The sequence below is a fragment of the Ruegeria sp. CJ9 genome, from assembly GCF_056536625.1.
The window spans coordinates 56,672-110,937 of record NZ_JBQFPY010000010.1 but is presented as its reverse complement, the minus strand read 5'-3'; the positions used below and the strand labels follow the sequence as shown (position 1 = coordinate 110,937).

Here is a 54,266-nt window from a genome sequence, read left to right as displayed (position 1 = left end):
TGTGCTCAAATCTGCCAAACGCGTCGAAAATTCATACCCCAACAAACTGGATCGATCCAAGGGCGCATCCACCAGTTCCACAGACCGTGCCAAGACCTGCTCGACCAACGGGGCAACCATCGCACCATCCGTGTGCGTGAAGGCACGTGGCGCAGGATCACCTGCCATTACCTCACCAATCGTTTGCACTTGAACGATGGCTGAAACAGCGCCCAGATCCATGCAGACAGCGGCAGAGATTCCATCGCTGTTCATAAACTGCAGCATCAACCAATCTTCCCCAACCGGCCCCGCCAGCATGTCCGGCGTACGGTTGGATTGTTTGGCCCCTATGACAACAAGCGGGAGTTGCAAATTGTCCCCGGCCGCGCGGGCAAAAGCCAGCCGCAGCGCCCGCAAGATCGAGCGTGGCTTATCGCCCTGCTCTTCCCGTCCCGCTGAAAGCTTGCGCGCCAATGCTGCGCTGACCGTTTGCGACATTCCCGAATCCGCTGTGTTTTTCCGCGTCTGACACCCTGTCTAAACCGGTGCTGGTTACGAATGTCTTTACAAGCACATCATTGCGCGGCCTGCCGATAGGCCAGTGGCAACCGAACACGGAAGGCCGCCCCGCCCTGACCGGGCAGATAGGTGATTTCACCGCCCAGTCGCTGCATAATCTCGCGGCAGATCGCCAAACCCAATCCGGCACCCCCAGCTTTGTCGACGCCAACACGGGCGAATTTTTCGAACACCATCGAGCGGGACTCGGGCGGGATGCCACTGCCGTTATCGGTAAAATCAATCACAACTTGCCCACCAACATCATGGGCCGAGATTGTCAGTTCGGGCTCGTCAGCATCACAATATTTCTGAGCATTGGAAATCAAATTGATGAACACCTGCCCCAGCCGATCCAGATCGGTTAACAGCGGGATACGCTCGGACGCTTTCGCGCGTTTGACGGTCAGTGTTTGCCCGGTTCCGGCCAATGCACTGGACACCGCCCGATCCAGAACCGAGCGAAGCGTATCCCCGCCCACGTTCAGGCTGACCTGTCCGCTTTCCAGCACGCTAAGATCAAGTAGGTCATCCAACAATCGCGTCAGGCGCAAAGCTTCGTCATGAATGATCGCGGCATAGCGCGTCTGTTCTTCGGGGCTCAGCCCGTCGGTGTCACGCATGATCTCGGAAAACGCGCGGATCGAGGTCATGGGTGTGCGCAACTCATGGCTGACCTGGCTAAGGAAACTATCCTTCTGTTCCGAGATTTGCGTGAGCTTGGTGTTTGCCTCGCGCAATTGCCGCGCGGTGCGGGAAAGCTCGGCGGATTTGACCTCCAGTTGGCTGGAATACTCCAGCAACTGCGCGGATTCGTCGGCCACCGCCAACAGGTCTTCGACCGAAACGGATGATCCCCCGACGATCTGGCCAATCATCGCATGCGCTGTGGCCGCACCGACAGAGCCGCTGAGTTCCCGTTCCAGACGTTCCAGAAAGGCGGGCGTGGGTTCCGGCAGGCTAGAGCGACCACCCTGCTGTTCTGCCTCGGCATGAAAGAAGTCTTGCGCCGGGCCCGCCCCCAAAATCCGCTGGGTCATGATCATCAAATCTTCGCTCTGGGCCACCGATCCCGTCCAGCCGCGCGGCGCGACCGAATGGTCGAAAACGTTAACGAATTGCGCTCCTTGCAGGCGTTCCAACGGGCTGGGAACGCTTAGCAACGATGCAACGCAGAACGCCACCGTATTCAGGGACAGTGACCACATTACGGTGTGTACCATCGGGTCCATACCTTCGATCCCAAACAGGGCCTGCGGGCGCAGCCAACCCCACCCGAAGGGCCCGTTTTGAACGACCGTTTCGGGTATCAACGCCCCACTCATCCCCGGCAACAGCAGTGTGTATATCCAAAGCAGGAAACCTACCGTCAGCCCCACCAGCGCGCCGGTCCGCGTAGCACCGCGCCAGAACAGACCGCCGACTAGTGCGGGCAGGATTTGAGAAATCCCGGCAAAGGCCACCAATCCGATTGACGCCAAAGCCGCGCCGCCACCGGACAGGCGGTAGTAAAAGAAACCCAGCGCCATGATGACAGCGATCGACACCCGACGCGCCATCAGAACGACATTCCGAACGTCCCCCGAAACCGAGCCGGACCCTTCCTGCGTGCTCAGCCAGATTGGCATGACCAAATGGTTTGACACCATGGTCGACAACGCCATTGCGGTAACGATAACCATCGATGTGGCCGAAGAGAAGCCACCGATAAAGGACAACATCGCCAACCAATCATTGCCCTGAGACAAGGGTACAGTCAGGACAAACAGATCGGGATTTGACCCTTCGGGCATCAGGTCCAGACCAACGACCGCGATCGGCACCACAAAAAGGCTCATCAACAGCAGATACAGCGGAAAGGCCCAGGCAGCGGTCCTCAGATGCCCTTCATCCGCGTTTTCAACCACCATCACCTGAAACATACGCGGCAGGCAGATAAAAGCCGCGGCAGAGAGGAAAATAAACGTTGTCCAGCGCCCCGCATCCACATTCCACTGACCGATCTCAGAGGCGTCGATCCGGTCCATCATCGGCCCCACGCCCCCCGCAACGCCCCAGACCACAAAGGCACCAACCGCCAAAAGCGCGAACAGCTTGACCACGGATTCCAATGCGATGGCCGTCACTACTCCGTGGTGCCGTTCATTGGCATCCAGGTTCCGGGTCCCAAACAGGATCGCAAAGATGGCCAACCCTGCAGCAACCCAGAAAACACTGGCACCTTCGCGATACAGCCCCGAGGGGTCAGCCTCGGCAAAGATAGAAAACGACAGGGTAATGGATTGCAGTTGCAACGCGATGTAGGGGGTTCCGCCTAGCACAGCCAGAATGGTCACACAGATCGCCAGCGTATTGGATTTGCCATAGCGTGAAGAAATCAGGTCAGCGATCGAGGTCACTCGCTGACTGCGCCCGACCCGCACCAGTTTGCGCAGTCCCCACCACCAACCGACCATCACCAGCGTTGGCCCCAGGTAAATGGTTACAAACTCTAACCCCGACCGCGCGGCGTTGCCCACGGCGCCATAAAACGTCCAAGCCGTACAATAGATCGACAGCGACAGTGTGTAGATCAGTGGAGAACGCAGCCAAGCCCCCCGCCCGGCCGCCGCCATCCGATCCGCGGCAAACGCGACCCCGAACAGCAGAACAACATAGGCAAGGCAGACCAGAATAAGGACGTTCAGCGTGGCCATCAATCCGTCTCGGGCTCGGAATCGTCCGGAATGGCCATACGCCGGGCAGCAAAGCCAAACACTAGGCTGGCAACAATCAGGCCCGCCCAGCAGGCAAAGATGTAAAAAATCGCTGAGGACAGGGGCACCCCTTCCGGCGCACCCGGCTCATCAGGCCACAGCAACGGAATGGCCAGCAGCGCCGCCCCCAAAAATGGCAACAGGCGCGCGGCGTCTGACAGCCTGCGGCGGCGATAACTCTGTCGCTCAAGAAAAAGCGAAGGCCGAACCCCCGAGGGCGGCCGGTCTTCGCCGGTGCTCATGACTGTGTCGCCTGCGCATGCAGGTCGCGCACTGCCGTCAGCATCTCGGTATTGGAAAACGGCTTGGTCATGAAGCGGCTGACACCGGCGTTTTCAGCCATTTCGCGATCTCGGGACTGGCCGCGGGCTGTCAGCATCAAAACCGGAAGGCCCTGCATATCTTCAAGCTCACGCAAGTCGCGTAGAATCTCCATCCCACTTTTGCCCGGCAACATCACGTCCAGAATGACCAGATCCGGGCTTGCCCCCTGAATGACCTGCAACGCGTCCGTGCCTTCGGCATGGGTTTCCACCTGCCAACCCTCACGCGTCAGTAGAAACCGAATGGCCTCGGCGATGTTGGGCTCATCCTCAATTAACAGAACCTTACGGCTCATTATCTGTCCTCCCCGTGACGGGCTACAAACTGGCAGACCCGTCTCCGACAGCTTACGCGCAGTGTCAGGAAACTGTCAAAAACCTTCGCTCAGAATTGACGGTTCGCGCCGCGACTTGCAGTCGCTGTGCGGGCAGACCCTGCAACTGGGCCCAACCCGGGCCACGGCCTGTTCGTCATGCGCCACGTCTTCGACCGAGCGTACCAGCATCACCGAGCGATAAACTGGCCCCTCGTCGTACCCGGAAACGGATTGCGGCCAGGCATAGGCATAACAGTCGAAGACAGCGGCCGTCCGACCAAGCTGTACAATGCGTTGCCGAATGGGCACCAAGGGCCTGTTCAGGGCCTGAAACAACGGCCACAGGGGGCAGGCTTCGCCAAAACGCGGCATAGCAAAGCCGGGGACGGATTTGTTGAACAGAATGCTGCCGGATGCGTCACACACCACCAGACCCGTCGGGCGGCCCAGATACCCGTCCGGCAGGGCCGCCAACCGACGCAGCACCGTCGCAAGATCCACCGAAAACCGGGACGCCAATTGCAGCGGGTTCAACGCAGATTCTGCCAAAGCCGCTTGCACATCCTCTAGCGGCATGGCCCGGGCATCTGCAGCATAGATGTCAAGAAAGTCTCGTGTCAGGGATTTGGCTGTCGCCGAATCCAGATCGCTCAGATCAATTTCAGCGCCGGGCCCACCCTGTTCGATCTGCGGGAAATGATGCCCGTTGGCGTCGAAAAACGCCTCGACATCCTCCAGCGGAACGCCCCGATGATCCCCGGCGGAATCGCTTTCATCAAGGTAAGCCACAAGCGATTTCGAGCTATCCGCCAAGCGTTCCGCATCCTGATGCAGGTTGCTGTGAAACCGGTCCCGCCATTCTGGTTCGATTTCCTGCGTGTCTGCCAGAATAGCCGCGGTTGAACGAATCGCAGCAGCGGTTGACAAGACCTCGTGCATGGACGCCGCCAGATGGGGATCATGAGTCAACCTGTCAGATAAGGTTTCGACTGTGCGCTCCAACGACACCACACGCCGATGCATCTGGGCCAGTACACCCGCCCATCCAGGGAACCGGCCCGCGAATTCTTCTAACCCGTCCAGTTCAGCCTGTTGACCAACGGCATCAGCCGCCGCCTCGCGTAGCGCGGCAATCAATGTGGCTTCGATCCCCTGTGTCAGCACCGAAGGTTCCACCGCCAGCACCGTCGCTATATTGACCAGCAACTTGCCACCGATCCGGCGGCGGTTGTGTTCGATAAGATTAAGGTAAGATGCCGATATCCCGACCCGCCGCGCCAGCTCAGCCTGGCGCATCCCGGCGATCTGACGCCTTTCCCGAATGCGACTGCCTGTCAGCGTATCGCGCATACCCTTACCCCTATCTTAAACGAACTTATTAAGTCATTTCTTGAGGATGTTTTCAAAACTTGTTGTTCTTTTCTATTAGTTATGCGCAAATTTTCAAAACCACTTTACAAATTTAACACACCTGCACGCCGCATCGTTCACCAGCTATGATCAGAATCTGCGTACAGCCCCTTCTCATTTCACCCAATTCCCGGCACGATAGCTGGATGAGCGACCCCGCCTTTGAATATGCACCAATCGGATTAGTCGAATTAGAAAACCGGATTATCCGGCGCTGCAACCTGCAGTTCGCCCGCACCTTTGGCGGCGAGGTTGCGGATTATCGGAACATGCCTCTGTTGCATCTGTACCCCTCGGTCGCCGATTGGGAGCGCATAGGCGCACGCAGCCTGCAGGTGATGCGCGACACCGGGTATTACACGGATGAGCGGGTCATGCGGAGGCGCAACAGCGATCTGTTCTGGTGCCGTGCCCGCGGGCGCTCGTTAACACCGGACGATCCGTTCCGACATGGCATCTGGAGCTTTTCCGACATCTCGGAAGAACGTCCCCTGGTCGAACTGACTGTTCGCGAGCGTGAGGTTGCCATCATGTCTTGCCGTGGCCTGTCCGCAAAGGAAATCGGGGTTGAATTGGGCCTTAGTTATCGGACGATCGAAGCCTATCGCGCGCGCCTGCTTGAGAAATTCGGGGCACGCAAACTACCCGAATTGGTGGCGAAACTTTCAGGAATGCCACTGTAGCCCCTTTCCCCCCGGGGAAACTTGGGTAAAACCCTTATCTGTCAGGCCGAGACTGCGCTTTTCATGGCCGGGCGCTTGGCTTATAACGCTGCGTAATTAGACCAAAGCCCGCAGGAACAGACGGGCCAAAGGGGAACCGTCGAGGACACTCATGACAGACACCAAACACGAAGCGGATGTGGCATTCATCAAGGCACTGGCTGAATTGCTGCGCGAAAACGATCTGACCGAATTGCAGGTCAAACGCGAATATGGCGAAGAAGACAGCCTGAACGTGCGCGTCAGCCGCATGAACCAGGTCGCCGCTGCTCCGGTTCAGGTTGCCGTTCCTGCCGCAGCCCCGGCCGCGCCCGTTGCTGCCCCTGCCGCCGCGCCTGCAGCAGCCGAAGCCCCCGCCGCACAGGAAGATCCGGCCAGCCACCCCGGCGCCGTAACCTCGCCCATGGTCGGCACCGTGTATATGCAAGCTGAACCGGGCGCACCTGCGTTCATTTCGGTCGGCGCGTCGGTGTCCGAAGGCGACACGCTGCTGATCGTCGAAGCGATGAAAACCATGAACCATATCCACGCGCCCAAAGCAGGCACCATCAAGCGTATTCTGGTTGGTGATGGTGACGCTGTAGAATTCGGCACCCCTCTGGTCATCGTTGAGTAGGGCGGGCCCATGTTCGATAAAATCCTGATTGCCAACCGAGGCGAGATCGCCCTGCGCGTCATCCGCGCAGCGCGCGAGATGGGGATTAAGACGGTCGCCGTGCATTCAACCGCTGACAGCGACGCGATGCATGTGCGCATGGCGGACGAATCGGTATGTATCGGCCCTCCGCCCAGCCCGCAGAGCTATCTTTCGATGCCCGCGATCATCTCGGCCTGTGAAATCACCGGCGCACAGGCGATCCACCCCGGTTACGGCTTCCTGTCCGAGAATGCCGAGTTCGTGCAGATCGTCGAAGATCACGGCATCACCTTTATTGGCCCCACCGCGGAACATATCCGCATCATGGGCGACAAGATCACCGCCAAAGACACGATGAAACAACTGGGTGTGCCCTGCGTTCCCGGTTCGGATGGTGGTGTGCCTGACCTGGCAACCGCTAAAAAGATCGGCGAAGATTTCGGCTATCCCGTTATCATCAAAGCCACCGCAGGTGGCGGTGGGCGCGGCATGAAGGTCGCGATGAACGCCGATGAGATGGAAAGCGCATTCATGACCGCACGTGCCGAGGGCAAAGCCGCCTTTGGCAATGACGAGGTCTATATTGAGAAATACCTGACCACGCCGCGCCACATCGAAATTCAGGTGTTTGGCGATGGCAAAGGCAAAGCGGTTCATCTGGGCGAACGCGACTGTTCGCTGCAGCGTCGCCACCAGAAGGTGTTTGAAGAGGCCCCTGGCCCCTGCATCACGCCAGAGGAACGCGCCAAGATCGGCAAGGTCTGTGCCGACGCCGTGGCCAAAATCAACTATATCGGCGCGGGTACCATCGAGTTCCTGTACGAAAACGGTGAGTTCTATTTCATCGAGATGAACACCCGTCTTCAGGTTGAACACCCGGTAACCGAAGGGATCTTTGGCGTCGACCTGGTGCGGGAACAGATTCTCGTGGCTGCCGGTGAAGACATGTCGTTCGGTCAGGACGATCTAGAAATCAATGGCCACGCCATCGAAGTTCGGATCAATGCTGAAAAACTGCCCAACTTCTCACCCTGCCCGGGCAAGATCACGGCCTATCATGCGCCCGGCGGATTGGGCGTGCGGATGGATTCAGCGCTTTATGATGGTTACTCAATCCCGCCCTATTACGACTCACTGATTGCCAAACTGATCGTACAGGGCCGCGACCGGGCCGAGGCGCTGGCGCGTCTGGAACGCGCATTGGGCGAACTGATCGTGGACGGCATTGATACCACTGTGCCGCTATTTCACGACCTCCTGCAGGAACCCGATATTCACAGCGGCACCTACAACATCCACTGGTTGGAACGCTGGCTCGCTGAGAATATGCCTGACTAACCTACTGGGGGCGAAGGGCTGCAATCCTTCGCCCTTCGAGCATTCCGCATGAGCCTTTCCCCGGAACTCTTACTACACGGCTATTCCATCGGAATTTTTCCGATGGCTGAAAACCGCGACGCACCAGAATTGTTCTGGGTTGATCCCAAGTTCCGCGGAGTCTTTCCCTTGGATGGATTTCACGTCTCGCGCAGTCTGGCACGCCGCATCCGAAATTGCGGGTTCTCTGTCACCATAGATCAGGAATTTACCGGGGTGGTCGACGGCTGCGCAGATCGCGCCGACACCTGGATCAATGCCGAACTTCGCGAGCTTTACATACAAGTTCATCAGTCAGGCTATGCGCATTCTCTGGAAGTTTGGGAAAAGGATCAATTGGTTGGCGGTGTTTACGGCGTTACATTGGGGGCTGCATTCTTTGGGGAAAGCATGTTCTCACGCCGAACAGATGCGTCAAAAATCGCACTGGCCTATCTGGTGGACCGACTGCGCCAAACCGGGTTTCGGCTGTTTGATACGCAGTTTCTGACAACTCATCTGGCGTCCTTGGGTGCAATCGAAATTCCGCGCTCGCAATACCGTCAGGAATTGGACGAGGCATTGAACGCCAACGCAGATTTTACCACGCCTTTGGTTCAGTCGCCCGAGGGTGTAATACAGCGGATCACCCAGACGTCATAGCGTGCATGATCCAGCGCGTTCAGGGCTGGAGACGTTGCAATCATCCAGCCGTCAAACAATTGATCCGACTTACCTTTTTCCCAGATCGTCAAATAGGCAAACGCATCACCTGTCGGGTTATCGACAGGATAGCGGCAATCCCCCAATGCAACATCCAGACCGAATACCTCTCCGGTCTGACCGTTTTGCATTTCGACATCGACGGTTTGGCCGCTGACTTTGTCCAGGCCCCGCAGGATTGCTCCGGGGGCGGATTGAACCTTTTCCTGAGCTGATGCGCCAGAGGCGAGCAGCAGCGCAGCGATTAGGGCGAAACGCCTCATTCGCTGCTATCCCCGGCCACGAATTTGACCAGTAGTGAGATCAGGCTCACCGCGCCTTGGGTATCTTCGACCTGATCGCCCGGCTCGAAATAGAAAGGCGAACCACCGGGCATCACCTCAACGAAATTGCCGCCCAGCAGCCCTTCGGAAGAGATCACGATGGCACTGTCATCAGGCACCAGAATACCGTCCCGGATCGTGAATGTCGTGTCCGCACGATAGGTGTCTGCGTTTAGGGTAACACCGGTTACCGTGCCAATCTTGACCCCGGCCAGACGTACATCCGTGCCGACACCGACACCTTCCAGCGACCGGAAGGAGGCCCCCAGTTGATACCCGTCACCGCCTTGCGACAGACCGGTGGATTGGCTTGCATAGACGCCAAAGGCAACGGCACAGGCCAAAACGGCCCCGCCGACAAGAACTTCGGTCACATTGTAAGTAGACATTGCTCGCCTCGTTTATTCCGGGCTCCAGGCCTCGTAATCTTTGCGCTCGATCGGATCTTGCCGACGCAGAGATCCCGCGGGTGCATAAGCCAGTGCGGTACCCGTCAGGTTTTCTTGATGGGGCTTTTCCCAGGATTTGTGCTGTAACGGTTTGTCGGTTGGCGGCTCGTCCCAGGTACGGTGCAGCCAACCGTGCCAATCCGGATCGATCCGGCTTGCCTCGGCTTCGCCGTTGAAAATCACCCAGCGCTTACTGTCATCGGCGTTTTGGTAGAACACGTTGCCTTCGTTGTCCTCACCGACCTTGACGCCCTTGCGCGCGGTATAAATCTGCGTGTTCAGAGTGGCCCCGTTCCACCAGGTTACGGCCCGCAATAGCGTGTTCAGGATTCCCATCGGCTGCCTCCGGCATTTCTGTCCCCGCAGATATGGACCAAAGGCACGCCAAGGTCCAGTGTCACAAAGGCTGCACTCACTATTCCGGCAAATAAGCCGTTACTTCAATTTCGATCCGGAATTTCGGATCAATCAAACCGCATTCGATCATGGATGTGGCCGGAGGGTTTTCTCCGAAATACTCTCGCAAAATCGGCCAGCAGGGTTCAAATTCGGCACGGTCCGGCAGCATGTATGTTACGCGAACAACATCAGCAAAGCTGGCCCCAGCCTCGCTCAGAGCTTTTTCGATTGTCACCAGTGCTGCACGACATTGTTGGATCACATCATCGCCCTGCCCGACCGTCCCAGCCACATGAACCCAGCCACCGGCTACCACCGCACGGCAGTAGCCTATTTTGGCTTCGAATTCTCCGCCCGAGGAGATACGTTTGATCGTCATGATGCCTCCAAAAGAAAACGGCGCGGTCCATGCCGCGCCGTGTTTGCTAATTCGTTTTGAACTTAACCGGCCGAGGCCGATTCCGCCGCGTCCGCATAGATAATCAGCGGCTGCTTGTCGGACGACACAGCCTCTTCGTTGACCACAACCTCGGTCACGTTTTTCATGCCGGGCAGTTCGAACATCGTATCCAGCAGGATGTCTTCGAGGATCGAGCGCAACCCGCGCGCGCCGGTCTTACGTTCGATGGCCTTCTTGGCAATCGCCTTCAGCGCGTCGTCGGTAAACGCTAACTCAGCATCTTCCAGTTCGAACAGGCGCTGATATTGTTTGACCAGAGCGTTCTTGGGCTTGGTCAGAATGGTAACCAGCGCGTCCTCATCCAGATCTTCCAGCGTTGCCAAAACCGGCAGACGACCGACAAATTCCGGGATCAGACCGAATTTCAGCAGATCTTCGGGCTCCAGATCTTTGAAAATTTCGCCCACACCGCGTTCATCATTGTCACGTACGTCAGCACCAAAGCCCATGGCCGAGCCCTTGCCACGTTGCGCGATGATCTTGTCCAGACCCGCAAACGCACCACCGCAAATGAACAGGATATTCGTCGTGTCCACCTGCAGGAATTCCTGCTGCGGATGCTTACGACCACCTTGCGGCGGAACACTGGCCACGGTGCCTTCCATCAGTTTCAGCAGCGCCTGCTGAACGCCTTCGCCCGACACATCGCGCGTGATCGAGGGGTTTTCGGACTTGCGTGTAATCTTGTCGACTTCATCGATATATACGATGCCGCGCTGCGCGCGTTCGACATTGTATTCGCTGGCTTGCAGCAGTTTGAGAATGATATTCTCGACATCCTCACCCACGTAACCGGCTTCGGTCAGCGTGGTGGCATCTGCCATGGTGAACGGTACGTCCAGAATCCGAGCCAATGTCTGTGCCAGCAAGGTTTTACCGCAACCGGTTGGGCCGATCAGAAGGATGTTGGATTTCGCCAACTCAATATCGCCACCCGCCTTTTGGGCGTGGTTCAGACGCTTGTAGTGGTTGTGAACCGCAACCGACAGAACCCGTTTGGCCGTCGCCTGACCGATCACATAGTCGTCCAGAACCTCGCAGATATCTTTCGGTGTCGGAACCCCGTCCGAGGACTTCAGACCGCTGGCCTTGGTTTCCTCGCGGATGATGTCCATGCACAGTTCGACGCATTCATCGCAGATAAACACGGTCGGTCCGGCAATCAGCTTGCGCACCTCATGCTGGCTCTTGCCGCAGAAGCTACAGTAGAGCGTGTTCTTGCCGTCACCGCCTGAATTCGTCGCCATGTTCTACCTTTCGGGCTTCGTCCCTGCGGCCCATCCTGAACCGCGCTTGCCACCTGTTGGTGCAGCTTAGGCCAGCACCGAGACGGCTACAATCTCAAAATGCGCCCCCGCACCACCGGCCCAGGGGCTTAAACTCAGGCCTCGTCGCCGTCCATTTTGGCGCGGTTTTCAACGATTTCGTCGATGTGACCCCAATCTTTCGCCTCTTCCGGGCTCATGAAATTGTCACGATCAAGTGCTTTTTCAACTGCCTTTTTGGTCTGGCCCGTATGACGCACGTATATGTCATAAAGGCGATCCTTCAGTTTCTGTGTCTCGGCTGCGTGAATCATGATGTCGCTGGCCTGACCCTGATACCCGCCGCTGGGCTGGTGGACCATGATGCGGCTGTTGGGCAGCGAAAACCGCATGCCTTTTTCGCCACCAGCCAGCAAAACCGACCCCATCGAGGCCGCCTGACCGATTACCAATGTCGAACATTTCGGCTTGATATACTGCATTGTGTCGTAAATCGACAAACCCGAGGTCACCACTCCACCTGGCGAGTTGATGTAGATCGAGATCTCTTTGCTGGGGTTTTCCGCCTCAAGATGCAGCAGCTGCGCCACGACAAGATGGCTCATCCCGTCATGGATCGGGCCGTTGATGAAAATGATCCGCTCTTTCAAAAGGCGCGAGAAAATATCGTAGGCCCGTTCGCCCCGGCTGGTCTGTTCGACCACCATTGGGACGAGCGTATTCATATAGGTATCAACTGGATCGAACATTCTGAACCTGCCTGCTTTGCTATGGATCGGGACATTACCCGAAGAAACGTTACCCGAGTCTTAGTGTCGCCATCGGGGGGCTGCAAGGGGGGCCGGATACTTCACCCCCTATCGCCGTGTTTTAAGGCCCAATCCCGCTGTCGCCAAAGTTATCGCGGTGATGTCCATCAAATCTCATCGCTGTCACATCACATCATTTTGATCCGTGCATATAGAAATACATGATCAAAATATGTAACCAAACATAACGCGTATCGGATCCGCTCAAAACAACATCCACCCCGCTTACGCGTAGAAAAGGAAACAAACGATGGCCCTTCCCCAGCTTTCGCAAAATATGCCTCCCGAGTCGTTCGACAAGATGGTTAACAACGCGACGCGCGCGTCGAATTTCCTGAAAGCCATCAGCCATGAGGGTCGCTTGATGATCCTGTGCCACCTGGTGTCTGGCGAAAAATCCGTGACCGAATTGGAAGAATTGTTATCGGCGCGTCAGGCTGCCGTGTCCCAGCAATTGTCGCGCCTGCGCCTTGAGGGGCTGGTTACGCCCCGCCGCGAGGGCAAGGCGATCTATTACCGCCTGGCGGATGACCGCCCGCGCCGCATGCTGGAACTTGTCTACGACATGTTCTGTGGCGAGGAAAAAGGCTGAACTTTCAGCCTTTTACGATCCGTTGGCACAGGCCTGATAACCGTCGACCAATGCGCGCAGCAAATCCGTATATTGATCTGCGCCAGGGTTAAGGGCTACGCCGATCGGATCCAGATGATAGATTGCGGCGCCCGTTCCCTCAATCGCAGTTTTCACCAAACGAGTGTCGTATTGCGGTTCCGCAAAGGCGCAGACGATCTGATCTTCGGTGACTTTTTCCTGCAGGGCGGCCAGACGCGCGGGTCCCGGCGCCGAGGCGTCGCCCAAGCTGACGGATCCAGAGGTTTCCAAGCCAAAGCGCTTTTCGAAATACTGATAGGCATCATGGAATGTGATGAAGCTGCGTGCCTGCATGCCGCTTAAATCAGCAGCTATTTCATCCTGCAAGCCAGCCAGTTCGGCATCGGCGGCCTGTGCATTGTCTCGATACTGTTGCGCGTTTTCCGGATCAGCGGTCGCCAGAGATTCCGCGATTACCTGAATCCAAACCCGCGCATTTTCAGGGTCCAACCAGGCATGCGGATCAATTCCGTCATGGTCATGGTCATGACCGTGATCGTCGTGGCCTGCGTGCCCTTCTTCGTGGTCGTCGTGGCCTTCATGTTTGTCTTCGGCATGATCGTCATGACCATCATGATCGTCGTGGTCGTCATGATCAGAATGGTCGTCATGCTTGGCGTGGTCATCGTGATCATCGTGATCATCATGATGATCCTCTTCATGACCCTCTTCGGTAACATCGCGAAAATCGTACAGAACTGTTCCATCTGTATCCAGCAAAGTCACAAGCTGCGCATCCTCGGACAATGCACTCAGTGGCTTGGCCATCCAGGGAGTCAGCTCTTCGCCGACCCAGAACACCACATCCGCCGATTGCAATGCACGTGCCTGAGAAGGCCGCATCGCGTTACTGTGCGGCGAAGCACCCGGCGGGATGATCAGATCTGGCGATCCTACCCCATCCATGACGCGTGCCACCAAGGAATGAACCGGAGCAATATCAGTGGCGACCTTTGGGGCTTCGGCTGCAGCTTGACCTGCCAATCCGGCACCAATTACATAAAGGGAAAAACGGATCATGCGCACTCCAAGATGATATGTTATCACATTCTTTGGGCGCTTGATAAGCCTGGTGTTATAACATATCAAGCAGAAAATACCCGGAGCGCATCACCATGAGTACAGTTGGCTTCAGACAACACGACCACACGCATTGCGTTCATACAGCTCTGGCTCAGGCCGACGCAAAGTGCAAAGCGCAGCGCCTGCAATTCACACCGGTCAGGCGCCGCGTACTTGAGATTCTGCTGGAAAAACATCGGGCAATGGGTGCCTACGACATCCTCAGCGTCCTGTCCGCCGAGGGGATGGGTTCGCAACCGCCCGTGGCTTATCGCGCACTGGATTTTCTGGTGCAGAACGGGTTTGTCCACCGGATCGAACAACTGAACGCCTATACCGCCTGCGCCCACCCGACCCATGACCATATTCCGGCCTTCCTGATCTGCCGATCCTGCAAAGCTGTAGCCGAAACTGAAACCGAGCTGACGCAGGGCCGTTTGGGCGCTGCGGCCAGCACCTCGGGGTTTCGGATCGAGCGGGTTGTGGTCGAAGCCGAAGGTCTGTGCCCCGAATGCATTGGGGATCAACCGTGACAAAAACGCTGATCTCTCTGAAGGACATGTCCATTCGCGTGGATGGCCGAACCATTCTTGAACATGTGAACGCCTCGGTTTCCGAAGGCGAGATTGTCACGATTGTCGGACCAAACGGATCGGGCAAATCGACCCTTCTGCGCGCGATGATTGGTGCGGTCTCTCCTGCCCAAGGCACCGTGCAACGCGCGCCAGGCCTGCGTATCGGTTATGTACCCCAGAAACTGGCGCTTGATGCGGCCCTGCCGATGACAGTCCAGCGGTTTCTAGGTCTTCCCAAGCGCATCTCGGCCCGCGACGCCGTCAATGCATTAGACATTGCCGGGGTCCCCGACCTTCGCAGCAGGCAGATGACGAAACTGTCCGGTGGCCAGTTTCAACGCGTTCTTCTGGCGCGTGCTTTGCTGGAAAATCCGCAACTGCTGCTATTGGACGAGGCGACACAAGGGCTTGATCAACCCGGTGCGGCTGCGTTCTACCAACGGATTGAGCAGGTTCGCCGCGATTTGGGCTGCGCGGTCGTGATGGTCAGCCACGACCTGCATGTGGTCATGGCGGCCTCGGACCGAGTGCTGTGTTTGAACGGACATATATGCTGTGAAGGTTCGCCCAACACTGTCGCTGACGCACCTGAATACCGGGCATTGTTCGGCAGCGGCACCAAGGGAACCATGGCTTTGTATCAACATAAGCACAGCCATTCCCACCATCACGATCACCATCACGCACAGGACAATACCAACTGATGCTGGACGATTTTATGGTACGCGCCGCCCTTGCAGGGGTTGGCGTTGCAATTGCGGCGGCCCCTCTGGGTTGTTTCGTGGTTTGGCGTCGCATGGCTTATCTGGGCGAGGCGACCGCGCATGCCTCGGTTTTGGGGGTTGCGCTGGCGCTTGCGTTTTCGCTGCCCTTCCTGCCTGCTATTGTCGCTGCCGCTTTGGCCATGGGTCTGACCGTGACGCTGCTGCGTGGTAAGGGTTTTGCCATGGACACGTTGCTGGGCGTCATCGCCCATACTGCACTGGCAGCCGGATTGGTCACCGTAGCCTTGTTGGCGGATGTCCGACTGGATCTGAACGCCTTTTTGTTCGGCGACATCCTAGCCGTTACCAAAACCGATTTGACGACAATCTGGGTTGGCGGCACATTGATCCTTGCCCTAATGATCTGGAGGTGGTCGGCCTTGTTGGTGGCCACGCTCAACCCGGACCTGGCCTACGCCTCAGATATCGACCCAAAGCGCGAAGAAATGTGGTTGACCGTTGCCATGGCTCTGGTCGTGGCCGTTGCAATCAAGGTGGTTGGCGTTCTTTTGATCGCAGCCTTGCTGGTAATCCCTGCGGCGGGTGCGCGGTCTTTGGTCAGAACACCCGAAGCCATGGCGTTCTACGCCGCGATCATAGGCTCTGTGGCCGCATTGGGCGGGCTGTGGGGCGCGTATCTGGCCGACACGCCAGCCGGGCCCAGCATCGTTTGTGCGGCGGCTTTGATCTTTGTTGCAACCGCGCTGTTTGGTCCGTTGATCCGCAAGGAATAATACGGGACCCAAAGCTCTGGTTCCGTTCGGGAAAAACTGCTACGCAACACATAACTGACACAAATGGAGACACCGATGACCCGTGCAATTCTGATTGGCCTGGCCCTGTTCACCCTCACCGCTTGTGAAACCGCAAAGGGCGCTGGCAAAGACATCGAGAAAGCAGGCGACGCGATTCAAGGTGCGGCCACGGACGTGCAGGAAAACCTGTAAACCACTCCATTTATTGCTGGCTCGAGGCAGGAACCGCAACATATAGTTGATACCGGCCACGATCCGCAGTAAACTGCGGATCACAGGTGCATAGACGCGGTATTGCATTTCTGACAACACGACGGGGTTCTTGTGTACACACAAGAACCCCGTTCCCTTTTTTAAAGGGGATAGAGTGGCAGTCTGTTTCAAGCCAATGTCCGGCAAAAGGAAAAGGCGTCAGGTGCGCAGACGCGGTCCATGCATGCATCCTTGCGGATACTCCTGACGCCTTGCCGGGTCGACACGTCCGAGGAACGTCCCGAGCCAGTTGCCCCGGCCCCCTAAAGGGCCAAAGCCGCTGCGTCGTACCTGCTGGCACCACACAGCACGCGCCGACCTTCTGAGAGGGTAATCGCCTGATCCAAAGTCGAAACCTAGATCAGCCATTTGCCCACCGGTAAATCATTGCAACGAAAAACAAATCCTAAAATCCGCTCTCATCGCTCTGACCCCCTGGCCTTTGCGCCCCGCTTAGGTTCCGAAGAACCGTTGCAGTAATCAGACTGTTACATTCGGACCTGTCTCGAACAAGAAAATAGCACTGCAGCATGAAAATTAGACGGGGATAAGATGTTGATATGTGCCGGGAAGCTTATGTGGATAACTCTGGAAACTTCGAAGTGCCACTGGCTTGGCGGTGGAAAAATAAAATCATCCGACAATAACGCAATTTTGCAGTCTTTCTGCGAGTGCAAAGGCCATTAATCGGTCAAATTAGTAACAACCGTGAGATTCACCGATCCCCAGAGGCAAGTTTCCAAGAATCGATCCCACTTTTCGCAGCGGACATAATGTGAGTTTTGGGTCGAGCGCCATTGCCCACTTTCTGCAATACCGCGCTGAAGGATCGCGAAACCCGGCTGGCCTGTACCGAGGAACGCCGCTTTTGGGCATAGACCAATCCGAGCCCTGTCGCAGGTGGCACCATCACCGCCCGACCCGCCCCCTCACCGAGGGGATCATAGTTCCGCTTTTTGAGAAGCGCTCCGACCCGATCAGGATTACCTATTACGTGCTGCAACAAACCGCAGCCAGTACCCCCTACAGACCGATCGGGCCAGAAACGCTTCAGTTCACCTGACGTTCCAGAACGGTGCTGTAAGTCGTTCCGTTACGCAGGCTACGGAAATCCGCATAGATCTTTCCATCTTCGTACCGGGCGTCGATCAACGCGTTTGCGCCGATGATCATGGGCGAGGTTTCGATGATCCCGATACTTCCCGAACCGTCCAGGCTGATGGTGCCAGTGGCCTCATTTTCGTTCCACTCGGCATCGCCTTCGCGACGCCATTTGCTGGGACCCCAGAACACGTTGTCTTCCTGAATCTGGACATCCAACATCCATTCAGCCTGATTGAACCTGGGCTCATCGCCGCGTTGATAATGGCTTGGTGAAACGGTTGTGTACGAGCCCAACCAGGTACCGCGCAGATCCGGCGCGGTATCAGCCAGCGCGGCCGTACCAAGGGTGAGGGTCGTGGCCAGAGCGGCTGCTCCGGCAGTCATGTATCTGGTCATTGGCTCTCTCCTTCTGTCGGGCCGATGCTGGCCTGCTCAACAGATTGGAAGGGCGTGATCCAGTTACAACTTACCTGAGGGAAACTTCATGATTGGTTCATGGACCCCTTAGATATCCACAGCGAACGGGGGCACATCAAACCCCGCACCCCTGTCGCAAGCCTTTGTGAAGATTGATCTATTCGATTGTGATACTACCTGTGATCGTATTCACGAACTTCTTGGTGTCAGGATCAGTCAGCGACGAAAAACTCCCGCTTCCAGTGGCGCTGGCCCAACTGCCCGAACCGCCCGAGACGGTCCAGTCGCCCGTCAAAGCCCCATCCGCACCAAGGCCCGTGGCCGTCCAGGTCATCACCGCCTTATCGCCCGAGGTGGTATCGAACACACAATTCCCGGTGCCCGAGACCGCAGCCCCGTTGACTAGCAGCGCACCGAAGCACGAACCCGTTGCCCCCTCCAGCGGGTGCCCGGCGGTGACTTCGAAACTGTCATAGTCGGTCTGCGTTTTGACCACGGCGTTCCCGTCCGAGATGCCATAGACCTGGTTTGCGTTCACCCCCGTGCCCTTGGCTGCGGCGTCATAGGTCTCGGCCTGGGCCAAACCTGCGGACAAGCCTAGGGTCAGAACTGTGGCTGCGATCGTCGTTAAGAATTTGTGCATAATAACCTCTCATTTCTGAGGGTCATGCGTTGCAGGCACCCGAAGAAAAAAGCCGCCCAAACGCGGTCCCCCGCGGACACAATAACAGATTGAGATGTGTGCGTCTAAAGCGGGGAACTATGCACCACGGATCAGCTTTCGAGCTTGCGGGCCACCAGATACGAAACCGGGAACGCCGCCACAAACCCCACGACAGCTGCGACCAGAATATGCGTCGCCGACGTGTAACCCATTGCCAAAACCGCAATTACAGCGGACCCGGCAAGGGTGGAACCAAGAAAGATGTGAAGGATCAGCATCAGGGTCAGCATAGGGTGCCTCGTTTTTCCAGTCTGTTTTCGCGCACCTTAAAACCAAGCTTGAGGGTGATCCTTGATCTGGGTCAGAATAAGTGGAAGTTCGAGGCGCGATCAGGCCCATGCCAAGGCCGTGCCGACCAGGACTAGGCCAATCCCGGCGACTTCGCGACCAGAGAAGTTTTCGCCGAACAGGAAGTAAGAGGCGATGGCGATCAGGATGACCTCGGCCCCCAGAATGCCGGTATAGATGATGCCCAACCGTTCCTCGCGCAGCGCGGCAAGCTCCAGTGTCGCCCCGGCCAGCAGGGTTGCAACGATCAGCAGGCCGAGGCCCACGCCGGGGAGTTTCCACCAGAACTTCATCGCGATCATGGCCACGGAATAGAGGCCCGCCGACCCGAGGGCGATGATGGGGATCATGGATGTGGACATCTGCGCCTCCTGCCGAGGGTTCCGTTGGGTCAAGTGTAGCAGGAGGGTGCGGTTGGGGCTGTGAGGTGGGTCACAGTGGGATCATGGGGTGAACACCCACTTCACGGGCGATGCCCAATTGCACCGCCCGCTTTGTCAAACCAGATCGGTGACGTGGCGCTAGTTCAGTCCGAGCATGTCCTTGGCCTGAGCCAGTGTCGCGACCGACGCGTCATGGTCGCCTGCATCATGCAGCGCGGCACCTTCGTCGCGCCATGTTTCGACCTGCGTGATCTGTTCGGCGGACAGGTCGGGACCCGCGGCCAGAGCGGCATCAATGGCGGCAATATCGGCGGGGCATTGCCCGGCAAAGGCGGGCGCCGCGAGCAGGCAGAATGCAGCGACCAGAGACAGATGTTTCATAGGTTCATCCTCCCGTTTTTTGGGTGTGATGAGAATACCATGAAACGGGTCAGGCCCGGAGGGCGTTAGCGTCCGACCCGGCGGATCGGCAGGGGATGGCTGATAAAGGGGCTATCGAACGGGCGGAGCCCCGGGGCGCAAACGCGCCGCCCCGTTTTGCCGGAAGCAAGCCTTCGGCTTGACGGGGGCGGATCGGCGCGGCCCGGCGGTGCCGCCGGGCGGATCAGCAAAGCTTATAACAGCGATAACACTCGCTTAGTTGCTCACACAATTCCCGTTACCGGTTGATGCCTTCTGATGTGACTATTTTGGACAACGCATCGAGCGGAACTAACGAAAGGGAAAAGTCTTTTCCGTGTCCACCTAGCACCCATCTTCGAAGTCTCCAAAATAGCTCTTTAGGTCCCTCAGAAGTCGCTTTGGCCACAAGAAAACCACTTGAGGTAGCCCCTATCAAATGTCCTTTTATTGAATTCTCAGCACCCTGAGCATCTGACAAAAAAACCTCCACTGGATCGTGGTACAATATGGATCTCAATCTGCTTTCACCCAGTAAAAAAGTGGACAACGCCAATGCGACGAACAATAAACCTGGAAAAACTGGATCGTTTGCCACAAGTTTGAACCTTCTTTTCTCACGATCAATAAAGGAAGCACTTTCAGTTATTGTGATATCAGGTTCTCTTGACCGCCCGAATAAGCTTCGGAAGGTTTTAGCCAATCTACTTGCAAATGTACCGCGAGGCACAGGGTTTGACGATACCCTTCGCACTACGATTACGTATAAAAGGAGCGAGATAAACAATGTTTGCAGTAGAAATCTAATATACTCGCCAAAGACCAATAGTTGCTGACACACTACAATGGAAACACCAAAAAACGCAGCGCCAGCCATAACAAACGACGGAGCGGTTTTTCTAGTGCTCCATGCACGGTCCTTTGAAATTTTATCTGCTTCGCTATAGAAAAATGCGCACAGCCGACACAACATAGCCCCCGAGGCAAAAATCAAACCTAGCCTTACAAGCTCAGAAAGCAAAAGCTTGTTATCAATTAACAACATCGACGGAGCGGAAAACTTGCTAAAAAAGCCAGCGAAATAAATGGATACCAATCCACCAATAGCAATCAGTGGACCCAACCACCATTTGACCTTCGCCCACAACCATAGGGCACCCCTGTAAGTCCGTCTTAGTTTAGCCTCCCCGTCTTCTATCTTCTTAATTTGAATAGACGTCGCCTTTGTTGAAAGTCGCTCAAGACTCTTCAAATATCTTTTTTTCTGAGCGGAAATCTTCATTTGGTTCCTTATTTTTACCTAACAAAAAAATTAGTCATTACTAAAAACTGAAATTATTGCCTTGCTTTGCGAAATAACACAGCAAAGCAATACTAAATCCAAACGACGTTATCGAAGTCACCCATCCATCTTCAAAGCCGAAATAAACGCCTCCTGCGGGATATCGACTTTCCCAAACTGGCGCATCTTCTTCTTACCCGCCTTCTGCTTGTCCAGCAGTTTGCGTTTCCGCGTGGCGTCGCCTCCGTAGCATTTCGCGGTCACGTCCTTGCGCAGCGCCGAGAGGGTCTCGCGCGCGATGACCTTGCCGCCGATGGCCGCCTGGATCGGGATTTTGAACATGTGGCGCGGGATCAGGTCTTTTAGCTTTTCGCACATCGCCCGGCCCCGCATCTCGGCCCGATCGCGGTGAACCATGGTCGACAGCGCGTCGACCGGTTCGTCATTCACCAGCACCGACATCTTGACCAGATTATCCTCGGTATAGCCCGTCATCTGGTAGTCAAACGAGGCATAGCCCTTGGTCACCGATTTCAGGCGGTCGTAGAAGTCGAAGACGACCTCGTTCAGCGGCAGGTCATAGACGACCATGGCGCGGCTGCCCGCATAGGTCAGGTCTAGCTGGATGCCGCGGCGGTCCTGGCAAAGTTTCAGCACGTCGCCGAGGTATTCGTCGGGCACCAGAATGGTCGCCTTGATGCGCGGCTCCTCGATATGGTCGACCTTGGACGGGTCGGGCATGTCGGCGGGGTTGTGCAGCTCAATCATCTCGCCGTCTTTCATGTAGACGTGATAGATCACCGACGGCGCGGTGGTGATGAGCTCGATATCGTATTCGCGTTCGATGCGGTCGCGGATGACCTCAAGGTGCAGAAGGCCCAGGAAGCCGCAGCGGAAGCCAAAGCCCAGCGCTGCCGAGGTTTCCATTTCGAAGCTGAAGCTGGCGTCGTTGAGCGCCAGCTTGTCGATCGCATCGCGCAGGTCTTCGAATTCGGAACTGTCGACGGGGAAAAGACCACAGAACACCACCGGCTGCGCGGGTTTGAAGCCTGTCAGGGCCTCTTCGGTGCCGTTACGGTCATTGGTGATGGTGTCACCGACGCGGGTGTCGCGGACCTGTTTGATCGAAGCGGTGAGAAAGCCGATCTCACCAGGGCCAAGCGAGTCCACCATCTCCATCTCGGGGCGGAAAACACCGACGCGGTCCACATGGTGCAGGGTGCCGTTCGACATGAACTTGACCCGCATCCCCTTTTTCAGCGTGCCGTCCATGATGCGGACCAGAACGATGACGCCGAGATAGGCGTCGTACCACGAATCCACCAGCATCGCCTTGAGCGGTGCATCCAGATTGCCCTGCGGTGCGGGCAGTTGCTGCACGATGGCTTCAAGCGTCTCATGGATGCCCTGCCCCGTCTTGGCCGAGACCTGAATGGCGTCGGTCGCGTCGATGCCGATGACGTCTTCGATCTGTTCGGCCACGCGGTCACAATCGGACGCGGGCAGATCGATCTTGTTCAGCACCGGCACGATCTCATGATCGGCGTCGATGGCCTGATAGACGTTCGCCAGCGTCTGCGCCTCAACCCCTTGGGTCGAGTCCACAACCAGTAGCGAGCCCTCGACCGCGCGCATGGACCGGCTGACCTCATAGGCGAAGTCCACGTGGCCGGGGGTGTCGATCAGGTTCAGCACGTAATGCTCGCCGTTGTCGGCGGTATAGTCGATGCGGACCGTGTTGGCCTTGATGGTGATGCCACGCTCGCGTTCGATATCCATGCTGTCGAGCAGCTGTTCTTTCATGTCGCGATCCTTGACCGTTCCGGTCTCTTGGATGAGCCGGTCAGCAAGGGTGGATTTGCCATGGTCGATATGCGCGACGATGGAGAAATTGCGGATATGAGCGAGGTCTGTCATGGGTTGGGATATGTCCGGAGATTTGGGTCTCGTCAAGCCGTGAAGCGTTGCAGCATAGGCGCGCAGTGGGTCTTTCTACCTAAATGCATTTACCCAGTATTTGCGAACGGATAGGATTATGCCGTTGATTGGCCCGAACACTAACAAGAAAGCAGTTTAAACGTTGGCCGACTATTCGATTTTCGTTCTTGGTGAAAGCCAACTGTCGATCACGGTGCCTCAGGGGTTGGACGGTATCACTCAGGGCACGGGCATACATTTGATCGGTCAGACGATCACGATTGACTCTCGCGCGGCGACCGAGGTCTTCATCACCGACGCGGGAAGCGACACCAATTTTGCCGACAACGATGGAAATCAGCGTTTGGATGGCGACCAGACGATAGACGGCACGCTATTCACCGACGGCACGCGAGTTGAGGCTGAGTACGGCATCACCTTAACAGATGGAGTGAACACTTGGCAGGCGGTTGCGTTCAACGTAACCAACTCTTCTCCGGCATACGCAACCGTTGAGGGGATTGCCTTTATCGGAGGGCCCGGTCAGTTTCCCCCCGCTGGCGTGCCCTTGACCGTTGTCAGCACGCAGGAAGGCCCGAGCTTTGATGAAAGCGAATATGTTACACCGATCTGCTATGATGCTGGAACTTTAATTGAAACGGAACAGGGTCACCTGCCCATCGAAGCATTGAAGCCGGGTGACAAGGTTTGGACACAGGATGATGGGTTTGTTTCGGTGCAATGGACGGGTGTCCAGGATGTCATTGCTGCAGGCCGCTTCAAACTAGTGAAAATTCCCGTTGGCGTTCTATCCAACTTTGCCCCGCTCAAAGTCTCCCAGCAACATAGGATATTGATTTCACATCCATTGGCCGAGTTGTTGTTCGCAGAGAATGAAGTTTTTGTCCCCGCCATAAGCCTTGTGGATGCCGGTATCGCATATCTGACTACAGATCGAACGGCGCGCTTTCATCACTTTTTACTGGAACGGCATAACGTCGTCCGGGCGAACGGCGCAGCCTCCGAAAGTCTGCTGGCCGCATGTTTGGCGGATCAGCCAAACCCGGACAGGCTATTTTTTCCCGAACTCACGGGGCGTGTTATGGAAACAACAGACACGGCAAGACTGGCCTTAAAACGCCGTGAGGCCGCATTTTTGCTCCAATCGCTGTTGTCCATTGATCCGCAAACCCGATTGATTCATACTCCGCCGCAGACCGAGAGGGGCGTCAGATCACTCCGGGCAGGCAAAAACGAGGCAAGAGCATGAAAAAGTTCCTCCTAATCGCACTTTGTGCCACATCTCTGACGGCGATAGCACCGGTCGAAGCTGCGCAGATCAAACGGGCGTGTCTGGCGTCTGATCGTACAGCCGCGACACGGGATCGATGCAACTGCATTCAACGCGTGGCCAATCAGGCATTGACCCGCAGCGATCAGAAAACCGTCGCGAAGTGGTTCACCGACCCCCACCAGGCGCAAGAGTTGAAGATGTCGCAAACTGCGCGCGATGATGCGCTGTGGGATCGGTATCAGAACTTTGGCCAGATGGCACAGGCGATCTGCAGCTAAGGCATTCTGAATCCTTGACCTGATCCGTCCTGCGCCCCAGAAAAGGCGCAGCGAAAGGTGTATCCAATGGTAATGAAAGGGCTGACCCTGCGTGGGCTCGAAGTGTTCGAAGCCTTGGCGCGGACGGGATCGGTGGCGCAGGCGGCCGAGATCACCGGGCTCAGCCAGCCTTCAGTGTCACAGCAATTGCGTAATCTGGAAAACGCTCTTGGCACCGAATTGGTGGATCACGGGCGACGCCCGATGCGGCTTACCCAGGCCGGGCACAGCTTTCTGGCACGAACCGAGTCAGTTCTGGCCGAGCTGCAAATAGCACAAAGCGAGTTGACCGTGATGGACCTGGGGCACCTCACCACTTTGTCCATCGGGCTGATCGACGACTTTGACAATGACCTGACGCCTCGATTGGCGACCCTATTGGCCGACAGCCTGACACGGTCGAATTTCAAGCTCATTACCCTGCCCAGCCTGGATCTGTTCGCCGAGTTGGAAGCGCAACGCCTGCACCTGATGGTCTCGGCCCATTCCGGCGAAGTGCTTGAAGGTGTGGTCGAATATCCCTTGGTCCGCGACCCATTTATTCTGGTGACCCCCAAGGGGGTCGACAATGCCACGCAGGACCTGCCCTTTCTGCGCTATGCCCGTGAACAGCTGATCAGCCGCCAGATCGAGTCGCATCTGGCGCGGCAGCAACAGAAATATGAGGAACGGTTCGAGATCGGTTCGCATCTTGCCTTAATGGCCATGGTCGCACGCGGGTTGGGCTGGGCGATCACAACACCGCTGGGCTATATGCGGGCAGCGCGTTTCCACGACGCGCTGGCGGTCCATCCCGTACCATTCGGAGAGTTTTCGCGCACAATTTCCCTGTTCACGCGCACCGATTGGTCCGATCAGGTTCCACAAGAGGTCGCGGGCATGATGCGTCGCCTTATGCGCAATCAGATCGTCGACCCGGCGTTGGTGCAACTGCCATGGCTGACGGATAAACTGAAAGTAATGGGCTAGGCCCGCAGATGCGCTTGAAGCCCTTCAACGGCAGCTTCGATTAGGTCCAGCGCCCCGTCGAAATCACGGGTGTAATACGGATCGGGTACATGATCGGCACCCGTTTCGGGTGCGAAATCGGTGAGCAACTGTACAGGGGTAGTGCTCCCAGCGGGGCGCAACGCCTCGATACTTGCAATGTTTTTGGCGTCCATACCGATGATCAAATCGAACCGTTCGAAATCCTCGGCTACAAACAGCCGGGCTCGCAGGTCGCTAAGGTCAATTTCGCGGGCCTGTGCCGCTGCCTGCATCGGCCCATAAGGCGGATTACCAATATGCCAACCCGAGGTTCCGGCGCTATCGGTGGTGTGATGCGGCGCGCGGGCGCGAAACACGCCTTCGGCAGCAGGAGAACGGCAGATATTGCCGAGACAGACAAAGAGGATACGGTGGGTCATGGGCCAAGGTGTAACGCGAAGGGCAATGATGGAAAAGATCGTCATACTGACAGGGGCCGGTATTTCTGCCGAAAGCGGGTTGGGCACCTTCCGCGATGAAGGCGGGTTATGGGCACAACACCGGATTGAGGACGTCGCCACTCCCGAAGGTTTCGCCCGCGATCCCGCTCTGGTTCACCGGTTCTACAACGCCCGACGCGTGCAGGCCGCCAAGGCCAAACCTAACGCTGCGCATGCCGCGCTGGCACGGTTGCAAATGGACTTTCCCGGCGAGGTGGTGATCGTCACTCAGAACGTCGACAGCCTGCACGAATCTGGCGGCGCCGAGCATGTGATCCACATGCATGGCACGTTGGCCGGAGCGTTTTGCCCGGCATGCAGCCACCGCTGGGCATCACCACCCGAGATGGCCGTGGGCGAACCCTGCCCTACCTGCGGTGCCGCCACCGCGCGACCGGATGTGGTCTGGTTTGGCGAGATGCCCTATCACATGGACGCAATCTACGACCATCTGGCCGAAGCGACCCTGTTTGCTGCCATCGGCACCTCGGGTCAGGTCTATCCAGCCGCCGCCTTCGTTCATGAAGCCTTGCAATCCGGCGCCCGCACGGTCGAACTGAACCTCGAACCTTCAACCGGAGCCTCCAGTTTTGATGAGGTCATTCTCGGCCCCGCAACGGAAACAGTCCCATCTTGGGTAGATGGCTTGCTCAGCCCCAGATGACAGCAGACACCGGCAGGATTTTCCGTTTATAGTGAAGGCCTAACCAGCTGGGAGAGCATCATGTCAGACCCTCAATCCCCGCACGAGGAAATCCTCGAGGATGGCACTTTGGACGGCCGCGACGCTTTGGGCGATCAACTCGCGGGACTGTGGTGGACGTTCCTGTTGCGCGGCATCTTCGCTGGGGCACTGGGCATCGCTGCGCTGTTCTGGCCGACAGGCAGCATTTCACTGCTGTTGCGTCTGGTCGGTCTGCTTCTGATCGTGGATGGCGGCCTGACTTTGCTGGGCTTTGGTCGGCGTGGATTGATAGGGGGCGTAGGGGTCGGCGCCCTGTTGATCGGTCTGGTACTTCTCCTGTGGCCCGAAGGCGTGGCGCGGCTGACCTTCTTCTTGTTAGGGGCGTGGGCCCTGATCATCGGCGTTGGCTCGCTGATGGCATGGCGGCAAATGTCGGATCAACACCCCGATGCGCCCTCAGTGCGCAATTCCGGGGTCATAGCGCTGCTGATCGGGTTGGTGCTGATCTTCTGGCCCGGCAGCGGAATGGTGGCGCTGGGATGGGCCATTGCCTTCGGGGCCCTGGCCTTTTCGGCGGTGATGTTCTGGCTGACCGCCCGGTTCAAACGCGCCCATGACCGGGTCGCCATGCGCGTGGTCAATCGCTAACCACCTCCGGAAACGGCAACAGGCCGGGCAAAGCCCGACCTGACGCATGGATGAGGGCCGCAGCGCGGCCTGAAGACAGGCGTAGCCTCAGTTCGAATGTGTCCCGTGGCCGCCAGCGTCCTGACGTTCCAGATCAACCGGCACCTCGATCTCGATCTCTCCGGCCTTCTCAAAAATCAGCGTCACCGGTACGGTCGCGCCTTGCTCGAATGGGGCAGTCAGCCCCATGAACATCACATGGTCGCCACCGCGCTTCAGCATGTGGGTTTCACCGGCTGGAATGACAAAACCTTCTTCGACGTGCATCATCTTAGCTACGCCGTTGTCATCAATCTTGTGGGTATGCAGCTCAACACGTGCAGACGCATCGGATTCCACGCCAATCAACCGGTCGTCAGCCTCGCCCGTGTTTTTGATCATCATAAAGGCAGCACCGGCCTTGGCTGCTTTGCCTGCGGAGCGCGCATAGGCGTCATCAACGGCAATCGTATCCTGAGCAAAAGCAGATGTTGCCAGCGTTGCAGCGACCAGAGTGATCAGAAGTTTGGATTTGAGGGACATTGCACCTCTCCTTGTATAAGTGTCTGAAAGAAAATGTGTCTTCAGATCACAACCGGAGGCGCGCGCGCCGGTCTGAAGGGAACCGGCAGGGCAACCAGATTACCCGCCTTGCGCAAAGGCGCGGGCTGAAACTGTTCTGGCGCAACGGGCATGGCGGCTGCCGGGACAACGACCGCCCCCAAGAGGGTCAGCGCGTATTCAGGGCAGAAATGAGGGGGCTGAGTCGGCTGGCCTTCGGCGTCCATATAGACCACCACCGGGCCTGTACCAGTGCAAAGCACCATCTGCCCCACCGCCCTGTCCATTCCGCGCGATGCAGCCACCCCCTGCCCTGTCAGAATGACAAGCAGCGAAAGCGCCAAAGGCAGAAATCTGTTCAGAACGGGTTTCATCCTGCGCCTGATATAGGCCGGACTCAAAGCGGGCTTCAAGCGCAATCGAATACGCCTGAAACCCGCAACCACTGGGTTCGTGTCAGCTGTCCACGCCAGGACGTTTGACGGACCCTTTGGTCAGGCTCGTATGCAACCTGTTCACCTGTCGTTGCATCCGAAAGCATGTCCCAAACGTCTTGCCAAAAAAGGCAGCCAACAGGGAGAGGAAATCAGACAATTTAAAAGACATGGGGGTAAACTCCGCCAGATGAATATGACCAAACATAAAACAGTCTTGGCGCAGGGTATGTGAACAATATCACCGTGGCTGAAAATTTAATTCCAGTTCAGGAGCAGGCCGCGCAAGAAAAAACCCTGCACCTTGCGGTACAGGGTTGAATTCTTTCAAGGAAAAAGGGCTTAGGCCGTGGCTTGCGCCTTGGCAATTTCCTTTTTCACTTTCAGTGCGTTTGCCGACAGCTCTTCGTCCTTGGCTTTGGCCAGGAACGCGTCCAGACCACCACGGTGGTCGACCGAGCGCAGTGCAGCCGCCGAGATGCGCAGCTTGACGCCACGACCCAGGGTCTCGGACTGAAGGGTAACGTCGTTCAGGTTCGGCAGAAAACGACGACGAGTTCTGTTTTTGGCGTGGCTGACATTGTTGCCAGTCATCGGGCCTTTTCCGGTCAGTTCGCAACGGCGCGACATGGTTTCTTCCTTTGTTTCTGGAGGCCGGGCATGATGCCAGCGGCCAAATCACAAGGGGCGCAACCCGAAGTCGCGCCCGAAAACTGGTTGGATGCGTGTAGTGGGAATCGCCAGAAGGGTCAAGACAGATCGCGCGAAATCTTTGCTCAGGCATCACCGGGCGGTTGGATACACGCCTGCAAAAGCGGTTTTTTGTTCTTGCGATGGCGTTCCAACAGATGCGACTGCTGCCGTCCGCGCGGAATATAGCGGGCGGGCCGCGGTGTCAGTTTCTTTTCGATCAGCTCAGGAAATATCTCAAAAATCTCGCGGCGGGCCTCTGAACTCAGAGTTTTCAGCGCCTCGGGCCCTGTAAACAGGCTTTCTGTCGGCGCGCCTTCGGCAAAGATGACCTGATGTTGATCGAAAAGCAGATGGTAGTACTCAACCGATGTGACGTCTTTGTCCACGAATATACCGGGCAAGGCTGTTAGCTTGATGGCGGGAATCAGCACTTCGCGTTCGTCGAACATGCGTTGGGCAATGGGGGACTGGACCAGCATCCGATGCTGTCGCGAGACCAATAAGTCCCGACTTGGAAAACCGCCGCCCAGCGCCCCTGCCAGAATTCGAATGGGATAAAGTTTGGGGTTCCCCTTCAATCCGTCTAGATCAAAGCGTCGCCTCCCGATCCAGCGAATCTTTTGCAACCCCTTACCCAGTGTCTCAATCATGTCACCGGTGCAGAGATCTTGGATAAGCACCGGGCCGGATCGTGTCAAAATCTCAGTGTCGCGTGTGAAGCATGGAACCCCTGTTCCGTTCTCGAATGCCTGATAAGAGACGGACGGCCCAGACGGTAGGTTCGACGGCAGGATAAAAGTGCCGCTTGAGACCGAGTAGGAAACACCTTCGGCAACGGTGAAAGTTCCAAACGTATCGTCGGTGACGACCGTACCGACGGGCAGGTTCAAGCTGTCCGTTCCGCCGCCACCGCGAACGTCGCCCGTTACGTTTGTGCTGTTGATGTTCAGGGTGTCGTTGCCCTGCCCCAGCCGAACATCACCAACGGTAGATCCCTGAAGGTTGACCGTATCATCATCAATTCCGGCATTCACTTGCCCGACCACAGTACTGCCGGTGATAACGATATCGTCGTCTCCGCGATTGCCCCGCACAGAACCGGAAATCGTACTGTTGGTAACGGTTACGTCGTCATCGCCCTGTCTGGCGCGAATATTGTCAATTGGTCCGGGTACCGTTGTCCCGTTTAAAGAACCGGTATTGTCGGTGACTTCAATGTCGTCGTCGTTATTCGTCCCGTTGATATCGGGCATGTTCGACGGTTCCTGTCGCCTGAGCCAATCGCACAACTCAAAATTGCATTCGCGTCGATCTTACACGACAAATGATGAACGCGCCACTCTGCCCGGCCGGTTAGTCTGCCGCCAATTCAGTCAGCATTTGTTTGGCCGCGATCGATGGGCTAAGGACACCTTCACCTACCTGAGTGCTGAAACGATCCATCATCGCACGCGCCTGTGGTGTTTCGAGCCGGGCCAACAGGGCATGCCGGACCTCTTGATCGAACCAATATCGCGCTTGATTGGTTCGATTGGCCTCCCAATGGCCAGCTTCACGCCGCCAATCAGTCAGCGATTGCATTTCGGACCACGCGTCTTCCAAGCCGTGTTCTTCCACCGCCGACACTGTCATAGCCTTGGGAAAGGTCTCGGGGTCCTGCGGGCGCTTTCGCAACAGGCGCAGCGCTCCGGCATAGTCAGCGCAGGTGCGGATGGCAGTAGGCTTCAGATCTCCGTCAGCCTTGTTGATCAGAATCATGTCGGCCATTTCCATGATGCCGCGCTTGACACCTTGCAATTCGTCTCCGCCTGCTGGGGCCAGCAGCAACAGGAACAGGTCGGACATTTCGGACACAACGGTTTCCGACTGGCCCACACCCACGGTTTCGATCAGCACCACATCGAAAGCGGCGGCCTCGCACAGGGCAATCGCCTCGCGCGTACGTCGGGCCACACCACCCAGATGCGACTGGCTGGGGGATGGGCGGATAAAGGCGTTTCTCTCGCGGCTCAGACGTTCCATCCGGGTTTTGTCGCCCAGAATCGAGCCTCCGGAGCGGGACGAGCTAGGGTCAACCGCCAGCACCGCCACCCGCAGCCCCTGGGCGATCAGCATCATGCCAAAGCTTTCGATAAAGGTGGATTTGCCAACCCCTGGCGTCCCTGACAGGCCGATACGCAGCGATTGCCGTTTGGATTTAGCCAGATGCGCCAGCAATTCGGTCGCCTGTGCCCGGTGATCCTCACGGCCGCTTTCGACCAGAGTGATGGCGCGGGCAAGTGCGCGCCGCTCACCGTTCAAAATCCTGTCGCTCAGGCTGTCTATGTCCATTTCATCCTCGATGTGTTGCGGCACGACTACTTGCCGCCCCGACAAACTGTTTGTCCAGACTGGACCGCTGCGGAAATACGCCGCACACCAATTATTCGCACCCATGTGTTGCCGTTCCTCCGCTGTTAGCGGTTGCGCTACTCCTGTTCGCGCCGCGCACATGGCGGAACTGGACCTTGCCGTTTCGTTGGCGGATAAAGCCCGCATGACACGACTGCCCATTGAAGACGCCATCCCAGACCTGCTTGCGGCCCTCCAGGATTCAGGCCGCGCTGTTCTTCAGGCCCCTCCGGGGGCAGGTAAAACAACACGAGTTCCCCTGGCGATACTCGAGGCGGGCTTGTGCGAAGGCAAGATCGTGATGTTGGAGCCGCGCAGATTGGCCGCGCGCGCTGCTGCCGAAAGGATGGCCGACACTTTGGGCCAACGCGCGGGTGAGACCGTAGGTTATCGGGTGCGGGGCGAAGCCAAGGTTTCAAAATCAACCCGGGTCGAGGTCGTGACCGAAGGCATTCTGACCCGGATGTTGCAATCCAATCCCGACTTACCGGGTGTGGACGCCGTGATTTTCGACGAATTCCACGAACGATCCCTGAACGCCGATCTGGGATTGGCCCTTTGTTTGGAAGTCACCGGCGCTCTGCGGGATGACCTGATGCTACTGGCCATGTCGGCAACGTTGGATGCCGAGCCGGTTGGACGGTTGATGGGCGCGCCAATGGTCACCTCCGAAGGGCGCAGTTTTCCGGTCGAAACACACTGGCTGGACCGCCCTTTGGGGGCGCAGGCACGGCGGCTGGACGCTCTGGTCGATCTGGTTGTTCAGGCTGAAAGGGACACGCGCAAAACCGGCGGCGGGGTGTTGGTGTTCTTGCCAGGTGAGGGTGAAATTCGCCGGGCCGAGGCCGCCTTGTCCGCGCGCCTGCCGGAGAACTGCGTGCTGCGCCCCCTATTCGGGGCCATGCCTTTTGCCGCCCAGCGCGCTGCGATTGCGCCGGTGGATCAAGGGCGCAAAGTGGTGTTGGCCACGTCGATTGCCGAAACCTCACTGACCATTCCCGACATTCGGGTCGTGGTTGATATGGGGCAAGCGCGACGGGCGCGGTTCGATCCCGGTTCGGGCATGTCCCGTTTGGTAACCGAGCGTGTAACCCGCGCCGAAGCCACCCAGCGCGCCGGTCGCGCAGGCCGCGTGGCCGAGGGCAAGTGCTATCGGTTGTGGTCCAAGGGTGAAGAAGGTGCGTTGTCTGCTTATCCTCCGGCCGAGATCGAGGCCGCGGACCTGACAGGTTTGGCATTGGAACTGGCGCTGTGGGGTGCCGAACCGGGCGATCTGGCCTTTCTGACACCGCCGCCCGAAGGCACGATGGCCGAGTCAAAGGCTCTGCTGACGATGCTGGGCGCGCTGGATGCCAAGGGGCGGATTACCGAACACGGGCGCGCCCTGGCTGCCCTGCCCCTGCATCCGCGTCTGGGTCATATGTTGGTGTCTGCCGGTTCCGGTGCCGCCACTTTGGCCGCATTGATGGCCGAACGCGATCCGCTAAAGGGCGCGCCGTCAGACCTTTTGCTGCGGCTAGAGGCGCTGCGCGACATCCGCGCGTTTCAACGCAACCGCGTCTGGCAAGTGAATTCGGGCGCAGTGGATCGGATCAAAGCCGAAACCAAACGTCTGCGTACCAAGGGCCAGGCCAGTGATCTGAGCCCCGCCGCCATGGCCGCGTCGGCCTATCCCGACCGCATCGGACAGCGCCGCAAGGGTGACGTTCCCCGCTATGTTCTGTCAGGCGGCAAAGGTGTGGTGCTGGACAGCGGCGATACGCTGGCCGCGGCACCTTATCTGGTGGTCACGGACACCGACGGCAATCCGCGCGAAGCACGGGTGCGCATGGCCGCCCAGATCAGCGAAGGCGAAATCCGCGATCTGTTTGCCGGGCAAATCAGCTGGGTCGACAGCTGCGCCTGGTCAAAACGCGACCGCCGGGTGGTGGCGCGCAAACAGGAAAGGTTCGGCGCGATTACGCTGAGCGACCGTCTGTGGAAGGACGTGCCGGACGATGCCGTGGCGCAGGCCATGCTGGATGGCGTGCGCGATCTTGGATTGCGTCTGGACGGGGCGGCGGCGCGGTTGGCGGCGCGCGTTGAATTGGTGCGGGCCGAAGGGGCTGATCTGCCTGACTTTACCATCGAAGGGCTGACCGAGTCGCTTGAGGACTGGCTGCTGCCCATGCTCTCGGGCGTACGCAACGCCGAAGAGTGGAAGCGGTTTGACCTGCTGCCCGCTCTGCGCGCCCGGCTAGACTGGACCCAGGCGCAAGAATTGGATCGCCGCGCGCCCGGATCGTTCGAAACACCGCTGGGCCGAAAGGTGCCGATTGATTATGGCGGCGCGGTGCCTGAGATTTCCGTGCGCCTGCAAGAGTTGTTTGGCGTCACGCAGCATCCGGTTGTGGGGGGCGAGGCGTTGAAAATCACCCTGCTTTCTCCTGCGCAACGACCGATCCAGATCACCCGTGATCTACCGGGATTCTGGGCGGGCTCTTACGCCGATGTTCGCAAGGATATGCGCGCGCAATACCCCAAGCATCCCTGGCCCGAAGACCCGACACAGGCCAACCCAACCCTGCGCGCCAAACGGCGGAAATAACCGCGACCCCGACATTTGTGATAGAGTCGGCTCAGGCAATTGTTTGTATCAGCCCTATTTCACTGTTATGTGCCGGCGTTTCAGGCAAGAAAAGCACAGGATCGATCGACCAATGACGAAATGGCTGCGAAAAATCTGGGACGAGGTCGCCCGACCTATTTTCCTGCGCCCGCAACGGGTACAGTTTGCAGCCCTTTGCACCCGTGAAACCCCAAGCGGACCAGAGGTTCTATTGATCACAAGTCGCGACACCGGGCGCTGGATCATTCCCAAAGGTTGGCCGGTTGATGGCATGGACGGTGCCGAAACTGCACTGCAGGAGGCGTGGGAGGAAGCAGGCGTGCGGGCGCCGAACCCCTCCAAGGAACCGATCGGGCACTATACTTACGATAAAATCCTGAACGATGGCACGGCCTATCCCGTTCTGACCAGTGTCTACCGGGTTGATGTTCAGGATCTGGAAGATGACTTTCCCGAAGCTGGCAAACGCGAGCGGGTCTGGGTTTCGCCCTCAACTGCGGCTGATCGTGTTAACGAGCCGGAATTGCGCGATTTGCTGCTGCAAGTGTGATAGTTTCGCAAAAAATTGATAACATAACTGTTGTCCCGAGGGGGGAAACCGTCTAGCCGCGTGCCGAAATGCACTGGCTGCTTGAAAAAAGATCATGTCGAATTTGACCTCGAAATCCCGCTGGCAGGCTCTGGACAGCGACCTTCACCGTATCTCGCGCGTTGAGAATGCCAACGCCCATGTGGCGCGCCCGCTGTTGGCCCCTGGTATTTCGCTGGCCTTTATTGCGCTTGCCGGGTTGTCGGCGGCGATAGTGTTCGGGCTGGCGGATGGCGGCCTGATCGTTGCTGCGGCAGCCGCCTTTGGGGCCTATATGGCGATCAATATCGGTGCCAATGACGTGGCCAACAACATGGGGCCCGCGGTTGGTGCCAACGCACTGACCATGGGTGGTGCTATCGTCATCGCCGCCATTGCCGAAAGCGCCGGTGCCCTGTTGGCAGGCGGAGATGTCGTTTCGACCATCTCTAAGGGGATCATCGATCCGGCCTCGGTTCAAACCAGCAATGTATTCATCTGGGCAATGATGGCCGCGCTGATTTCGTCGGCCTTATGGGTCAACCTGGCCACATGGGTCGGGGCACCGGTGTCAACTACGCACTCGGTTGTCGGCGGCGTGATGGGGGCCGGCATCGCCGCAGCGGGTCTGAGCGCCGTCAACTGGAGCACAATGAGCGCGATTGCCGCAAGCTGGGTAATCTCGCCTGTATTGGGTGGGTTGATCGCGGCTGGGTTTCTGGCGCTGATCAAAGCCAAGATTCAATATCAGGACGATAAAATAGCGGCTGCACGGCGCTGGCTTCCGATCCTTGTGGCCGTAATGGCTGCGGCGTTTGCCACCTACCTGGCCGTTAAGGGTCTTAAGCGGATCGTGAAGATTGAGCTTGAGGTGGCGCTGCTGATCGGCCTTGCAACGGGGTTCCTGGTCTGGTCGGTCACGGTGCCCTGGGTACGGCACAAATCCGAGGGGATGGAAAACCGCACCAAATCACTGAAAACTCTGTTTGGCCTACCGCTGGTCATCTCGGCCACATTCCTCAGCTTTGCGCATGGCGCCAATGACGTGGCCAACGCGGTCGGCCCCCTGGCCGCTATCGTACACGCAGCGGAATTCGGCGACTTTGCCGCAAAAGTTGCGATCCCCAACTGGGTCATGGTGATCGGAGCCTTTGGAATTTCGTTCGGCCTGTTTCTATTCGGGCCCAAATTGATCCGCATGGTCGGTAGTCAGATCACCAAACTGAACCCAATGCGGGCCTTCTGCGTGGCGCTGTCCGCAGCCATTACCGTTATCGTGGCCAGCTGGCTTGGCCTGCCGGTCAGCTCAACTCATATTGCCGTAGGCGGCGTGTTTGGGGTTGGTTTCTATCGCGAATGGCATTCAGATCGCCGGTGGAAACACTCCAACCGCCAGCGCCCGGTCGAACAGCGGCTGGCCCGGGAAGAGCATCAGCGCCGCAAGCTGGTGCGGCGTTCACACTTCATGACCATCGTGGCCGCCTGGGTGATCACGGTCCCCGCAGCCGCGGCGATGTCAGCGACAATATTTCTAATCCTGACGGCCTTCGCCTAATCCGGCCTAAGACGCAATTTGATCCACAGAAATCGCGTTTTCAGGCGCGTCCTCGATCAAATCTCGTATCTTGGCGCAGATCGGGGTTTCGACGCCAATTTGCGCGCCCAGGCGAATGATCTCACCCTGAAGACTGTCGATTTCAGTCGGGCGACCTGCCATCAGATCATACGCCATCGAGGTGCGCGCGCTGGGGTCAATGGTCAGCATTCGCGCAGCGATCCTGGAAAAGATCGGCGTTGGCAGGCGCAGGATATGCGGCGTCATCCATGCAGGCAGCGGAGTAGTCGAAGCAACCGGATGGTTCGCGGCGTTCAACACCATCAGAGCCTCGGTCATCTGATCCGCCATCAGGCGTCGCCAGTTCCGGTCCAGCAGTTGATCTTTCAACGTCATCCCCGACAGCGCATTCAGCGCGTTGTTGAGGTTGATTACCAGCTTACCCCATTGGACCGCTTCGATGTCATCGCTTTCCACAACCGGCATGTCAGCACTACTCAGCCTCTGACCCAGCGCACCGGGACCGCTTTGGATGACGATCTCACCAGAGGTGGCGCGATGAAAGCTGGCCGGTTCAGTCGGCACCACATTGAACGGCACCATTCCGGCGCGCACGTCATGCTCTGACAGAACCATGCGCAAAGTACGGGCGTTTTCCATACCGTTTTGCCACGATACCACCGGAATTGAGATGGGCGTGTATTCCGCGATCTGCGCAGCCATTTCCGCTGTGGCACCTGATTTAACGGTCACGATGACGACTTGGGCACCGGCCAGACAGGTTGCATCTTCGGTCAGGGTCAAATCTTGCGCGGCCACATGCCGGGTCAGGCCCGAAAAATCCGAAATCGTCAGTCCTCTTTCTTGGATCGGATCTAATATGCGTGCACGGCCCAAAAGGGTAACGACATGCCCTGAGTGCGCCAACAATGCCCCGCAATAGCATCCGATACTGCCTGCACCCGCGATCACGATTTTCATGGCATCCCTCCCGGCGCAAAGGATCGCCGGGAACGAGGGCACGGACAAGACCCCCTGACGTCTGGTCAGCGTGCGCGCCTTGGCCGTGTCCGTTCCAGTTCATCCGAGATCGGTATGAACTCTTGATCATCACCCGGCGGCAGGTGGAACGCACCTTTCGCCCAATCGGCGGTTTTCCATTCACGCGTGGCGGCCTCGATCTTTTCCTTCGAGGATGACACAAAATTCCACCAGATATAGCGCTCTTCGTTCAATGTCGCCCCGCCCAGCAGCATCAACCGCGCGCCTTGCGGCCCAGCCTTGACTGAAAGGGGATCGCCGGGGCGGAACACCATCATACGGCCCTGTGTGAACGTATCGCCTGCGATCTCGACGGAACCTTGGGTGACATAAACACCCCGGTCTTCATGGTCATCCGGCAAAGGAAACGACGCGCCGGGATCAAGTCGCACGTCCAGATAGAAGGTCTCGGACAGCATCGTAACCGGGCTGGTTTCACCATAAGCTGACCCCAGGATTAAACGGGCGCTGACACCTTGGTCCTGAATATGTGGCAGCGCACCTTGCTTGTGATGCTCGAAATCCGGAGCCATATCCTCATGCGCTTCGGGCAATGCTATCCAGGTCTGGATGCCGAACAGGCTGTGTTTCTTGTCTCGTGTCTTCTGACTGGTCCTTTCGGAATGAGTCACCCCGCGCCCGGCAACCATCCAGTTGACCTCGCCGGGGTAAATCATTTGATGCGTGCCAAGACTGTCGCGATGCTCGAACTCTCCTTGATAGAGATACGTCACCGTCCCAAGACCGATATGCGGGTGTGGTCGGACGTCGATGCCGTCACCAGTCAGGAATTCGGCTGGACCTACTTGGTCAAAAAAGATGAATGGCCCAACCAGCTGCCGTTTACTCGAGGGCAGCGCCCTACGTACTTCGAACCCGCCCAGATCACGAGCGCGCGGAATGATCAATGTGTCCAGCGCCGTGTTGTGTGACAGAGATTCGAGGCTTTGGGTCGGGTTCCAACTCATTGCTGCGCTCCTGCGATCAGGTAGTTGCGTTCACCATCGCAGAATACACGGTATTTTCAGCTTGAGTATTCGCCATTTCGCACAGATTAAGTGCAATTTCGATGTTATGTTATTTCATCCCATTGCTCAAAGTGCCTCTCTTGGCCAAAGCCGGGGGAAAAACGGCCCGTCGATGCGGTCGCCTTCGCTGTAACCGGCGGCCTCGAACTGCGCACGTTCGTCTTTCGCCCAATCTCCGCGATATCGGATAATCCCGTCCGGCGCTGTCATCCGCAGGCTAAACCGACGCACTGTTTCCGTCGGCGTGACCGAGGACAGACCACCATGCAGTGTTCGCATATCGAAATAGATGCAATCCCCTAATTCCATATCCCACTGCAACAAGTCATAGGCGCCGGGATCGGCGTTGATATCCGGGGGCTGGTGATACGTTCGGCCTGCGACCTCAGTGGCCCCAAGACTGGGATGACCATCCGCAAACCGAACCCGCATGAACAGCTTGTCCCACAGATGCGAGCCTTTGACGAAGGCAATGCCGTTTTCTTTAGTCACCGGTTCAAGAGGCAGCCAAAGGACGCACATAGTGCCTTCGAAATCGAAATAGGACAGGTCCTGATGAAAGGGTGGGCGCGAGGTCGATCCGGCCTCACGCAGGAACCAGTTATCCATCACAAGGTTGATCGACGGCGCATCCAATAAACCCGCAGCCAGTGGGGCGCACGGCGAGTGATGCACGAAATCCCTAAATTGCGGAATCTTGTTCCACGCCCAGAAATCCTCGAAATAAGCAGGGGCGTCTGGGTCCTTGGTGTGACGAGTGAAATTGTCGGTCGGGTTGGCCAGGTCCGCACTGATACCTTCGCGCAACAAGTCCAACCAATGTTCCGAGAATTTCGAGCGCAGCACAACGGCACCGTCCCGCTTGAAGGCTGCAATTTCGTCGGGCGAAACCGATTGTGTCTTGTCCATTTTTCAGCCTTTCGCATCGTTATACCGACGATGGCACCGCAACCAGCACAGGGTCAAAGAAATTCGCTGGGGCTTGGGGTGATCACAGAGTGGTGAAGATCGCCTCGGAATTGATCTGAACCGTGCTATCTTTGCGCTGTGGCGCGCTCAGGTTGCTATGGATGTTACCTTGCAGGAGGTCCCGACATGACGAATTCACACTTGTCTCGTAGATCCGTAATGGCGCTGGGCGGGGCTGCTCTGGTCACTGGCGGTTCGGGCTTGCGGATGCCCGCACGCGCCGCCGGGCTGGCCCCGACACGGTCCATGCGCGGTGGGTCGAACAACTACCGCCCCGGCGCACCCATCGTCGAGCGGATCGGCGGCGGTGGGTTCTGGATGACCGGCACTGTGCGGCGGGCTGGGGACGGTGCCCCTCTGCCCGGCCAACGTATCCAAATCTGGGCTCACACAACCGAAGGGCATGAGCGGGATCCGCAAAGCCATGGTGCTACACTGACCGACGCCAATGGTGAGTTCCGGTTGGAGATGCCGCAGATCGTGCCCGCCTTTGGCCAGCCGCACGGGCATCTGGCCTATGACAGCGGCGAGTTTGAGACGGTATTCCTGCGTCCGATCATGGCAAGTTCAAAAGACCAGACCCTTGCCGCGCATTTCGTCCTGCAACCCGCCTGATTTACGTGATCCGCAGCCTTTTGATCTGGGCGGCTGTGATCGCCGCCATAGCTGTGCCGCTGATTGCGGCGGCGCATAGCCCTTTATTAGCGTGGCGCGACCCAGTCTACATCGTGGCCGGGTTTGCCGGAGTGCTGAGTATGGGGCTGTTGTTGCTGCAACCCTTGCTGGCCGGGCGCGACTTGGCTGGATTACTGCCTTTGGCCAGCCGGCGCTGGCATCGACGGGTTGGCATCACTCTGATCATCGCCCTTGTGGTGCATGTGGGCGGCTTGTGGATCACCAGCCCCTCGGATGTTGTGGATGCGTTGCTGCTCGTCTCACCCACCCCGTTTTCAGCCTGGGGCGTCGTTGCGATGTGGGCCGCCTTCGCTGCCGCCTGTCTGGGCATCTTTCGGCAGCGTCTGGCCCCGCGGTACCGTATCTGGAGGCTGGGTCACACAGGGTTAGCCGCCATAACCATTGTCGGCAGTGTCGTGCATGCGATGCTGATTGAAGGGACGATGGAGATCATGACCAAAACCGCCCTCTGCGTTCTGGTTCTGTTGGCGAGCGTCCGAACGCTCGCCAGATTGCGTGTGTGGGATATCCGGCGGCGCAGTTAAACGCCCAGACACCAGCGCATGACCGCCTTTTGGGCATGCAGACGGTTTTCAGCTTCGTCAAAGATTACCGAGTTCGGTCCGTCCATGACCTCGGATGTCGCCTCTTCCTCGCGGTGCGCAGGCAGGCAATGCATGAACAGCGCATCCGGCTTGGCATGAGACATCAACTCGGTATTCACCTGATAGGGGCGCAGCAGGTTGTGACGACGCTCTTTGGCCGATTGGGAATCGTGCATCGAGACCCAAGTATCGGCCACGATCAGATCGGCATCTTCCACCGCTTTGTAAGGGTCACGCTCGACCACGATTTTCGAACCCTTCTGACGGGCGAACCCCATGAATTCTTCCTCGGGGTCGAACTGAGCGGGACCGGTGAAGGTCAGATCGAATCCGAACTGGCCCGCCGCATGCAGGAACGAGGCGCAGACGTTGTTGCCGTCTCCGGTCCAGACCACTTTTTTTCCTTTGATCGGCCCGCGATGTTCTTCAAAAGTCAGCACGTCAGCCATGATTTGGCAGGGATGCGTACGGTCGGTCAGGCCGTTGATCACCGGCACGTCGGAATATTCAGCCATCTCGGTCAGGATGGTTTCATCGAACGTCCGGATCATGATCATGTCGACATAACGCGACAGGACACGGGCCGTGTCGGCAATGGTTTCGCCGTGGCCCAGTTGCATGTCCTTACCCGACAACACCATGGTCTGCCCGCCCATCTGCCGTACGCCCACATCGAAGGACACGCGCGTTCGGGTCGAGGGTTTCTCAAAGATCAGTGCGACCATGCGGTCCTTGAGCGGCTGATCATTATCCTGCGCGGCTTTGGGGCGACCCAGACGGGCCTGTTTCATTTCGCCGGCCTGATCGATCATCGTCCGCAGATCGCCTGCATCGGTTTTGTGGATATCGAGGAAATGGTTCATATCGTTTCGCTTTTGGCTGTCGGTCGCCGGGGGCTCTGCCCCCGGCCCCCCGGAGTATTTAGAAAAAGATGAGGATTACGCGGATTCGAGGCTGGCTTCGACTTGTGCGGCAGCCTTGTCGAGGCGGATCATGGCCTGAGCAATGTCATCCTCGGTCAGCGTCAGGGGCGGCAACAGGCGGATGACATTGTCGGCGGCGGGAACGGTGATGACCTCATTGTCATAGCCCGCGTTAACCACATCGGTATTGGTCGCCTTGCATTTCAAGCCCAGCATCAGGCCCGTACCGCGCACCTCTTCGAACACGTCGGGGTGATCGGCGATCAGGCCTTCGAGCTTCTGGCGCAGCATCCCCGCCTTGCGGTTCACGCCTTCAAGGAAAGCAGGCGTTGCCACCTGATCGATTACCGCGCAACCCACGGCGCAGCCCAGAGGGTTGCCCCCATAAGTCGAGCCATGGGTACCCACGTTCATACCGCTGGCCGCGTCTTCGGTGGCCAGCACCGCGCCTAAGGGGAAGCCGCCGCCGATGCCTTTGGCAACCATCATAATATCGGGGGTAATACCCGCCCATTCGTGGGCAAACAGCTTGCCGGTGCGGCCAACGCCGCATTGCACCTCATCCAAAATCAACAACAGGCCATTGTCGTCGCATATCTGGCGCAGGGCTTTGAGTTCCGCGTCGGGCACCGGACGAATGCCGCCCTCACCCTGAATCGGTTCGATCAGGATCGCGGCGGTCTTGTCTGTGATCGCATTGGTCACGCCGTCAAGATCGCCGAATGTGACATGCACGAACCCGGGCAACAGCGGGCCAAAGCCCTTGGTCATCTTTTCAGATCCAGCCGCCGCGATACCAGCCGACGACCGGCCATGGAACGAGCCGTCAAAGGTAATGATCTCGACCCGTTCGGGTTGCCCCTTGTCAAAGAAATACTTGCGGGCCATTTTCACGGCCAGCTCACAGGATTCCGTGCCCGAGTTTGTGAAGAAAACCGTATCGGCGAAGGTATGTTCAACCAACTTATCCGCCAACGCTTGCTGCTGCGGGATGTTGTACAGGTTCGAGACATGCCAAAGTGCGTGCGCTTGTTCAGTCAGCGCGTTGACCAGCGCCGGATGTGCGTGGCCAAGCGCATTCACCGCAATCCCGGCACCTAGGTCAAGGAAACGTCGGCCATCCGCCTCGGTCAGCCAGGCGCCTTCGCCCTTCACGAAAGTCAGGGGCGCGCGATTATAGGTCGGCAGAACGGACGGGATCATCGGATCATCCTTTTCGTTAGGTTAAGCCCCGTGAGTGATACACGAAGGCCGGATTCGTCAACAGATTTGGTGGGATTTGCGCGGATTTACAGCGCGCAATGGATCAAACAGGCCGGTTACGCAGTAATGCGTCGGCGTCGGAGTCGCAGGATATGTGCGTGTTTGATCATGCGGGGCCGTATAGCCGTGTGTTTGACTTCTGAAAACCCCGAATTTCCAAAATCAGAAACTTCACTTTGAAACTCAGCTTTTATCGCTTGCCATTTAGGGCGCAGTGACGCACCGCTGGGTCATGACACCCGCGCGCCAGAACCCTGCCCTTGCGGCTTTGCTGATCGTCACCGCCAGCGCCTTTCTGGCCGCAACCACACTTCTGGCTAAAGCGTTGGGGACGGATACCTTAGGCCCGGCGTTGCATCCGATGCAGATCAGCCACGGACGGTTCCTGTTCGCGTTTCTGGTGATCGTCAGCGCGGTGGGCGTTTTGCGCCCACGGTTAAGCCGCCCGCATTGGGGGTTGCATATTGGGCGGACGAGCTTTGGCTGGGTGGGGATTACGCTGATGTTCGCCTCGGTCGCGTTCATCCCGATCTCGGATGCCACTGCGATTTCCTTTTTGAACCCCGTCTTTGGCATGGTCCTGGCCATCCCGCTGTTGAAAGAGGGCGTTGGGCCGTGGCGCTGGCTGGCCGCTGCTGTTGCTCTGACCGGTGCATTGATCCTGCTACGCCCGACACCGGCCAGCTTCCAACCTGCGGCGTTGCTTGCCCTGACGGCGGCGGCTGTGATCGGGATGGAGCTGATCTTTATCAAAAAGCTTTCGGGCCGTGAAATTCCCATCCAGATTCTGTTGATCAACAACGCGATGGGGCTGACCATCGCCTCGGTCGCGGTCAGCTTTGTGTTCCAGATGCCAACGCCCGAACAATGGATCGCGCTGGTGGCAATCGGGGTGCTGATGGCCTGTGCCCAAGCCTGTTTCGTCAACGGGATGGCGCGCGCGGATGCATCCTTTGTGGCGCCAATCAGCTATGCCACACTGATCTTTGCCGCCCTCTATGACTTTGCGGTGTTTGGCGTTATCCCGGATGTGGTTAGCCAAATCGGTTCTGCAATCATTCTGACGGGCGGACTAATCCTTGTCTGGCGCGAGGCACGCGTCAGAACCGCCTAGCTAGGCGTTTTTTTGGGATTGCGGGATCCAAAACCTGCACCGTCATGCCTTCAGCCTGTATCCCTTTCGCAGCATCTGCCAGGTAATGGCGCAGACAATCAACATTGCGCCACTGCAAACCGCGAAACCCAGTGCGGGTGAGCTGTCAGACACCCCGATCATGCCATTTCGCAACCCATCAATCAGGTAGAATACCGGGTTCACGTGGCTGAGGCGGTTGAGAACAGGTGGCAATGCCTCGACCGAATAGAATGTACCCGACAGGAAGGCCAGCGGCGTGACGATGAAATTGGTAATCGCCGCCATTTGATCGAACTTGTTGGCAAATATTCCCGCAAACAGGCCCAACGCCCCCATGAAAGCACCGCCGAGAACAACAAACAGCAGCGCAATCAACGGGTTCCGCGGCACCAGCCCCAGCACCAGCGCCAGCGCAACGGCAACCACACAGGCGATCAGAACACCACGCACGATGCCTCCCGCCAGATAGCCCAATAGAATTTCCAACGGAGACAGTGGTGGCATCAACGTATCAACAATGTTGCCCTGTACCTTGGCAATCACCATCGAAGACGAGGTGTTGGCAAAAGCATTCTGAATCACGGTCATCATCATGATACCCGGCGCGAGAAATGTCAGGAACGGCACCCCCATCACGTCGGGTCGGCTGGGGCCAATAGCGATGTTGAAGATCAGCAGAAACAGACCTGCGGTCACCAGCGGCGCCAACAGGGTCTGGGTCCAGACCGCCAGAAAACGCAATGTTTCGCGCTGAGCCAACGTAAAAAGACCCATCCAGTTAACCGCTCCGAAACGGTGTTCGTTCTGCTCAAGGGGTATCCGCATCATCTGACCTCAACCTGATTCGAAGACTGCTTGTAACTCGGGGCGCAGTGATTAGAATAGGGGGCTGAGACGATTTCCCAAGGCGGCCCGAATCCGGGGCCGCTTTCCGCTTTTGAAAGGCAAATGATGTCCTGGACTGACGAGCGTGTAGAGCTGCTGAAGAAAATGTGGGGCGAAGGCCAGTCGGCCAGCCAGATCGCCAAGGAACTGGGTGGGGTGACCCGCAACGCCGTAATCGGCAAGGTGCACCGTCTGGGCCTGTCGAACCGTGCCACCGGTGCATCCCCGGCCAAGGCCGAGCCCAAGGAAAAACCGACCCCCGCGCCCAAGGCCGAGGCCAAGCCGAAACCGACACCCAAAACCGAACCGGCCCGCCCGGCCCCCGCACCTGCGGCCGAGGCCAAGCCCGCTGTGCCTGCCCGCCGCCAGATCATTCCGGCTGGTCAGCCGCTGCCACCGCAGCCTTCGGCCAACGAAATCAGCCCCGAGGCTTTGGCCAAGGTCAATGAGATCGAGAAGAAGGCTAAGAAACTGACGTTGATGGAACTGACCGAGAAGACCTGCAAATGGCCTGTCGGCGACCCTGCGACTGAGGATTTTTGGTTCTGCGGCCTGCCTGTGGAAGCCGGCAAACCTTATTGTGAGGCGCATGTGGGCGTGGCATTTCAGCCGATGAGCTCGCGCCGCGACCGTCGGCGGTAAGGAAGATGCGCCAGGATCCGACTGCACTGGAGGATGCCTGGCTGAAACGGGCAAAACGCTTGTTGGCGCTTGCCGAAACCGGCCAGCATTTCACCAAAGACCCATTTGATCGCGAACGCTATGACGAGATCGCAGCCATGGCCCGCGCCATGCTGGCCGATTTGGGCCGGGTGCCCCTATCGCGGATCGAGGGGCTGATCTCGGATCATGCTGGTGGTTATGCCACGCCCAGCATCGACATTCGCGGCGCTGTAATCCGTGATGGCCACATTCTGCTGGTCCGCGAACGACTGGACGGGCTGTGGGCCATGCCGGGTGGTTTTGCGGACATTGGCAGCTCTCCAGCGGAAAATATGGAACGTGAAGTCTGGGAAGAGGCTGGGCTGCAGGTCCGTGCCAGACACCTCTATGCTCTGCGCCACAAGGCACGGCATCCCTACCCGCCGGATTCGCGAGATTTTTATAAACTTTTCTTCCTGTGCGATGAGGATGGCACGGACGCCCCGCAGCCGGGTGCCGAGACCAGCGACGCGGCCTTCTTTCCCCCGGACAAAATACCTGCACTATCTTTGGCACGAAATATTCACGCGGATGTCACAGCAGCGTTCCGCGCCCATTCAACAGACCAATCCCAAACTCTGTTCGATTGACCTATTGCGCCGGGTGCGAGGACGAATCCGGCATCGGCACCCAACCCGGCAGTTCATCGGGGGCGACCGAGACATGCAGTTGCTCGGACTGGTCCATCCCGACTTTGCGATGCTTGCGCAGCAGGAAAACCTTGCCCCACCCCCGCCAGGTCCCGACCGAAGTTGCAGTAGTTGAAGTTGGGAACCGGTCGCGCCAGCCTTCGGGCAGCGGCAATCCATGCTGCTCGGCCTTGTCCAGCATCCAGATCAGGGAAATATTGCTGAGGGGACGCGCCTCTTCAAACCCGTTCAATTGCCCGCCCACGTCGCCATGTGTGCCACGGAACCAGACCTGTTCCACATGCCCCTTGAATTCGGGCGTACATTTCCACAGAACCGGCTCGTACACCTCGCGCGTCTCGTCCAGCGCCATTGCGTGATAGCCATGCCGGGTGGCGGGGCCAAGTTCATGGTTGTGAAATGCGTGCTTATCCTCGGCCCAGCGCCATAGCAGCGGAAGACGCAGGCCCAACGCCTTGACGGTGTCCCAGACACCGATCATTTCAATTGCGAGCTCGTCATGACAGAATTTTTGGCGGAACTCACAGGCTGCCTCGCCGCTAGGCGTACATTCATAGTGGCGATAGGCCTGCTTGATGTTGCGCTCGGTCGCGTGTTCGGCCTTGAGCAGACCGATCATGTCGATCACGCCCGCAAGGCTGCGCACGCCGTAAGCGCCGCGCGAATAGCCGATGAAAAATATCTTATCACCAGGTTTGTAGCGTGACGCCAGATAGCCATAGGCCCGCCGGATTTGCCGGTTGATGCCGCGCCCCATCATCACGTCCAGAGAGGTTTTCCAGCTTTCCCACTGCACACCGGATTCGTAAAAGACTGAGACCTTGCCGCCCATCTCGCGGCACAGATGGTAGGTCTGACCCGCATGAGTTTCAAACCCCGGCTCCAACGTCGACATGGTGCCATCAAGGATAATGACATGACTAATAGGTTCACGGTGCAGCGCCTCGGCCGAATGTTCGGACCGCAAAGGCCGTCCGAGCCATCCAAGTATCTTTTTACTTAGCCGTGACAGAACCATGCGTCAGCAATTCCCAAACTCTTAGGGGTGTGAATGGCATATCCGCCTGCCGTACCCCATGTTCCCAAAGCGCGTCCTGCACCGCGTTCGCCACAGCGGCCAGCGCGCCCACGGTACCGGCCTCTCCGCATCCTTTCATACCCATTGGGTTCGAAGTTGACGGAACCGGCGCCGAGGTAAACTTTATCATGGGTATCTCAGACGCACGGGGCAAGGCGTAGTCCATCAACGAAGCCGTGAGCAGTTGCCCCTGCGCATCATGCTCAACACGCTCGGACAGGGCTTGACCAATGCCCTGCGCCACACCGCCATGCACCTGCCCCTCGGCCAACATCGGGTTGATAAGATTGCCGAAATCGTCGACTACGGTGTAGCGGTCGACCCATGTTTCGCCGGTGAAACAATCAATAACGATTTCGGCAACATGTGCGCCATTCGGATAACTGCGTGCGTCCAGCGTAATGCGCGCCTCATGTTGCAAAAGATCGGTTCGGCCATCGGCGCGGGCCATCTCGGCCGCTTCGATCAATGTAGGCGTCAGGTTAGACCCTGGCGCGCGGAATGTTTCGTGATCAAAATTCACGTCAGCCTCCTCGACGCCCATCTTATCGGCCAGATAAGGCGCGAATGCGGCGATCATGACGTCGATTGTGGCCAGGGTGGCCGTGTTTTGGACTGTAACGGACCGCGATCCTCCTGTCCCTCCTCCGGCAGGTAACTGATCGCTGTCCCCCTGGATGACATTGATCTGTTCCAACGGAACACCGATCTGATCCGACAAAAACTGGGTATAGGCCGTCTCATGGCCCTGGCCGTTTGATTGCGTCCCCACATAGAGGTTCACGGTGCCATCCTCGAAGAATGCGATCTTTGCGTTCTCGGAAGGGTCGCCCAAGATACTTTCGATATAGTAACAGATGCCCTGCCCCCGGATCTGGCCGCGTTCGGCATCAGCCGCCTTACGGGCAGCAAAACCTAATGTCTGTTCACTCGCGCAGCTCAGGACCATGTCGAAATCGCCGACGTCATAGACCTCACCAGTCGTCGTTTTGTAAGGGAAAGCTTCTGGCCGGATGAAGTTTTTGCGCCGCAACTCCCACGGATCGACGCCCAATTCACGCGCGGCGCGGTCCATAGCCCGTTCAAGCACATAGATAGCCTCGGGCCGACCAGCGCCGCGATAAGCGTCCACCTGCGTTGTGTTGGTAAAGAACCCTTCGACCCGCAGATAAGAGGTCTGCACATCATAGGCCCCCATCAGAACTTTGCTGAACAGATTTGTCTGGATTGCCTGACCGAAATGGCTGTTATAGGCCCCAAGATTGACCTTGCTATGCACGCGGTAAGCGGTAATTCGGTGGTCTTCATCAAAAGCCAGCTCAGCCAGCGAAGTCAGGTCGCGCCCATGGTGATCAGACAGCATCGCCTCAGATCGGTCCGACATCCAGTGAACGGGTTGGCCCAGTTTCATCGCGGCGACGGCGACACAGAAATACTCGGAATACGGCATCACCTTCATGCCAAACCCACCGCCCACGTCGGGCGTGGTGACCCTAATGAATTCAGGTTCCAGCTTCAGCTTCTGCGCCAATTGCCCGCGCATCGCCCAGACGCCCTGCCCGCTATAGGCAAAGTGCAGCCGCCCGTCGGACCAAGCAGCCTGACAGCCGCGCGGCTCAATCGATGTAACGATCACCCGGTTATCCGCAACGTTCAGTTGCACTCTGTGCGCGGCGTCCTGAAAGGCCGCCTCGGTCGCTGCCTCATCCCCCATGCCCCAGTCAAAGGCACGGTTGTCAGGAGCTTCGATGTGCAGCGGTTCGCCTCCCATCTCCAGGTCAAGCTTGGCGGGCAGATCCTCGGTTTCCATCCAGATTAACTCGGCCGCATCACGGGCCTGTATCTGCGTTTCGGCGATGACCACCGCGACCGGCTCACCGACAAAACGCACGCGGTCCTTAGCCAGCATGTGGCGATCCGGCGCCGCCGCTTTCGAGCCGTCCCGGTTCGACACAAGCGCCGCGTTTAAAACCGTGTCGATCCCGGCCTCAGTCAGTTCGTCCAGCGCCATGACCAGCCGCACGCCATTCGCCTCACGCGCGGCATCCAGATCCAGCGCGGTGATCCGCCCATGCGCAACCTGGCTGCGAAAAAACGCCGCAAACAGGGCGTCGCCGGGCACAGCATCGTCGATGTACTGCCCCTTCCCGGTTAGAAACCGCTGATCCTCGGTCCGTTTGACCGGCTGACTTTTTCCGAACTTGTCCATTGGATGCTCCTGCCTCGGCCTGTAGGGGCGACTTTAGGCTGCACCGGTTCGTTGTCCAGAGTACCCGCAGACCCTTCCCCTTCCCCTGCGCATTCGTTATTGCAGGCGCTGACCCAAGATTGATGACGCAGGACGCACCCCATGGCGATGGAAAAGACATTCAACGCGGCCGAGGCTGAGGCCCGCATTTACGAGACCTGGGAAAAGGCCGGAGCCTTCAAGGCAGGCGCAAACAAATCGCGCGACGAAAGCTTTACCATCATGATCCCGCCGCCCAACGTGACGGGCGCGCTACACGTGGGCCACGCCTTCAACAACACGCTGCAGGACATTCTGATCCGCTGGCACCGTATGCGTGGCTTCGACACGCTGTGGCAACCGGGTCAGGACCACGCCGGTATCGCCACCCAGATGCAGGTGGAAAAGATGCTGGCTGCGACCCAACAGCCCGGACGGCGCGAGTTGGGCCGTGAGAAGTTCCTTGAGAAAGTCTGGGAATGGAAAGGCGAATACGGCGGCACGATCATCGAGCAGCTAAAGCGTCTGGGCTCATCCTGCGACTGGTCGCGCAATGCCTTCACTATGGCCGGTGCGGCGGGCGATCCACGTACGGGGCACGAGAACTCCGCCAATTTCCATGATGCAGTCATCAAGGTCTTCGTCGACATGTACGAAAAGGGCCTGATCTATCGCGGCAAGCGACTGGTCAACTGGGACCCGCATTTCGAGACCGCGATCTCGGACCTTGAAGTCGAGAATATCGAGGTCGCGGGTCATATGTGGCACTTCAAATACCCGCTGGCTGGTGGCGAGACCTATACCTACGTCGAGAAGGATGAGGACGGGAATATCGTCTTTGAGGAAAAGCGCGACTACATCTCAATCGCCACAACGCGCCCTGAGACCATGCTGGGGGACGGCGCGGTTGCGGTTCACCCGTCGGATGAGCGTTACGCGCCAATCGTTGGGAAACTTTGCGAAATCCCGGTTGGTCCGAAAGAACATCGCCGTCAGATCCCGATCATCACCGACGACTACCCTGATCCTGATTTCGGCTCGGGCGCGGTGAAGATCACCGGTGCGCATGACTTCAACGACAACATGGTTGCCAAGCGCGGCGGCATTCCGATGTACCGTCTGATGGACACCAAAGGCGCGATGCGGGCCGATGGCGCCCCTTACGCAGACGAAGCAGGGAAAGCGCAGGAATACGCGCGTGGGCGTAAATTTACCGAGAACGAAATCGACGCAATCAACCTTGTCCCTGATCACCTGCGTGGCCTCGACCGGTTTGAGGCGCGCGCGAAAGTGGTCGAAGAAATCACCGCCGATGGACTGGCCGTCTTGTGCCGCGCCGATGACGCACGTCTGGGTTCGACCGCGCTGAAGCCCGAGCATGAAGGTGCCGACAAGCTGGTCCCGCTGGTCGAGAGCAAACCAATCATGCAGCCCTTCGGCGACCGCTCGAAAGTTGTCATCGAGCCGATGTTCACCGACCAGTGGTTCGTCGACGCCGAAAAGGTTGTCGGCCCCGCGCTGGACGCGGTCAAAGACGGCACGGTCAAGATCATCCCCGAGTCAGGCGAGAAGACTTATTATCACTGGTTGGAAAACATCGAGCCCTGGTGCATCTCGCGTCAGCTGTGGTGGGGGCACCAGATTCCGGTTTGGTATGGGATCGACCTGTCCGCAGAAGGGTTCAAAGACGACGAGAACGACGGCGATCTTGATCTGGTCGAGTTAGGCCGTTTGCTGAACGAAGGCGGCATGCTGCACCGTGGAAATGTCATGGAATGCGCGGCGAGCCTTGAGGCCGTTACAGAAAAATTCCTCGACGACAATGCCAACATCCCCAGCCCGTTGAGCCACGCGACCGTTATCGAAGTCGCAGACAAACAGGAAGCGATCCATCAGTTCGCTGAAAGCCTTGCTCAATACGCTGTCGACCAAGACCCGACCAAGCTTGTCTATCCGGTGTGGCGCGACCCCGACGTCCTCGACACCTGGTTCTCATCAGGTCTCTGGCCCATCGGCACCCTGGGCTGGCCCGAGCAGACCGAGGAACTGGAGCGCTACTTCCCCACGGATGTGCTGATCACCGGCTTCGATATCTTGTTCTTCTGGGTCGCCCGGATGATGATGATGCAGCTGGCCGTGGTCGATCAGATTCCGTTCCACACCGTCTACCTGCACCAGCTCGTCCGTGACGAGAAGGGCAAGAAGATGTCCAAAACCACCGGCAACGTCATCGACCCGTTGGAGATCGTCGACGAATTCGGCGCTGACGCGCTGCGTTTCACCAACGCCTCGATGGCGGCGATTGGCGGCGTGCTGAAACTGTCCCGCGAGCGCATCACCGGTTATCGCAACTTTGGCACCAAACTGTGGAACGCCGTCCGCTTTGCCGAGATGAACGAGGTCTTCACCGACGCCGTGCCGCAACTGGACGTAGCCGACTTGAAACCCAAAGCCGCCGTCAACCGCTGGATCATCGGCGAAACCGCCCGTGTGCGGGCCGAGGTCGACGCGGCGCTGGAAAGCTACCGCTTCAACGACGCGGCCAATGGGCTCTATGCCTTTGTCTGGGGCAAGGTCTGCGACTGGTATGTGGAACTCTCTAAACCTTTGTTGCAAGGCGATGACGCCAAGGCGCAAGCCGAAACCCGCGCCACAATGCGCTGGGTTCTGGATCAGTGCATGGTCCTGCTGCACCCGATTATGCCTTTCATCACCGAAGAACTGTGGGGTCTAACCGGCAACCGCGCCAAGATGGTCGTCCACGCCGACTGGCCGACTTACGCCGCCGCCGACCTGATCGACGCTGATGCGGATCGTGAGATGAACTGGGTAATTTCGGTGATTGAAAATACTCGCTCGGCCCGTGCGCAGATGCGGGTTCCCGCAGGGCTCTATGTGCCGATGTTGGTGACCGAGATCGACGCCCACGGACAGGCAGCGTGGGACCGCAACGAGGCGCTGATCAAGCGTCTCGCACGGATCGACAGCCTGACCAAGGTCGACGACCTACCCAAAGGAACGATTTCCATTGCCGCACCGGGCGCCACTTTCGGCCTGCCACTGGCGGATATCATCGACATCGGTGCTGAAAAGGAACGGCTGGAAAAAGCCAAGGGCAAGTTGGCTAAAGAACTGGGCGGTCTGCGTGGACGTCTGAACAACCCGAAATTCGTGGCCTCGGCCCCGGAGGAGGTTGTTGCCGAAGCCAAGGCCAATCTCGCCGCCCGCGAAGAGGAAGAAGAAAAGCTGAACGAGGCGCTGGCCCGCCTAGCCGAAATCGCCTAATATTCATCTTTTCAAAAATACTCAAATCCCAAACCCCGCCGCGTATGCCACGGTGGGGTTTACTTTTGCACACACGGCCCTTGCCCCCACTTGCAAGCCCTTGCTAGCAAAGGCGGATATAACCCCGAGGTCTCAGATGGCACGCGCATTTCCCCCGATCCAAACCATCTCTACCGGGCTGGTGGTCGCCATTGTCGGGTTCTTCAGCTCTTTCCCTATCGTGTTGCAGGGACTGGCGGCCATGGGGGCTTCGGCGCAGGACTCCGCGTCGGGCCTGATGATGGCGGCCATTGCCATGGGAGTGACGGCCATCGGTCTCAGCTTGTGGTACCGGCAACCCATCAGCGTTGCGTGGTCCACTCCGGGCGTTGCGCTGTTGGCCGTGTCCGCGATGCCTGCAGCAGGGTTTTCTGACGCGGTCGGCGCGTTCCTGTGCGCGGGAGCGCTGACCGTGCTGGCCGGGCTGTGGCGACCTTTGGGACGGCTGGCGGCGGCCATCCCGACAACATTGGCGCAGGCAATGCTGGGTGGTGTTCTGTTGCCCCTGTGCATCTTACCCTTCAAGGCCGCTGTTGAACTGCCCTGGCAGGCTTTGCCGGTGATCCTGACTTGGTTCATCGCAGGGCGGGTGAACCGCTTGTTTGCGGTTCCGGCAGCGGTTGTCGCCGCAGCAATTGTTGTGGTTCTGAATGCGGGCGACACGCCCGTCACGCCAACCCATCTTGTCGCCGCACCGGTCTGGACAATGCCAACCTTCTCGCTGGCCTCTGCCGTCGGTATTGGCCTGCCGCTGTTCATTGTCACCATGGCCACGCAGAACATCCCCGGTATCGCGGTGATGCGCAGCTTTGGCTACACACCCGCCCCCGGCAGGTTGTTCTCTTCGGTCGGTTCGGCCAGCATCCTGTCGGCCCCGTTTGGGGCGCCGGCCACCTGCCTTGCAGCGATCACCGCCGCCATGTGTTCCAACGAAGACAGCCACCCAAACCCGGCCCAACGGTATTGGTCGGCGGTGATGGCAGGCGTATTCTATTGCCTGTTTGGTGTATTCGCGGTGGCCATCACCGGGTTTGCCGTACATGCTGATCCGCTGCTGATGGGCACCCTGACAGGGATTGCGTTGATCGGAGTGCTTGCCAACGCCACCCACGCAGCGCTTGATGTTCCAGCGGAGAGGGAAGCCGCTATTTTGACATTTGCCATCACTGCTTCAGGTATCTCGGTCTTTGGTCTGGGCGCGGCAGTCTGGGGTTTGCTGGCTGGTGGCATTGCGTATCTGGTCACGAAGCGAATTCGCTAGCGGTGCTCACTCGGCTTGGGATATAGTTTGACCATGCTCGGATCGCTTGGAAAACTGATCGAACGCCAGATCAAAAAGGCACAGGCCGAGGGCCAGTTGCAGGGGCTCGAGGGTGAAGGCAAACCATTGCCGGATCGGTCGGGTGAGGCGCAGAGTGATCCGGCCATCGCCGCCGGGCACCGGATCATGGCGCAGG

58 protein-coding genes (2 of these 58 running past the window's edge) are annotated in these 54,266 nt (G+C 58.1%); 25 read left to right on the top strand and 33 right to left on the bottom strand.

What is annotated here, in order from left to right; translation table 11 throughout:
• The 5 genes from ACR0AJ_RS18345 to ACR0AJ_RS18325 form a co-directional block, all read right to left on the bottom strand.
• Nucleotides 1-480, bottom strand: the 5' end (the start) of a protein-coding gene (locus ACR0AJ_RS18345) for a flagellar motor switch protein FliM (protein WP_170414417.1). 627 nt of this gene lie to the left of the window's left edge; the window shows 480 of its 1,107 coding nt (coding positions 1-480); the start codon lies at nucleotides 478-480; its stop codon lies off the left edge, out of view.
• 77 nt (nucleotides 481-557) lie between these two features.
• A complete protein-coding gene (locus tag ACR0AJ_RS18340) occupies nucleotides 558-3,236 on the bottom strand; it encodes an ATP-binding protein (RefSeq protein ID WP_480741541.1) in 2,679 nt (892 codons plus the stop codon).
• Nucleotides 3,236-3,538 (bottom strand): hypothetical protein, encoded by a 303-nt coding sequence (locus ACR0AJ_RS18335; protein WP_170351332.1) that lies wholly within the window; start codon nucleotides 3,536-3,538, stop codon nucleotides 3,236-3,238. The genes ACR0AJ_RS18340 and ACR0AJ_RS18335 overlap by 1 nt, the downstream gene beginning before the upstream one ends.
• Entirely contained in the window at nucleotides 3,535-3,915 is a 381-nt protein-coding gene (locus ACR0AJ_RS18330) for a response regulator transcription factor (RefSeq protein ID WP_480664327.1), read from the bottom strand. The genes ACR0AJ_RS18335 and ACR0AJ_RS18330 overlap by 4 nt, the downstream gene beginning before the upstream one ends.
• Before the next feature lie 75 nt (nucleotides 3,916-3,990).
• Complete coding sequence (locus ACR0AJ_RS18325; RefSeq protein WP_170379193.1) at nucleotides 3,991-5,286, bottom strand: helix-turn-helix transcriptional regulator; 1,296 nt, start codon at nucleotides 5,284-5,286, stop codon at nucleotides 3,991-3,993.
• A gap of 206 nt (nucleotides 5,287-5,492) precedes the next feature.
• Here ACR0AJ_RS18325 and ACR0AJ_RS18320 point away from each other — a divergent pair, with 206 nt between their 5' ends.
• From ACR0AJ_RS18320 to aat, 4 genes are all read left to right on the top strand, one after another.
• Nucleotides 5,493-6,029, top strand: coding sequence for a LuxR C-terminal-related transcriptional regulator (locus tag ACR0AJ_RS18320; RefSeq protein WP_170351335.1), 537 nt, complete (start codon nucleotides 5,493-5,495; stop codon nucleotides 6,027-6,029).
• Nucleotides 6,030-6,180: 151 nt separating this feature from the next.
• Nucleotides 6,181-6,684, top strand: coding sequence for an acetyl-CoA carboxylase biotin carboxyl carrier protein (gene accB, locus ACR0AJ_RS18315; protein ID WP_170351336.1), 504 nt, complete (start codon nucleotides 6,181-6,183; stop codon nucleotides 6,682-6,684).
• Between the two features lie 9 nt (nucleotides 6,685-6,693).
• Nucleotides 6,694-8,043, top strand: coding sequence for an acetyl-CoA carboxylase biotin carboxylase subunit (accC, locus tag ACR0AJ_RS18310; protein WP_170351337.1), 1,350 nt, complete (start codon nucleotides 6,694-6,696; stop codon nucleotides 8,041-8,043).
• 48 nt (nucleotides 8,044-8,091) lie between these two features.
• On the top strand, nucleotides 8,092-8,724 hold the full coding sequence (gene aat, locus ACR0AJ_RS18305) for a leucyl/phenylalanyl-tRNA--protein transferase (protein WP_170379189.1): 633 nt from the start codon (nucleotides 8,092-8,094) through the stop codon (nucleotides 8,722-8,724).
• On the opposite strand, the gene ACR0AJ_RS18300 is transcribed toward aat, so the two are convergent.
• From ACR0AJ_RS18300 to ACR0AJ_RS18275, 6 genes are all read right to left on the bottom strand, one after another.
• Nucleotides 8,679-9,047 carry a DUF2155 domain-containing protein gene (locus tag ACR0AJ_RS18300; protein ID WP_170379187.1) on the bottom strand — a complete coding sequence of 123 codons (369 nt, stop codon included), beginning with the start codon at nucleotides 9,045-9,047 and terminating at the stop codon, nucleotides 8,679-8,681. The two genes, aat and ACR0AJ_RS18300, sit on opposite strands and share 46 nt — an antisense overlap.
• Nucleotides 9,044-9,496 (bottom strand): outer membrane lipid asymmetry maintenance protein MlaD, encoded by a 453-nt coding sequence (gene mlaD / locus ACR0AJ_RS18295; protein WP_480741537.1) that lies wholly within the window; start codon nucleotides 9,494-9,496, stop codon nucleotides 9,044-9,046. Before mlaD ends, ACR0AJ_RS18300 begins: the two co-directional genes overlap by 4 nt.
• A 12-nt stretch (nucleotides 9,497-9,508) precedes the next feature.
• Nucleotides 9,509-9,892 (bottom strand): NADH:ubiquinone oxidoreductase subunit NDUFA12, encoded by a 384-nt coding sequence (locus ACR0AJ_RS18290; RefSeq protein WP_170362565.1) that lies wholly within the window; start codon nucleotides 9,890-9,892, stop codon nucleotides 9,509-9,511.
• Nucleotides 9,893-9,971: 79 nt separating this feature from the next.
• On the bottom strand, nucleotides 9,972-10,334 hold the full coding sequence (locus ACR0AJ_RS18285; RefSeq protein WP_170379183.1) for a RidA family protein: 363 nt from the start codon (nucleotides 10,332-10,334) through the stop codon (nucleotides 9,972-9,974).
• A gap of 62 nt (nucleotides 10,335-10,396) precedes the next feature.
• Complete coding sequence (gene clpX, locus ACR0AJ_RS18280) at nucleotides 10,397-11,662, bottom strand: ATP-dependent Clp protease ATP-binding subunit ClpX (protein WP_170351343.1); 1,266 nt, start codon at nucleotides 11,660-11,662, stop codon at nucleotides 10,397-10,399.
• A gap of 134 nt (nucleotides 11,663-11,796) precedes the next feature.
• Nucleotides 11,797-12,429, bottom strand: a complete 633-nt coding sequence (locus ACR0AJ_RS18275) for an ATP-dependent Clp protease proteolytic subunit (RefSeq protein ID WP_058282412.1) — start codon at nucleotides 12,427-12,429, stop codon at nucleotides 11,797-11,799.
• Nucleotides 12,430-12,739: 310 nt separating this feature from the next.
• Between ACR0AJ_RS18275 and ACR0AJ_RS18270 the strand changes: the two genes are divergently transcribed.
• Nucleotides 12,740-13,081 carry an ArsR/SmtB family transcription factor gene (locus ACR0AJ_RS18270; protein ID WP_170351344.1) on the top strand — a complete coding sequence of 114 codons (342 nt, stop codon included), beginning with the start codon at nucleotides 12,740-12,742 and terminating at the stop codon, nucleotides 13,079-13,081.
• Between the two features lie 12 nt (nucleotides 13,082-13,093).
• On the opposite strand, the gene ACR0AJ_RS18265 is transcribed toward ACR0AJ_RS18270, so the two are convergent.
• The gene (locus ACR0AJ_RS18265; protein WP_480649095.1) at nucleotides 13,094-14,161 is read right to left on the bottom strand and encodes a zinc ABC transporter substrate-binding protein; all 1,068 of its coding nucleotides are present in this window, start codon (nucleotides 14,159-14,161) and stop codon (nucleotides 13,094-13,096) included.
• A 95-nt stretch (nucleotides 14,162-14,256) separates the two neighbouring features.
• Between ACR0AJ_RS18265 and ACR0AJ_RS18260 the strand changes: the two genes are divergently transcribed.
• The 4 genes from ACR0AJ_RS18260 to ACR0AJ_RS18245 all read left to right on the top strand — a co-directional run bounded on the left by ACR0AJ_RS18260 (nucleotide 14,257) and on the right by ACR0AJ_RS18245 (nucleotide 16,489).
• Nucleotides 14,257-14,736: a Fur family transcriptional regulator gene (locus ACR0AJ_RS18260; RefSeq protein WP_170362560.1), complete on the top strand. Its 480-nt coding sequence runs from the start codon at nucleotides 14,257-14,259 to the stop codon at nucleotides 14,734-14,736.
• Between the two features lie 26 nt (nucleotides 14,737-14,762).
• Nucleotides 14,763-15,482 (top strand): ATP-binding cassette domain-containing protein, encoded by a 720-nt coding sequence (locus tag ACR0AJ_RS18255; RefSeq protein ID WP_254438811.1) that lies wholly within the window; start codon nucleotides 14,763-14,765, stop codon nucleotides 15,480-15,482.
• Entirely contained in the window at nucleotides 15,482-16,276 is a 795-nt protein-coding gene (locus tag ACR0AJ_RS18250; protein WP_170398827.1) for a metal ABC transporter permease, read from the top strand. The genes ACR0AJ_RS18255 and ACR0AJ_RS18250 overlap by 1 nt, the downstream gene beginning before the upstream one ends.
• Nucleotides 16,277-16,351: 75 nt before the next feature.
• On the top strand, nucleotides 16,352-16,489 hold the full coding sequence (locus ACR0AJ_RS18245; protein ID WP_082643663.1) for an entericidin A/B family lipoprotein: 138 nt from the start codon (nucleotides 16,352-16,354) through the stop codon (nucleotides 16,487-16,489).
• Nucleotides 16,490-17,599: 1,110 nt separating this feature from the next.
• Here the strand turns inward: ACR0AJ_RS18245 and ACR0AJ_RS18240 are convergent.
• The 7 genes from ACR0AJ_RS18240 to lepA all read right to left on the bottom strand — a co-directional run bounded on the left by ACR0AJ_RS18240 (nucleotide 17,600) and on the right by lepA (nucleotide 23,063).
• Complete coding sequence (locus ACR0AJ_RS18240; protein ID WP_170351349.1) at nucleotides 17,600-18,049, bottom strand: hypothetical protein; 450 nt, start codon at nucleotides 18,047-18,049, stop codon at nucleotides 17,600-17,602.
• A gap of 178 nt (nucleotides 18,050-18,227) precedes the next feature.
• A complete protein-coding gene (locus tag ACR0AJ_RS18235; protein ID WP_480741533.1) occupies nucleotides 18,228-18,713 on the bottom strand; it encodes a hypothetical protein in 486 nt (161 codons plus the stop codon).
• 131 nt (nucleotides 18,714-18,844) lie between these two features.
• Entirely contained in the window at nucleotides 18,845-19,024 is a 180-nt protein-coding gene (locus tag ACR0AJ_RS18230; RefSeq protein ID WP_170362555.1) for a CTP synthetase, read from the bottom strand.
• A gap of 99 nt (nucleotides 19,025-19,123) precedes the next feature.
• Nucleotides 19,124-19,444: a hypothetical protein gene (locus ACR0AJ_RS18225; RefSeq protein WP_170362554.1), complete on the bottom strand. Its 321-nt coding sequence runs from the start codon at nucleotides 19,442-19,444 to the stop codon at nucleotides 19,124-19,126.
• 159 nt (nucleotides 19,445-19,603) lie between these two features.
• Nucleotides 19,604-19,846, bottom strand: coding sequence for a hypothetical protein (locus tag ACR0AJ_RS18220; protein WP_170362553.1), 243 nt, complete (start codon nucleotides 19,844-19,846; stop codon nucleotides 19,604-19,606).
• A gap of 277 nt (nucleotides 19,847-20,123) precedes the next feature.
• The gene (locus ACR0AJ_RS18215) at nucleotides 20,124-21,146 is read right to left on the bottom strand and encodes a hypothetical protein (protein ID WP_480741531.1); all 1,023 of its coding nucleotides are present in this window, start codon (nucleotides 21,144-21,146) and stop codon (nucleotides 20,124-20,126) included.
• 117 nt (nucleotides 21,147-21,263) lie between these two features.
• Nucleotides 21,264-23,063, bottom strand: coding sequence for a translation elongation factor 4 (lepA, locus tag ACR0AJ_RS18210; RefSeq protein ID WP_480741529.1), 1,800 nt, complete (start codon nucleotides 23,061-23,063; stop codon nucleotides 21,264-21,266).
• 163 nt (nucleotides 23,064-23,226) lie between these two features.
• On the opposite strand from lepA, the gene ACR0AJ_RS18205 reads away from it, so the two are divergent.
• The 3 genes from ACR0AJ_RS18205 (at nucleotide 23,227) to ACR0AJ_RS18195 (ending at nucleotide 25,643) form a co-directional block, all read left to right on the top strand.
• On the top strand, nucleotides 23,227-24,333 hold the full coding sequence (locus ACR0AJ_RS18205; RefSeq protein ID WP_480741527.1) for a Hint domain-containing protein: 1,107 nt from the start codon (nucleotides 23,227-23,229) through the stop codon (nucleotides 24,331-24,333).
• Entirely contained in the window at nucleotides 24,330-24,635 is a 306-nt protein-coding gene (locus ACR0AJ_RS18200) for a hypothetical protein (protein ID WP_170351356.1), read from the top strand. Before ACR0AJ_RS18205 ends, ACR0AJ_RS18200 begins: the two co-directional genes overlap by 4 nt.
• Nucleotides 24,636-24,701: 66 nt before the next feature.
• Nucleotides 24,702-25,643, top strand: a complete 942-nt coding sequence (locus tag ACR0AJ_RS18195) for a LysR family transcriptional regulator (protein WP_170414383.1) — start codon at nucleotides 24,702-24,704, stop codon at nucleotides 25,641-25,643.
• Here ACR0AJ_RS18195 and ACR0AJ_RS18190 read toward each other — a convergent pair.
• A complete protein-coding gene (locus tag ACR0AJ_RS18190) occupies nucleotides 25,640-26,083 on the bottom strand; it encodes a low molecular weight protein-tyrosine-phosphatase (RefSeq protein ID WP_170379235.1) in 444 nt (147 codons plus the stop codon). The two genes, ACR0AJ_RS18195 and ACR0AJ_RS18190, sit on opposite strands and share 4 nt — an antisense overlap.
• A gap of 28 nt (nucleotides 26,084-26,111) precedes the next feature.
• Here ACR0AJ_RS18190 and ACR0AJ_RS18185 point away from each other — a divergent pair, with 28 nt between their 5' ends.
• Complete coding sequence (locus ACR0AJ_RS18185) at nucleotides 26,112-26,807, top strand: NAD-dependent deacylase (RefSeq protein WP_170379233.1); 696 nt, start codon at nucleotides 26,112-26,114, stop codon at nucleotides 26,805-26,807.
• Nucleotides 26,808-26,867: 60 nt separating this feature from the next.
• Nucleotides 26,868-27,476, top strand: a complete 609-nt coding sequence (locus ACR0AJ_RS18180) for an HdeD family acid-resistance protein (RefSeq protein ID WP_170351359.1) — start codon at nucleotides 26,868-26,870, stop codon at nucleotides 27,474-27,476.
• A gap of 87 nt (nucleotides 27,477-27,563) precedes the next feature.
• On the opposite strand, the gene ACR0AJ_RS18175 is transcribed toward ACR0AJ_RS18180, so the two are convergent.
• The 5 genes from ACR0AJ_RS18175 to meaB all read right to left on the bottom strand — a co-directional run bounded on the left by ACR0AJ_RS18175 (nucleotide 27,564) and on the right by meaB (nucleotide 31,513).
• Entirely contained in the window at nucleotides 27,564-28,037 is a 474-nt protein-coding gene (locus ACR0AJ_RS18175) for a copper chaperone PCu(A)C (protein WP_170362548.1), read from the bottom strand.
• A gap of 41 nt (nucleotides 28,038-28,078) precedes the next feature.
• Nucleotides 28,079-28,429, bottom strand: a complete 351-nt coding sequence (locus ACR0AJ_RS18170; RefSeq protein ID WP_170379163.1) for a hypothetical protein — start codon at nucleotides 28,427-28,429, stop codon at nucleotides 28,079-28,081.
• A 402-nt stretch (nucleotides 28,430-28,831) separates the two neighbouring features.
• Nucleotides 28,832-29,119, bottom strand: coding sequence for a 50S ribosomal protein L28 (gene rpmB, locus ACR0AJ_RS18165; protein ID WP_050603240.1), 288 nt, complete (start codon nucleotides 29,117-29,119; stop codon nucleotides 28,832-28,834).
• 146 nt (nucleotides 29,120-29,265) lie between these two features.
• Nucleotides 29,266-30,435: a Hint domain-containing protein gene (locus ACR0AJ_RS18160; RefSeq protein ID WP_480649080.1), complete on the bottom strand. Its 1,170-nt coding sequence runs from the start codon at nucleotides 30,433-30,435 to the stop codon at nucleotides 29,266-29,268.
• Nucleotides 30,436-30,535: 100 nt separating this feature from the next.
• A complete protein-coding gene (gene meaB, locus ACR0AJ_RS18155; RefSeq protein ID WP_170351482.1) occupies nucleotides 30,536-31,513 on the bottom strand; it encodes a methylmalonyl Co-A mutase-associated GTPase MeaB in 978 nt (325 codons plus the stop codon).
• Nucleotides 31,514-31,718: 205 nt separating this feature from the next.
• Between meaB and hrpB the strand changes: the two genes are divergently transcribed.
• The 3 genes from hrpB to ACR0AJ_RS18140 all read left to right on the top strand — a co-directional run bounded on the left by hrpB (nucleotide 31,719) and on the right by ACR0AJ_RS18140 (nucleotide 36,304).
• The gene (gene hrpB / locus ACR0AJ_RS18150) at nucleotides 31,719-34,160 is read left to right on the top strand and encodes an ATP-dependent helicase HrpB (RefSeq protein ID WP_480741525.1); all 2,442 of its coding nucleotides are present in this window, start codon (nucleotides 31,719-31,721) and stop codon (nucleotides 34,158-34,160) included.
• A gap of 112 nt (nucleotides 34,161-34,272) precedes the next feature.
• Entirely contained in the window at nucleotides 34,273-34,731 is a 459-nt protein-coding gene (locus tag ACR0AJ_RS18145; protein ID WP_170351364.1) for an NUDIX hydrolase, read from the top strand.
• A 94-nt stretch (nucleotides 34,732-34,825) separates the two neighbouring features.
• On the top strand, nucleotides 34,826-36,304 hold the full coding sequence (locus tag ACR0AJ_RS18140) for an inorganic phosphate transporter (protein ID WP_170351365.1): 1,479 nt from the start codon (nucleotides 34,826-34,828) through the stop codon (nucleotides 36,302-36,304).
• Between the two features lie 6 nt (nucleotides 36,305-36,310).
• Here ACR0AJ_RS18140 and ACR0AJ_RS18135 read toward each other — a convergent pair whose 3' ends face one another.
• The 3 genes from ACR0AJ_RS18135 to ACR0AJ_RS18125 all read right to left on the bottom strand — a co-directional run bounded on the left by ACR0AJ_RS18135 (nucleotide 36,311) and on the right by ACR0AJ_RS18125 (nucleotide 39,282).
• Complete coding sequence (locus ACR0AJ_RS18135) at nucleotides 36,311-37,285, bottom strand: 2-dehydropantoate 2-reductase (protein ID WP_480741523.1); 975 nt, start codon at nucleotides 37,283-37,285, stop codon at nucleotides 36,311-36,313.
• A gap of 65 nt (nucleotides 37,286-37,350) precedes the next feature.
• Nucleotides 37,351-38,313: a pirin family protein gene (locus ACR0AJ_RS18130; RefSeq protein WP_170351367.1), complete on the bottom strand. Its 963-nt coding sequence runs from the start codon at nucleotides 38,311-38,313 to the stop codon at nucleotides 37,351-37,353.
• A 126-nt stretch (nucleotides 38,314-38,439) separates the two neighbouring features.
• Nucleotides 38,440-39,282 carry a phytanoyl-CoA dioxygenase family protein gene (locus ACR0AJ_RS18125; protein ID WP_170351368.1) on the bottom strand — a complete coding sequence of 281 codons (843 nt, stop codon included), beginning with the start codon at nucleotides 39,280-39,282 and terminating at the stop codon, nucleotides 38,440-38,442.
• Between the two features lie 186 nt (nucleotides 39,283-39,468).
• Here ACR0AJ_RS18125 and ACR0AJ_RS18120 point away from each other — a divergent pair, with 186 nt between their 5' ends.
• Both ACR0AJ_RS18120 and ACR0AJ_RS18115 read left to right on the top strand, forming a co-directional pair.
• A complete protein-coding gene (locus ACR0AJ_RS18120; RefSeq protein WP_170414356.1) occupies nucleotides 39,469-39,957 on the top strand; it encodes a peptidase associated/transthyretin-like domain-containing protein in 489 nt (162 codons plus the stop codon).
• An 8-nt stretch (nucleotides 39,958-39,965) separates the two neighbouring features.
• Nucleotides 39,966-40,562 carry a ferric reductase-like transmembrane domain-containing protein gene (locus ACR0AJ_RS18115; protein ID WP_480741558.1) on the top strand — a complete coding sequence of 199 codons (597 nt, stop codon included), beginning with the start codon at nucleotides 39,966-39,968 and terminating at the stop codon, nucleotides 40,560-40,562.
• On the opposite strand, the gene argF is transcribed toward ACR0AJ_RS18115, so the two are convergent.
• Nucleotides 40,559-41,485 (bottom strand): ornithine carbamoyltransferase, encoded by a 927-nt coding sequence (gene argF, locus ACR0AJ_RS18110; protein ID WP_170398860.1) that lies wholly within the window; start codon nucleotides 41,483-41,485, stop codon nucleotides 40,559-40,561. The two genes, ACR0AJ_RS18115 and argF, sit on opposite strands and share 4 nt — an antisense overlap.
• A 75-nt stretch (nucleotides 41,486-41,560) precedes the next feature.
• Nucleotides 41,561-42,748: an acetylornithine transaminase gene (locus ACR0AJ_RS18105; protein ID WP_480741520.1), complete on the bottom strand. Its 1,188-nt coding sequence runs from the start codon at nucleotides 42,746-42,748 to the stop codon at nucleotides 41,561-41,563.
• A gap of 292 nt (nucleotides 42,749-43,040) precedes the next feature.
• Here ACR0AJ_RS18105 and ACR0AJ_RS18100 point away from each other — a divergent pair, with 292 nt between their 5' ends.
• Entirely contained in the window at nucleotides 43,041-43,922 is an 882-nt protein-coding gene (locus ACR0AJ_RS18100) for a DMT family transporter (protein WP_480637366.1), read from the top strand.
• A 42-nt stretch (nucleotides 43,923-43,964) separates the two neighbouring features.
• Here ACR0AJ_RS18100 and ACR0AJ_RS18095 read toward each other — a convergent pair whose 3' ends face one another.
• Entirely contained in the window at nucleotides 43,965-44,768 is an 804-nt protein-coding gene (locus ACR0AJ_RS18095; RefSeq protein ID WP_480741557.1) for an ABC transporter permease, read from the bottom strand.
• Nucleotides 44,769-44,894: 126 nt separating this feature from the next.
• Here ACR0AJ_RS18095 and ACR0AJ_RS18090 point away from each other — a divergent pair, with 126 nt between their 5' ends.
• Both ACR0AJ_RS18090 and ACR0AJ_RS18085 read left to right on the top strand, forming a co-directional pair.
• A complete protein-coding gene (locus ACR0AJ_RS18090) occupies nucleotides 44,895-45,470 on the top strand; it encodes a GcrA family cell cycle regulator (RefSeq protein ID WP_170414445.1) in 576 nt (191 codons plus the stop codon).
• Between the two features lie 5 nt (nucleotides 45,471-45,475).
• Nucleotides 45,476-46,120, top strand: a complete 645-nt coding sequence (locus tag ACR0AJ_RS18085; RefSeq protein WP_217354400.1) for an NUDIX hydrolase — start codon at nucleotides 45,476-45,478, stop codon at nucleotides 46,118-46,120.
• Between the two features lies 1 nt (nucleotide 46,121).
• On the opposite strand, the gene ACR0AJ_RS18080 is transcribed toward ACR0AJ_RS18085, so the two are convergent.
• The gene (locus tag ACR0AJ_RS18080) at nucleotides 46,122-47,198 is read right to left on the bottom strand and encodes a DUF2235 domain-containing protein (protein WP_170362536.1); all 1,077 of its coding nucleotides are present in this window, start codon (nucleotides 47,196-47,198) and stop codon (nucleotides 46,122-46,124) included.
• The gene (locus ACR0AJ_RS18075) at nucleotides 47,176-49,467 is read right to left on the bottom strand and encodes a xanthine dehydrogenase family protein molybdopterin-binding subunit (protein WP_170351374.1); all 2,292 of its coding nucleotides are present in this window, start codon (nucleotides 49,465-49,467) and stop codon (nucleotides 47,176-47,178) included. Before ACR0AJ_RS18075 ends, ACR0AJ_RS18080 begins: the two co-directional genes overlap by 23 nt.
• Nucleotides 49,468-49,608: 141 nt before the next feature.
• Here ACR0AJ_RS18075 and ACR0AJ_RS18070 point away from each other — a divergent pair, with 141 nt between their 5' ends.
• The 3 genes from ACR0AJ_RS18070 to ACR0AJ_RS18060 form a co-directional block, all read left to right on the top strand.
• The gene (locus ACR0AJ_RS18070; protein ID WP_480741517.1) at nucleotides 49,609-52,770 is read left to right on the top strand and encodes a valine--tRNA ligase; all 3,162 of its coding nucleotides are present in this window, start codon (nucleotides 49,609-49,611) and stop codon (nucleotides 52,768-52,770) included.
• Nucleotides 52,771-52,906: 136 nt separating this feature from the next.
• Nucleotides 52,907-54,070: a benzoate/H(+) symporter BenE family transporter gene (locus tag ACR0AJ_RS18065; protein ID WP_170351376.1), complete on the top strand. Its 1,164-nt coding sequence runs from the start codon at nucleotides 52,907-52,909 to the stop codon at nucleotides 54,068-54,070.
• 33 nt (nucleotides 54,071-54,103) lie between these two features.
• On the top strand, nucleotides 54,104-54,266 hold the start of the coding sequence (locus tag ACR0AJ_RS18060; protein WP_170351377.1) for a DnaJ family domain-containing protein. 170 nt of this gene lie beyond the right edge of the window; the window shows 163 of its 333 coding nt (coding positions 1-163); it begins with the start codon at nucleotides 54,104-54,106; its stop codon lies off the right edge, out of view.

Bases quoted from the DNA above. Each gene is read 5' to 3' on its own strand.
- ACR0AJ_RS18340 (WP_480741541.1), bottom strand. From the start codon at position 3,236: ATGGCCACGCTGAACGTCCTTATTCTGGTCTGCCTTGCCTATGTTGTT.
- ACR0AJ_RS18335 (WP_170351332.1), bottom strand. From the start codon at position 3,538: ATGAGCACCGGCGAAGACCGGCCGCCCTCGGGGGTTCGGCCTTCGCTT.
- ACR0AJ_RS18330 (WP_480664327.1), bottom strand. From the start codon at position 3,915: ATGAGCCGTAAGGTTCTGTTAATTGAGGATGAGCCCAACATCGCCGAG.
- ACR0AJ_RS18325 (WP_170379193.1), bottom strand. From the start codon at position 5,286: ATGCGCGATACGCTGACAGGCAGTCGCATTCGGGAAAGGCGTCAGATC.
- ACR0AJ_RS18320 (WP_170351335.1), top strand. From the start codon at position 5,493: ATGAGCGACCCCGCCTTTGAATATGCACCAATCGGATTAGTCGAATTA.
- accB (WP_170351336.1), top strand. From the start codon at position 6,181: ATGACAGACACCAAACACGAAGCGGATGTGGCATTCATCAAGGCACTG.
- accC (WP_170351337.1), top strand. From the start codon at position 6,694: ATGTTCGATAAAATCCTGATTGCCAACCGAGGCGAGATCGCCCTGCGC.
- aat (WP_170379189.1), top strand. From the start codon at position 8,092: ATGAGCCTTTCCCCGGAACTCTTACTACACGGCTATTCCATCGGAATT.
- ACR0AJ_RS18300 (WP_170379187.1), bottom strand. From the start codon at position 9,047: ATGAGGCGTTTCGCCCTAATCGCTGCGCTGCTGCTCGCCTCTGGCGCA.
- mlaD (WP_480741537.1), bottom strand. From the start codon at position 9,496: ATGTCTACTTACAATGTGACCGAAGTTCTTGTCGGCGGGGCCGTTTTG.
- ACR0AJ_RS18290 (WP_170362565.1), bottom strand. From the start codon at position 9,892: ATGGGAATCCTGAACACGCTATTGCGGGCCGTAACCTGGTGGAACGGG.
- ACR0AJ_RS18285 (WP_170379183.1), bottom strand. From the start codon at position 10,334: ATGACGATCAAACGTATCTCCTCGGGCGGAGAATTCGAAGCCAAAATA.
- clpX (WP_170351343.1), bottom strand. From the start codon at position 11,662: ATGGCGACGAATTCAGGCGGTGACGGCAAGAACACGCTCTACTGTAGC.
- ACR0AJ_RS18275 (WP_058282412.1), bottom strand. From the start codon at position 12,429: ATGTTCGATCCAGTTGATACCTATATGAATACGCTCGTCCCAATGGTG.
- ACR0AJ_RS18270 (WP_170351344.1), top strand. From the start codon at position 12,740: ATGGCCCTTCCCCAGCTTTCGCAAAATATGCCTCCCGAGTCGTTCGAC.
- ACR0AJ_RS18265 (WP_480649095.1), bottom strand. From the start codon at position 14,161: ATGATCCGTTTTTCCCTTTATGTAATTGGTGCCGGATTGGCAGGTCAA.
- ACR0AJ_RS18260 (WP_170362560.1), top strand. From the start codon at position 14,257: ATGAGTACAGTTGGCTTCAGACAACACGACCACACGCATTGCGTTCAT.
- ACR0AJ_RS18255 (WP_254438811.1), top strand. From the start codon at position 14,763: ATGTCCATTCGCGTGGATGGCCGAACCATTCTTGAACATGTGAACGCC.
- ACR0AJ_RS18250 (WP_170398827.1), top strand. From the start codon at position 15,482: ATGCTGGACGATTTTATGGTACGCGCCGCCCTTGCAGGGGTTGGCGTT.
- ACR0AJ_RS18245 (WP_082643663.1), top strand. From the start codon at position 16,352: ATGACCCGTGCAATTCTGATTGGCCTGGCCCTGTTCACCCTCACCGCT.
- ACR0AJ_RS18240 (WP_170351349.1), bottom strand. From the start codon at position 18,049: ATGACCAGATACATGACTGCCGGAGCAGCCGCTCTGGCCACGACCCTC.
- ACR0AJ_RS18235 (WP_480741533.1), bottom strand. From the start codon at position 18,713: ATGCACAAATTCTTAACGACGATCGCAGCCACAGTTCTGACCCTAGGC.
- ACR0AJ_RS18230 (WP_170362555.1), bottom strand. From the start codon at position 19,024: ATGCTGACCCTGATGCTGATCCTTCACATCTTTCTTGGTTCCACCCTT.
- ACR0AJ_RS18225 (WP_170362554.1), bottom strand. From the start codon at position 19,444: ATGTCCACATCCATGATCCCCATCATCGCCCTCGGGTCGGCGGGCCTC.
- ACR0AJ_RS18220 (WP_170362553.1), bottom strand. From the start codon at position 19,846: ATGAAACATCTGTCTCTGGTCGCTGCATTCTGCCTGCTCGCGGCGCCC.
- ACR0AJ_RS18215 (WP_480741531.1), bottom strand. From the start codon at position 21,146: ATGAAGATTTCCGCTCAGAAAAAAAGATATTTGAAGAGTCTTGAGCGA.
- lepA (WP_480741529.1), bottom strand. From the start codon at position 23,063: ATGACAGACCTCGCTCATATCCGCAATTTCTCCATCGTCGCGCATATC.
- ACR0AJ_RS18200 (WP_170351356.1), top strand. From the start codon at position 24,330: ATGAAAAAGTTCCTCCTAATCGCACTTTGTGCCACATCTCTGACGGCG.
- ACR0AJ_RS18195 (WP_170414383.1), top strand. From the start codon at position 24,702: ATGGTAATGAAAGGGCTGACCCTGCGTGGGCTCGAAGTGTTCGAAGCC.
- ACR0AJ_RS18190 (WP_170379235.1), bottom strand. From the start codon at position 26,083: ATGACCCACCGTATCCTCTTTGTCTGTCTCGGCAATATCTGCCGTTCT.
- ACR0AJ_RS18185 (WP_170379233.1), top strand. From the start codon at position 26,112: ATGGAAAAGATCGTCATACTGACAGGGGCCGGTATTTCTGCCGAAAGC.
- ACR0AJ_RS18180 (WP_170351359.1), top strand. From the start codon at position 26,868: ATGTCAGACCCTCAATCCCCGCACGAGGAAATCCTCGAGGATGGCACT.
- ACR0AJ_RS18175 (WP_170362548.1), bottom strand. From the start codon at position 28,037: ATGTCCCTCAAATCCAAACTTCTGATCACTCTGGTCGCTGCAACGCTG.
- ACR0AJ_RS18170 (WP_170379163.1), bottom strand. From the start codon at position 28,429: ATGAAACCCGTTCTGAACAGATTTCTGCCTTTGGCGCTTTCGCTGCTT.
- rpmB (WP_050603240.1), bottom strand. From the start codon at position 29,119: ATGTCGCGCCGTTGCGAACTGACCGGAAAAGGCCCGATGACTGGCAAC.
- ACR0AJ_RS18160 (WP_480649080.1), bottom strand. From the start codon at position 30,435: ATGCCCGATATCAACGGGACGAATAACGACGACGACATTGAAGTCACC.
- meaB (WP_170351482.1), bottom strand. From the start codon at position 31,513: ATGGACATAGACAGCCTGAGCGACAGGATTTTGAACGGTGAGCGGCGC.
- hrpB (WP_480741525.1), top strand. From the start codon at position 31,719: ATGACACGACTGCCCATTGAAGACGCCATCCCAGACCTGCTTGCGGCC.
- ACR0AJ_RS18145 (WP_170351364.1), top strand. From the start codon at position 34,273: ATGACGAAATGGCTGCGAAAAATCTGGGACGAGGTCGCCCGACCTATT.
- ACR0AJ_RS18140 (WP_170351365.1), top strand. From the start codon at position 34,826: ATGTCGAATTTGACCTCGAAATCCCGCTGGCAGGCTCTGGACAGCGAC.
- ACR0AJ_RS18135 (WP_480741523.1), bottom strand. From the start codon at position 37,285: ATGAAAATCGTGATCGCGGGTGCAGGCAGTATCGGATGCTATTGCGGG.
- ACR0AJ_RS18130 (WP_170351367.1), bottom strand. From the start codon at position 38,313: ATGAGTTGGAACCCGACCCAAAGCCTCGAATCTCTGTCACACAACACG.
- ACR0AJ_RS18125 (WP_170351368.1), bottom strand. From the start codon at position 39,282: ATGGACAAGACACAATCGGTTTCGCCCGACGAAATTGCAGCCTTCAAG.
- ACR0AJ_RS18120 (WP_170414356.1), top strand. From the start codon at position 39,469: ATGACGAATTCACACTTGTCTCGTAGATCCGTAATGGCGCTGGGCGGG.
- argF (WP_170398860.1), bottom strand. From the start codon at position 41,485: ATGAACCATTTCCTCGATATCCACAAAACCGATGCAGGCGATCTGCGG.
- ACR0AJ_RS18105 (WP_480741520.1), bottom strand. From the start codon at position 42,748: ATGATCCCGTCCGTTCTGCCGACCTATAATCGCGCGCCCCTGACTTTC.
- ACR0AJ_RS18100 (WP_480637366.1), top strand. From the start codon at position 43,041: ATGACACCCGCGCGCCAGAACCCTGCCCTTGCGGCTTTGCTGATCGTC.
- ACR0AJ_RS18095 (WP_480741557.1), bottom strand. From the start codon at position 44,768: ATGCGGATACCCCTTGAGCAGAACGAACACCGTTTCGGAGCGGTTAAC.
- ACR0AJ_RS18090 (WP_170414445.1), top strand. From the start codon at position 44,895: ATGTCCTGGACTGACGAGCGTGTAGAGCTGCTGAAGAAAATGTGGGGC.
- ACR0AJ_RS18085 (WP_217354400.1), top strand. From the start codon at position 45,476: ATGCGCCAGGATCCGACTGCACTGGAGGATGCCTGGCTGAAACGGGCA.
- ACR0AJ_RS18080 (WP_170362536.1), bottom strand. From the start codon at position 47,198: ATGGTTCTGTCACGGCTAAGTAAAAAGATACTTGGATGGCTCGGACGG.
- ACR0AJ_RS18075 (WP_170351374.1), bottom strand. From the start codon at position 49,467: ATGGACAAGTTCGGAAAAAGTCAGCCGGTCAAACGGACCGAGGATCAG.
- ACR0AJ_RS18070 (WP_480741517.1), top strand. From the start codon at position 49,609: ATGGCGATGGAAAAGACATTCAACGCGGCCGAGGCTGAGGCCCGCATT.
- ACR0AJ_RS18065 (WP_170351376.1), top strand. From the start codon at position 52,907: ATGGCACGCGCATTTCCCCCGATCCAAACCATCTCTACCGGGCTGGTG.